Genomic DNA, 57,671 nt, shown 5'->3' with positions numbered 1-57,671 from the left:
GGCAGCCTATCCTCGGTTGGCCCCCGATAGCTATCAGGGCTCTAGGGGTTAAAGGTTCTAGATTTATGCTCATTTTAGTTGAAATACCACCACCTTTATCATGCTTAAGTTATCATCCATTTTTGGCATATAATTTAAACTAATACCTTTGAGCTTCGTTAAATTTGCAAATTAAATAAAGTATGAACGCATTCGAATTTAAAAACCCCACTAAGATTATTTTTGGAGAGGGTGAAATCAAAAAGTTATCAGATAATATTCCGGCAAACTCCAAAGTACTTTTAGCTTACGGAGGTGGAAGTATCAAAAAAAATGGAGTTTACGATCAGGTAATTGCTGCTACCAGAAATTTTGAAGTGACAGAGTTTTCCGGTATTGAACCTAATCCCCATTTCGAAACCCTGATGAAAGCTGTCGAGCTGATTAGGAATAAAAATATTGATTTTATATTAGCCGTAGGTGGCGGATCGGTCATAGACGGATGTAAATTTATTTCTGCAGCAGTGTATTATCAGGGAGATGAATGGGATTTGGTGGAAAAAGGATTGGCTAGAAAACAAGAGAAAGTTGTTCCATTTGGCACAGTACTTACCCTTCCGGCAACAGGCTCTGAAATGAACAGTGGTGGCGTAGTAACCAAAGTAGCTACTCAGCAAAAAAGAACTTTTGGCGGACCTCAGTATTTTCCGGTTTTTTCAATCCTGGATCCGACTGTAATACAATCTCTTCCTAAAAGACAAATTGCTAATGGTGTGGTGGATGCCTTTACTCATGTAATGGAACAGTACCTTACCTATAATCATGGAGGAATTATCCAGGATAGAATGGCCGAAAGTATTTTACAAACTTTGGTGGAAATTGGCCCCGCTGTGATGGAAAACCCCAGTGATCAAAATTTAGCCGGGAATTTAATGTGGTCTGCAACCATGGCTTTAAATGGATTTTTAAGATTGGGAGTACCAACAGATTGGTCCACTCATATGATTGCCCATGAATTGACTGCACTATATGATATAGACCATGCCCGTACATTGGCCATTATTGCTCCGAATTTATATAAAAAGCTTTTTGAAGATAAAAAAGACAAACTAGTTCAATATGGTAAAAGGGTTTGGAACATTCAGGGTGAGTCTGACATTGAAGTTGCTGAGAAAGCCATAGAAAAAACCATTGCATTTTTTCATTCTTTGGGAATAGATACTAAACTTTCAGATTATACCAATAATTATGAGAATACAGGACAGATTGTATATGACAGGTTTAAGGAAAGGAATTGGATGGGCTTAGGCGAACGTCAAAAGGTAGGGCCCGAGTTAGCCAAAGAGATAGTTGAAATGAGCTATTAAATAGTGTCCCCGGTCGGGGATTCTGTACATTGAAATACTAAGGAGGTTATACTAGAATTGAAGAAATCAAATTCGGGACATAACAGATTCAATTCCCCGTAAATCATCATTAATTAGTTGATCTGTTTCCAATTTAAGTTTGATTTCCTTTATGGTTATATCGAGGAGACCTACTTCATTCTTAAGTTTATAGATGATAAGTTCCTTTTCATCTTCAGTATTATCATAGTCCAGCAATTGAACCAATCCAAGCATAGTGGCTACAGGACCACGTAATTGATGCCCATTAATAAATGTGTATTCAGCTAATTTTTCATTTTTGGCTGCTAGTTCTTTTGTTCGCTCGAATACCTTTTCTTCTAAATGGGTATTTAATGATTGAAGAGAATCATTAAGCGTTTTTAACTCCTCTGACTGTAACAGAATTTCATTTTGTTGCAGTTGTATTTGTCTACTGTGAGCCTGAAGGCTTTTAGAGAATTCATAACTTATATAAGCGGTGGTAACAAAATGGACAACCGCATAAATAATAGCCAGGTTAGTAAGAATGGGGATATTTTCATTATTTATCTGAAAACCAAAAACAGGGATTGTCAAAGCATAACCCACTCCAATCAATAATAATCGATAGGCTTTATGAAATCCTCTGGCGGCAATGTAATTACATATCAATCCTAATACAAAAATGCTGCTGGGAATATAGGTAAGTTGTATTAAGCCTACATACCAGCCCACCATTAGAAAATCCATCATATTCTGCCTGATACCTACTCCTTTGTCATTGTTACGGTTCACATAGTATACAAACAAAATAAAGGGTAGAAAAATAGCAGTGAGAGCTGTGGAATAATGCCAAATATTAAGAGGCAAATCCCTGGCATCGAGAAAAATCCATAAGAATATGGCGTTAAAAATGTAAGCTGCGTAACGAAAGAGAAGCGATGCTTTTCCGAAAAAGTCTGATTTCCGCCAGTAAGTGTCAATCATAGATATTTTCACGATTGTAAATTACACTACAAAAACCGATGGCACAATTGATTTAAGAATTTTTTACACTGATTTTATTGAGAATTATATTCAAAAGCTTACGAAGTAAATGAATATCCGGAGTTTATCCGGTAAGTTTGTCGTAGCGACTCTAACTTATATTAGGTAAATCCTCAGGGAGATAAGTCATTTCTGTTTTTTGAACAACGTTTCTAATCATTAAATCCAACTCAATAGCACTTTTTTCAATTTCGAGATATACCTGTTCCCTTGACATGATGTCATTGGGTTTATATCTATCCAAATAATTAATGAGGCCCAGAATTCTCGCTAAAGGAGCTCTCACCTTATGAGATTGTATCCAGGCAATCTCTTTTAGTTTTTCATTTTGCCATTTAATTGAGCTAAGTTGATGCTTTCGTTTAGTAATATCCCTAATGATAGCTTGCACAATACCATTTCTATTGATAGCCGCACTTATTTCAACTGATAATTCAAGTCCATCAAAATTGGTCAGTATAGCTTCTTCCAATACAACACCAGTAGATTTAATATATTCTGTAAAAGGAAGACCATGATTTTGATTGAGCTTAACGAAGTCATTTATATTTAACTTTTCTTTACCTTGAGCTAACTTCAACATGGATAATCCTTTGCTATTGATTTCTATTATTTCTCCATTTGCCTCAGTAATAACAATACCCTCCGAAGCTTGTTCCACTAATTGCTTGTACTTTTCCTCACTTCTCTCCAAATTTGATCGGGCTAGTTTGCTTTCGGTTACATCCCTTACAAAAATCAAAACTTCATCCTGATTTACAGGTACAAAACGAACTTCAAAATCCCTCTCTTTTCCTTCTATTTCTATTGTATAGGTCTGATCAATCAATGTCTTATTCTTGAGGCATTCTCTTATCCTGTCAGCAATAGTTTTGGCAAAAGGTTTTTCAAACACTTCATAAATGTTCTTGCCAAGAAAATCTTCCGGTTTGATTTTTAATTGATCAGTTCTTGCTTCATGGTAATCCAATAAGTCTCCCTCCTTAGAAATAATTAACAACATGTCATGAATAGCATTGACCATTGAGGCATAATATAATCTTTGAGCACGTAATTCTTTGGTTTTACTAAAAAGCAAACTTTTCAATTGCTCAGGCCTTTTTAAGGATTTATAAAGGTACAATCCACTCCCGGCAGAAAAAGACAAGCCTAAAAACACAATAAAAACTAACCCCACATAAACCTGTGGGTCTGTTTTAGCATAAGCATAAATCTTCCATCCCGATTCATTAAACAGATAGCTGACCTTCTGAGAAAAGCTTCCTACATCATCCAGAAAAAACTCTTCTCTAAAAGTATTAGGATTAATTTTAGCAAATTGAAAATGCACTTCTGAATTATTAGAATTGTTAAGTTGTACCTCTTTTAAGAAATCCTCCAGTAATACTATAACAGCTGAAAAGCCCCAGAAATCCCCTTCCTTGAAAAGAGGTAACCTACCGACTATCGCAGTACCGCCTTGTTGTAACTCTAAAGGTCCGGCATAATAAATTTCTTTCCGCTTAATGGCCAATTCAGCTTCTAAACTGGTTTCTCTATAATTAATAATATTAAAACCAATGGCCGATTTATGTCTTTCATAGGGATAAACATACTCGATTAAGCCGTTTTTAACGAGCTCTACTCCTGAAATATAAGGATATCTCAATATTATCTGGGCACCTACGGAATCAAAATTCTCTGTTTCCATCTTGTCATTTACTGAAAGAGCAATAGTAAAAGCCGCCATATTTCCTGCTTTTAATGTTCTCTCAATATTAGTTTTAATATAATTTAATCTTTCATGTAAAAGCAATTTCTCTTTACCCATGTAAATCCCATAACTTACAATGATAGCATAGACAAATACCAGGGTCAATACCAGAGATAAACCTATTCCTAAGATTAGAGCGCGATTTTTACGAAAATAGGTTTTGGGTGAAAATCTCATGTATGTTTACAATTATAGCTTTTATGGTAAGAAAAATAGTCATTAAATTGTATAATTGCAATAAAATTTAATAATATTTTTTTATTACCAAATTAGCCATAAAAAAAGGCTAAACAGTTATGCTTAGCCTTTTAAGTGATAGGAATTCTATCAACAAATAATCAAAATTTATGCTTCATCTTCCGGAGGAGCTATTCTTTTGGCGATTTCATCATATTTAGCTTTTAAGTCTGCATCGCTGGACAATGCTGATTTTATAGCTTTATAAGTTTTTACTCCCACCATTTTTTGAGCTAATTTATTATTTACTTCTTTAATAACATCAATTCTTTCTTCCTGCTCTTCTGTTAACATGATCATGAATTTTACTTCAAAATCATTAGCTCCTAATTCTTTTAATTTAGCTTCACTTTTACCACCGGATTTTAATTCAATGTACCTTTTCACATCAAATCCATCCTGATTATCGATAATGGTTTGAATTGCAGGGCTAATTTCTGCTTTCATTTGTTCCACAACCTGCATTAATAATGCATAGTTATACAAATCCTTATCGGTGATTTCTTCGTCCTGCGCCTGAACAGCAGTGAAATTAAAACAAATTAATGCTGCTACTGCGAATAATCCTTTTTTCATTATTACCTTCATAATTAATTGATATACTATATTTAACTTTAATTAATTTTATTTTTGAATCCCGAATTAACACTTTTTGTTAACATTAGACAAGTATTTTCATTATTTTATCAAGTTAAGCTAACAAAAATGAGAAAAGTAGTTTATTATTTGAGCACTTGCGACACATGTAAAAAAATCATGGCCCAATTGGACTTACATGATTTTACCAAAATTGATATTAAAAACGCTCCCCTTACTGAACCTCAATTATTAGAGCTGTATGTTATAACTGAATCCTATGAGGATTTATTTAATAAACGGGCTATTAAGTTCAGGAGTTTGGGTTTAAACCAACAAAATCTCACTGAAAATGATTTTAAAAAACATCTTTTGGAAGAATATACATTTCTCAAAAGACCTGTATTTTTAATCAATGGCCAAATATATATTGGCAATTCCAAGTCTACAGTAGAACAATTAAAAAAGCGCCTTGGAAAGGATGAAAAGAATTAAATATATACTCCTTATCCTTTACTTCTTTCCTGGTAAATGAAACGAGAATTACTGTTTTAAAAACTTTTTAATAGTATCTTCTGCATTCCAAACTACTTCTCCTTCAGTATTCATCAACTGAATAGCCAATTGATAAGTAATCCCAGACTCATTGTTCATCTCAAACTTACTGGAATTTATTTCACCATTTAATACAAAATAAGGTATGGAGGTGTCGTCAGAATGAATTAATTCAAACCGCCTGCTTTCTTCTATCACATTCTCAAATACTTCCTTAATCTGTTGATTGGCCACATCGTCATTAAAATCATTTACGAAAGAATTCACTAAAATCGTTGGCCTGTAGTTGTTTCTTGCACTAAATGTATGAAGCCACTCCGACTGGATCAGATCTTCATAAACTTGATTTACTGCAATTTCAGCATCTGTTCTGCTCCACTTTCCACTTAAATCAATGGGCTCCCCCGTATCTGTTTGTAAAACTGTTTTTGGACTACAAGCTATGAGGAAAATAAGCCCCAGGATGACAGGTAATTTTAAGTAGTTCATATAGGTAGATATTTACTTTTCTGGTTTTTATTAAAACTTCACTATACCCTTTAGATTCAAAAACCTTGCCGATAATGAATTAGGCACTGCAAAATTTTGTCCGCTGAAATCTTCTATCCAGGAATAAGAGATCGTATTGGAAACCCCCAAAACATTTAGCACATCAAGTCCAAGCCAAAAAGACTCCACAAAGTTTATACGATCCAATGTAAACTGTTTGGAGAAGCCCACATCCATTCTGCGATACCATTCACCTGTCAGGCTATTCCTTGATGATACACTATTGGGAGGCCCAAATGGCAAGCCGGAACCAACCTGCAATTTCAAATTCACTCGTAAGGTAGGATCATTTATGAAGTAGTCCTGAAAAAAGATAGATGCTGTTACACGTTGGTCTGTAGGTCTGCGGATATAGCCCAACCCATCTCCTACCACATTTTCTTTTGTAGACAAAACACCCAAGCTAAACCAGGATTCTGTTCCGGGTATAAATTCACCACTCAACCGGAAGTCCCCTCCATACGAATAACCATCCGCCTCCAGTTCAGGCCTGTACCTTAACCGAATGTTGTCAACATCAAAAGGGATAATATCATATAAATATTTATAATAACCCGAACCAGTCATTTGAAAAGGCCTATTCCATAAAGACATATTCTTGGTATAATTTGCTATGAAATGAATGGAATTCTGAGCTCGGATGTCAGCCCGTAATTGCCCCTGAAAATCCCTTAATTCTCTGTAGAAGGGAAACTGGCGATAAATCCCTGCTGATAAACTCAATTGCCCACTTTCATCCGGATGTAAAAGCAATTGATATTGAAGCCTGGGGCTTAGCAGAAATTCACTGGAATTAGATGCATAATTAAGTCTTAACCCGCTGTTGAGATATTGTCTTTCATTAATTTGCCATTCATGCTGTACATAGGCATTGGCAAATGTAGCTTGTAGTTGGTTTTCCTGATTAACTACTCTGGTGATCTGCACAAAATCAGCTGAGTCACGGAATTCATATTCATCCAATAAATCATCGACTATTTGCTGTTTTAATTCCATACCAAAGGAAAATAACTGGCTTTTGTTAAACTGCCAATCATTACGGATCTGTGCTTGCAGCACATAGGCATCAAGAATATTTCTTGCGTACATAAAATTACTTCCGGCTCCCCTTTGACTAATACATTCATCGAAAGTATTGGAAGAAAAATCACGATCGACATCACATAACCTATAAAATCCTTCAGTATTAATATACTCAAATTCAGAGGTACTAAAAGCTGACAGGATAATGGCAGTTTTGAATCTATCTGAAAACAGATGGTTTAATCTTGTGCCGCCCTGGAAGGTACGATAGCTTAAAGATTCAGCCCCATCATAAGCTACAAAGAACCTAAGCTTTTGCTGAAAAGATCCAAAATCTGTTTCCCTTGAAGCGGGTTCCACATAATAGTCATTCTGTGCAAAAGTAGCTAAAACATCAATGCTCGTTCGGGAAGAAAACTGGTAAGAATAGAAGCCCTGAAAATCTAAAAATCGTGGCAGGTATTCCCCATCAGTATCAAAAGTATTAAACAGGTATTTAGCATTTTTATACCTTAACCCAAGTAATAAATTATCCTTTTTAGTAGTTTTAGTGGACAAATAAGCAGAAGCGCCTAACAAACCTAAATTAACATTCCCTTCTGTTTTATCTGTTTTCTTATAGTCAATTAACAAATTACTGGACAATTTATCACCATATTTTGCTTCCCAGCCCCCAGCAGAAAACTTAATATTCCCCACTAAATCGGGGTTAATGAAACTCAAGCCCTCCTGCTGTCCTGCCCTTACCAAAAGTGGCCGGTAAATTTCAATACCATTCACATAAATAAGGTTTTCATCAAAATTCCCACCTCTCACAGCATAAGCACTGCTTAACTCATTGTTCGAAACTACTCCGGGAAGTGTGCCTATTAACTGATTGAATTCATTAAAGGGAGTGGCTAATTCATTGGCCGAAATGGGTGTCATTTTTTGCAAGTTGCCGGTAGGTAGCTTATTATTTTTCGCTTTCACATCTACCTGCTGAAGCACCATCTGATCCGGCTTCAACCTAATTTCAACAGCTCCAATTTCATTATCTCTTATTTCTATGCTTCTATTGATATAAGAAACATGGCTAATTTCCAATTGATAGGCAGACTGCAAAGGTACCTTTAATTGAAATTTGCCATCCGCATTGGTAATGGTGGATATATTATATTTTTTTATTTGAATGTTAACTTCCGGAATAGGTGAGTCATCCGTATCATCAATAATTAAACCTTCAATAAGCTTATTTTGAGTGAAGCCCTGAGCTATTGAAAATAGAGAGAAAAGAATAATAAAAGCTGATATTCGCATAAATACAGGAACTTACTCAGAATTGAACGTTTTTCAACTCCTGTATCGTATGAATTGGGTTTTCTGATTTGAATACAAAATTTCCTGCTACTAATACATCTGCTCCAGCTTCCAACAATAATGGGGCATTATCTATATTTACACCTCCATCTACTTCAATTAAAGTATTGGCACCAGCATCCACAATAATTTCTTTCAACCTGCGAACTTTAGTGTATGTATGTTCAATAAACTTTTGTCCTCCAAATCCCGGATTAACAGACATAAGGCAAACCAAATCAGTAATTTCTATCACATCCTCCAATAATTGAACGTTTGTGTGAGGATTAATAGCTACACCGGCCCTTAAGCCTAAATCACGAATACTTTGCAATGTTCTGTGTAAATGAGGACTTGCTTCGTAATGTACTGAAATTGTAGCCGCTCCCGCATCATGAAATGCCTGGATATAATTTTCAGGCTTCTCTATCATTAAGTGAACATCTAATGGTTTTTTAGCATGTTTAAAGATGGCTTCACAAACAGGTATACCAAATGAAATATTAGGAACAAAAACACCATCCATTATATCTACATGAATATAATCTGCATGGCTTTCATTCAGCATTTCAACATCTCTTTGTAAATTGGCAAAGTCTGCTGCTAGTATTGATGGAGCAATTAAATGATTCATGTGTATATAATTGTTTTTAAGTTGTCACCCCGATTAGTCGGGGCAGGCTACGGAATGTCCCGATTTTCAAACTATTATTCAACTTTAATTTTCTACTAATATTCATCTCAGTTGATCCCGACTACTCGGGATGGACATTTCATGGCGCAAATATATAAATTTTGATTTGATTGACGACTTATGCCACTAAAAAAGCTGCCCCAAATACACCGGCACTGTCACCCAATTTTGGAGCAAGAATGGGGGTATTCAGTTTTGGATTAAATGTAAATTCCTCAATGGATTTTACTCCTTCCGTATATAATTCGGGAATATTTCCCACTCCCCCACCTAATACAATCACATCAGGATCAATTATATTCACTATGGTTGATAATCCCTTTCCAAAAAAATAAATTAATCTATTCAGTGTTTGTTGAGCAAATTCATCCCCGGCAGGATTTGCCATTATCTCTTGTAAAGTTTTATCCTTTCCTGATATTTTATGATAATAACGTTGAAGAGCAGGGCCAGATAAAATGGTTTCAACACATCCGTGTTTGCCACAGTAACAATCCTCACCGGCATCGTCAAGAAAAATATGTCCCCATTCACCACCTATTCCATGCCTTCCATTAAGCACTTTCCCATTTACCACCAATCCTCCGCCTACACCAGATCCCATAATTACGCCAAAAACAACTTTGGCATCAAGAAATTTTTCTTTTACTACACCCATTCTAGTTTCAGCAATAGCAAAGCAGTTAGCATCATTAGCCATTAACACCGGGATGCCCAGTATTTTCTCAAGATCATTTTGAAGCGGTTGGTTATTTAAATTAGTAGAATTGCTGTTTTTCAACAAACGCGTATCAGGATCAGTTGAGCCAGGCGTACCAATACCTATTTTAAAAGGTTTAGTTCCTAATTCAGCAGCCATTTGATCAATCAATAGTTTAATCCTTTGAACAACATGTCTATAGCCCTTATCAGCTTCAGTAGGAATTCTTTTTCTCAATAAAACCTGCGGGTCAGCCATGGATTTCAGCACAACACCCTCAATTTTGGTTCCACCTAAGTCGATGCCCCATAAATAGCTTTCATGATTCATTTTTATATCCTTTTTAATCTAATAGGAGTAAGTACAGGATGGAAATACAGAAGAACCCAGTGGTTCGCCTTTTCTTAATTCACCAGCCCTGCTTCTTTGGTTTTCTCTTTCCGATTGAGGATTTCCTGCATGGCAACTGCCACACCATTGGTCCAACCAAAGCCATCCTGCAGAGGGTATTCACCTCCCCCGGCCTGCAAAGTAGTATCTGATACATTATATTTTTCCATCATTTTACCAGTTTCCCTGAAAATCTTTTTATTGAGGGAAAGCCAGCGATCCACTACATCTAAACCTTCATCACTGTAACCGTAATTGAACAGGGATTGCATACCAATCCATTGCAAAGGTGCCCAGCCATTAGGATAATCCCATTGTTGGCCCGTATTGTTATCGGATGTAACTAATCCTCCGGGTTTCAGCAATTTGTCGTTCATCAATTCCACCACCATTCGGGCCTTATCTTTTGGAGCTATTTGCACAAATAGTGGATAGGCCATTGCCATACTTACAACCCCTGTATGGGATTCCGCTTTAAAATCATAGTCCATATAAGTTCTACTTTCTTCATTCCATAAAATACTGTTGATGGCATTTTTCCTCTGTTCGGCCTTATTGAGATAATAATTAGCATTTGCCATATCTCCTTGCCAATTATAGGATTGTGCAATCTTCAATTCCAGAAAATAAAGCAATGCATTCAAATCCACAGGGATAATGTCAGTGGTATGTATGCTTTGTAATGATTGCTGATCTGCCAGCCATCGGCTGCTGTAGTCCCAGCCCGATTCTGCCCCTGCACGCAAATTACGATACATTTCACTTTTATCAGATGCTGATTGCTCTGCCAATAGATAATCTTCTTTAAAGGATTCAGGCCTTGGGGTAGTAAATTGATCATAGTACCTGTTAAGTACTTCACCTGTCAACAAAAGCACCGATCTATTCATGGCTGAACTGCTATCCGTTAATCTATCTGCGCCATCCATCCAGAAATTATATTCATTTAATAATTGAGGTTGGTATTTAATAAACAAATCCCGGTTTTTCCCTGCCACCAAATCTACCATAAAGGCAAAAAATGGAGGTTGGCTTCTCCCTATATAATATGCACGGTTTCCATTGGGAACAAAACCCAGTGAATCAATCAAAAAGGCAAAGTTATCCACCATATTCAAGGCTAGTTCATCCTTGCCATTTGCCTTTAAACCCAAAAGTGTAAAATAACTATCCCAATAATAGATTTCCCGGAAGCGCCCACCGGGAACTACATACTTATAAGGCAATGGAATGAGAGAGCTACCACTCAATGCTTCATCTTCCCCTCGGGTGAGTACCGGCCAAAGATTATTGATATGTTCATAGATATTTAAACTTGTATCAGTAACAAATTCCTGCGCTACAATTTCCGGCTCATTGAAATTTTCATGAACAAATTCTTTCATGTCAAAATCTTCGTCATCCTTAATCGTTTCATATTCATCTACAATGGTAGCCAGAGATTTTTTGGCAACACAGTCCACAAAAGTTTTTGAATCTTCATAAATATCAGCCATTTGCACAGCTTTAAAAAACTCTGTAGCATAAAACTCTTCATGGCTAATAGGGCTTAATTCCTTTTGTGTATGTTCAGCTTGCTGCCCACAGCTCACAAAAAACAAAGGAACAATAAGGAACGATAAATATTTTTTCATCTGTTTATAATTAATTTTTTATGGTCAGACCTGCCTTTGCCGAAAGTGGCTACTGCAGGCAGGTGGAATCTCGCATGTTTGATAATCATTCCTCTGTGTGTTGTTCTCGTCATGCTCGATTTCATATATGGGTTTTACCTTAATGGATATTACTTTGGGATATTTTGTCTGATGGTTGTTTCTGACGATGGAAATCAAGTTTGCCAACAATAAAATCTCCAATGGCCCTTCCTTCTTTTATGCCATTATTAATAGCGGGCATATAATGAATTCCTCCATAAAGCCTGCTAATGGCAGCTTCTTCAGAGGCAAGTATAAAGGAATCGTAGGATCTCACAGGCAATCCATATTTTACTTCAGTGCTATCTACAAAATGGAAATCCTTGCCAAAAAGCTCTGTTAATGCTAAAGCCGCTGCCGATGAAATCATACTATGTCCACTGGTATACTCCGGGAAAGGCGGAGTTTGTAAAATCGGTTTCCAGTCTTCATCTATGTGCCTGTTAATGACAGTTTCAGGCCTTATCAAGTTACTTCTAAATTTCTCATCCCAACATGATATAAAAGCATCATTAATAGAAATAGCTGTAAGAGCATAAGCCTGAGCACTTTTAATAAGACTGGCAGAATCCAATTGGCAGGCTATTTTTGTAATACCCATCCAATGTCCTCCAGGAGTGATTTTCTTGGTAGCAAACATCACATGGCCTTGCACATTCATCACATAAGGATTACAATCCCAAAAGCCTGCAATTTCTTCTTTCTCCTTATCAGTATCTTTCACGGCATCATATACCTCCATTACTTCTTTATAAAATTGACTTGTGCTATCGAGGCTAAAAGGCGTTGGTTTTTCAGGTATGAATTGATTGGAAGAATCCAAAGCAAAAGGACGTATAAGGTTCCAATGAGGTTCTATCGCTTCCATATAAGCTGGTGGTGTAGGCTCCCAATGATGCGGTTCATTACTTAAAGAATGTTTAGACATTGTGCGGGTTTCCTTGTAATTATCTTCATTTGCCCAGGCCAGAATATATTTGGCAACAGTATCAGCATATTGTAATGAGTTCTGAAAAACTGTTTCATCTATACCTCTATTCAGCACATCCTCTTTCCAGCTTTTGTTCCAGTCTTCCATTTTATCTTCCGAAAACACCAAAGCTTTACCTACCAAATACATGCTTTGCAAAGCAGCAATATCAGGTTGGATTTCCTGATGGGGAGCCGGAACACCTTGGAAATCATTTAACTGACCTGCTAAAGGAGCATATACAGAATCGTGTTTTGATAGTACTTCATAGGCAGCAATGCTAGAATAGGAATAGATCCGAGCCGCTACGGGAGGAGAAAAAATATCATGCACTATCACATCTGTGATTTGCTGCATTAAATTATGCATCTCCATTGGCTGAACTGCTATTTCTTTTTTCTCAGAAGAGCAGGCTGTAACCATCAGGAAAACAGCTACAAAAAGTGTAGTCAATAAGTAGTTCCAATATTTCATTTCAAATTTCATCATTGTTTTTATCTTCAACAGATAGCACTTGTAAAAAATCATTGTTCCGGGCTACAATAATATGTGGTTTGCCATCAATTGTAATGGTAGCCAGTTTCCTTACCTGTCCTTGAAGACTCAGGCCTTTTGTCTTTCTAACTATAGCTTCTCCATATTCTGAAAACCCGAGGATATTACCGTAATCTGCATCATATTTTCCCATTTCAATTGTATTGTCATAAAAATTTCCAGCCAATAGAAAATCAGCTGATTTTCCAGGATCTGTCAGTTTTTCAATTGCATTAATAGATGAAAATTGTAGCCTTTTTGGTAAATTATGCTTTTCAAAGTTCATTTGTCCATCATTCTCGAACCATACATTTTCAAAAGTATTTACTTCCAAAACTTCTGATTGATCTATTTTCAATTCTCCGAATATCCCATCTAAACTGGCCTTAGCAAAGTCAGCCGCATAAAGGTATCGCTTTCGTAGCTGAGGCATCTGTTTCATCAAGTCTGCATGATTGGCAAAAGGAATTTCCTTCCCTTGTAAATAGTAAGTCAGGATTTGCTCCTTTTGTCCATTTTCGTCAAAGTCATTAATGTACATCTTTACAGGCTCATCTTTACTTGGTTTTAAACGCGAATTCATTCCCATATTTCCTGCTATGATGTCCATATCCCCATCTCCATCAACGTCTGCTACATAAACTGCATTCCACCATCCTGTATGATCTGATACATTTTGCAACTCAAAGGATTCCCCTTTATTAATCAATATTTTTAGGGCTCCCCATTCAATAGCCAAAATGAGATCCGGCTTACCATCCTGATTAATATCTGCCCACTGCCCTGACTTCACCATACCTATTTTTGCAAGTTCATTGGAATACTGTTGAGTGACTTCTTCAAACTCCCGATTACCCCTATTCAAATATAAATAAGAATCAGGAGTTTGTCCATAGTTTTTAGGGACTGCCCTACTTCCAATGAAAAGATCTGTCAAACCATCTCCATTAAAATCTTCTGCCAGTACACATGAAGCCGTTACAAAAGCTTTATCCAAATAAATTTTCTCAACAAAATTTCCATTTCCATCATTAAAGTAAACTCTTTGGCGTAAATATTCAGAATCACCCCAATACTCATTTCCACCCGAGGCAACTGCCAAATCTAAATGTCCGTCATTATCGAAATCCTTTAAAACGGCATCCACATCTTCAAAAATACTGTCATTTCGCAGAAGTACAGATTCTACTTCTTCAAAAGTTCCATCTGCCTTTTGAAATAGTAATTTATTAGGAATTCTTTTAGCCGAACCTATGAAAACATCATCTAAGCCATCTCCATTGAGATCCCCAACAGCCACGGCCGGTCCCGCTGTAGAAACCATATGAGGCACTAACCTTTCCCTGTTAAATTCTACAAAATTATTTTCTTCGTGTTTGATACTGAGTCCTGTAGAATCGCTTACATCTTTTACATAATAATCGAAGACCGTTTTCTCTTTTACTAAACTATAATCAAATTTAGGCAAGCCTTTTTTCCATTGAAGTGTATCCACGGATGAATAATTGGCTTTTTCAATAGTTTGATAAGAAACATCCGGCCAGATCAGATAAATAGCTTTTACCTTAGCTGTATCACCTATTCCAATATGAAAATTTGAAAGTGCACTGGACTGAAATCCTCTTACAGGATAGTGTTCATAACTAATGATTCCACTATCCATCACTGCTATAAGTTTGGTGCCAATAGCATCAATGTTTTTAGGATTTCCTTTGAGTTTAAGTCGTAAAGCTCCCCCTGAATGACCATTTTCCACACTTAAATTCTGGTAGATATATGGCTTGTCTTCAATATTATTGACTACAATATCCAAATCCCCATCATTATCCAAATCAACAAACACAGCTCCATTTGAATAGGAATCAATATTGTTGCTAACAAAACCGGAAATATCATCAAAGGCATATTCTCCCTTATTAATGAAAAACTTATTGGGGATTTTGATCTGAGGCATTTTTTCAACTATCTCCAAATCCTCTTTTTCCATGATGCCCATTTGGGTTTTCATTTGCTGTTCTTTGTTGTTGGTAAGGAAATTTGTGTAATCAATATCATTCATCCGTCTGGGAATTCCATTACTTACAAATAAATCCTTCTTGCCATCATTATCAAAATCCATTAACAAAGGTGCCCAGGACCAGTCCGTGGCATAAACATCAGCCATAAGTGCAATTTCACTGAATGTACTATCTCCGTTATTGAGTTGCAGGTTATTTCTTGCAAATTGATCATTATAGCCAAAGCGTTTTTTAAAATTATACACATCAAAGGCATCTTCTCCTAATGAACTTTTTAATATTACCTGATCATAAGGCAGCATATCGAGAGAAATGATATCATTTAATCCATCATTATTAAAATCGGCCATATCCACACCCATCGAAAAGCGACTGGTATGTCTGATTTGTTCTGTCAATACTTCTTTGAAAGTACCATCTTGTTGGTTGAGGTAGAGATAGTCGTTTTCATGGAAATCATTTCCTATATAAATATCAGGATATCCATCATTATTGACATCCCCGGTTGCTATTCCCAATCCATAGCCTAAAACTGAGCTATGAAAACCTGCTTGTTCTGTTACATTAACAAATCTCCCATTATCATTCCGGAAATATTTATCCCCGGAAACTTCACTTACTTTGCCTGTAAAATCACTTCTTTTGCCATATGTACCATTTTCATGTACAGAATGGTTGAGTTGAAACATATCCAGGTCACCATCCAAATCAAAATCAACAAATACTGCCTGAGTGGAAAATCCTACCAGATCAAGGTCATAAGCAATGGCTTTATCTTCGTAAACAGGGATACCGTTCTCGATTTTTTGGCAAAGAAACAATTGGTTGGTACTTTTCAATGATTTATGATCCCCCACTTCACTGATGTATAAATCCATCATCCCATCATTATTGATATCTACCACTGATACCCCGGTTGACCAACCGCCCGTACCGCCAATTTTGGCTTGTTCAGTAATATCCTCAAATTTAAAATTTCCTTTGTTCAGGAACATTTTGTTCTTTCCCTGATTGGCAGTAAAGTATAAATCTGGTAATCCATCATTGTTAAAATCGGCAACTGCTACCCCGCCTCCATTAAAGAAATACATATAATCAAAAACAGAGAATTCAGTAGTTTGCTGAAGTTTGTTTTCAAAATCCAGACCCGTTCTATCGGCTTCCAATAAGGAAAATGCTGCCTCACTGGCATCCTCTTTACAAGCAGTAAACAGAATAAGACCTGTCAATAAAAAAAATGTAATGCGTTGATTTAAAGTGTTATTCATATTTTATTGGCTACTAAGTTGGTTGTTTCCGATATCTTTAAAAGATTTATTAATCTGTAGTAGTTTTGCTTTTTGATTATTAATGGTTATCAGTAAATGATCTTTATTGGAAATATTAATTTTTGAAATTTGTTTTACATCCCCATTTAATTTCAAACCTGGCTGGTTCGGATCTGCATAGGTAAACTCACCAGAACCATTTCCAAGAAGTAACAAACCCTCATTGGCATCCAATTTGGAGAATTGCGGAATAAAATGACTATCATTACCTGCCAAATATAAATCAATATAACCATCCTGATTAAAATCCATAGTATATATGGTGTGAATACTCGAAAATTGCGCTTTAGCCGGAAGTAAGTTTACATTGAAATTTCCTTTCCCATCATTTATTGCCACTACAGAGGAAAAGAAATTAGCTTCCTTTACTTCTGCATTCTTTATCAATTCTTCAGAAAACAAATCCTGAATAGATTTTTGCGCATATTCCTCATATTTTAAATTTTGCTTTCTCAAGCCGGGCATTTGTCCTGTTAGCTCTTTTTTAGGGGCAATCGGTTTGTCATTTCCATCAATGGAATGAGTAATTATTTTATCGATATCACCATTTCCATCAAAATCATAAAGCCATAATTTAGCAGGGGCTTCTTTTGAACCATCAAAAAAGAAATTGTTTCCCCTGTTTCCCAATATCAAATCAGCTTTACCATCATTGTTGATATCAGCCACTTCCACACTGCTCCACCATCCTTTTAATTCTGAAAGCTCATTCGTAAGTTGTTTAATTTGCTTATCCTTGATTTCAAACACGCTGACACCCATCCATTCGCCAACAATAATGAGTTCATCCGAACTGTTACCGGTGATATCAGCTAATACAGCGTCAGTTACCATACCCAAACCATCCAGTCCTCGAGCCCTTCGTAAAGTCATATCAGTAAAGTTACCCTTGCCATCATTCTCAAATAAAAAGCTGGAGGGGCTGCTACCATAATTTTGAGGTATGCTTCTACTCCCTATAAATAAATCCAAATCACCATCATTATCATAGTCCAGGCTTAGGGCCACTGCCGTATTCAAACCATTCTCCCCAAAAGGATTGGGTTTAGTTTCAAACACTTGATTTCCTTTATTGATATATAAGCGATCAAAAAATAATGGATCATCTTTTTTAGCATGGTTTCCGCCTGAACCAATAAAGATATCAGGTAAACCATCTCCATTGGCATCAAAAATATGAATGGCTGTATCCTCAAATTTATCAGTTTCAGGAATTTTCACCTGTTTAAAATTTCCTGATTCATCCTGAAAATAGAGTTGAGTAGGTTGACCAGAAGCCCCACCCAAAACAATATCCTCTAAACCGTCATTATTAAGATCTCCTATAGCATGAACCTGACCCTCTCTGGACAACATCTTAATGACCAGTCCTTCATAATAATAATCCACATGTTCATTTTCCTGATGAGCCATAAACAAATTCTCTTTCTCCAAAAACAGTGGCGATGGAGTCTGAACAATATCCGGAGCTATCATTTGAAGTTCCATCGCTTCCTCAGAAATAACATCAACATATGCAATAGTCAATATAGAATCCACTGCTAAATTCTTTAATAAAGATTTTCTGTTATTGGGCCAGATGATAGCCATGGAATCCAGCTGTTGAATATTACCTAAACCAAAATTAAGGCTATAGTCAATTGAAGATTGAAACCCTCTAGTAGGGATCAATTGCTGGTAAAATTTTTGCCCATCGGCAAATAAAGTCACTTGGGTGCCAATCGCATCTATATTGGGCTTTTCAAATTGTAAGTTGACAGTGAGAAAGTGATTGCCGGAATTATTTTTAGCATTGTTTTTATAAACAAAGGAAGGCTGGTTTAAATTGTTGACCACTAAATCCAAATCGCCATCATTGTCCAAATCTGCATAAGCCGCACCATTGGAAAATGTTTTTTGACCTAATCCCATTGAGTCTTCAGTTGACTGGAATTGCAAGTCGCCTGTATTTCTAAAATATTTGTTGGGCTGAGGATTCGAAGGCATTTTTTCCAGGACAGATTCCATTTTTTCTTTGGTTCCGGTAAGCACCATTTTTTGTACCACTTCATTGGCAAAGAAATCCATAAAATCGGCATCTGTTACATCCTGATAAACACCATTACAAACAAAAATATCTTTATGCCCGTCCATATCCCCATCAAAAATAAGGGCTCCCCAGCTCCAATCTGATTGTGCAACACCAGCATACCACCCAATTTCACTAAATGAACCATTCTGGTTATTTAACTGTAGGGTATTTTGCATATATTGATGATAAAAATCCCTATCTAATTTCAACTTATAGGTATTATAGTTTTCAAACTGTAATTTTTGTTTGATGAGGGCATCGGTAGTGGGCAGCATTTCAGTGGTAAAAATTTCAGGAAAGCCATCATTATTAATATCAGCCATATCCGCTCCCATGGAGGCCAGGCTTAAATGCTTCATCCAATCTTTTATTTCTTCCTTGAATGTCCCATCTCCCTGGTTGATGTATAAATAATCTCTTTCAAAGAAATCATTGGCTACAAAAATATCAGGCAGATTATCATTGTTCACGTCTCCAATAGTTACTCCGAGGCCAAAACCAATTAAGCTCCCATAAATACCTGCTTCCCTGGATACATCGGTAAATTTTCCATTATCATTCCTGAGGAGTTTATCGCCCCCTCCTTTTACAAAGTCTTTTACCTCCCAATCTTCAGCATATAAATCACGTTTATTGGCGTAATTCAAGGTATTTACCGGAAGAAAGCTATTATTTAATATATAAACATCCAGGTCTCCGTCCCCGTCATAATCGAAGAATGCAGCATGTGTAGTATATCCCGCATCATTTAGTCCGTATTCGGCAGCACTTTCAGTAAAAGTATTGTCGCCATTGTTGATAAATAATTCATTGGCTTGTGAGATGCCATCAGTGTAGCCTGCATTACAAATGTAAATATCCTGGTAGCCATCCTGGTTAATATCAACTATTGTTACTCCAGTGCTCCAATTATTGGATATATTAAAGCCTGATGATACAGTGATATCTTTAAATTGCATGTTTCCTTCGTTAAGGTACAATTTGTTAGGAACCTGATTTCCGGTAAAAACAATATCTTTTAATCCATCATTATTAATGTCAATGATGCCCACTCCCCCTCCATTATAAAAATTGCGGTAAGTGAATATGTTGAATTTATCTTTATTGATGACAGTATTAGTAAAGTTAATTCCTGTTTGGGAGGAATCAAGCAGTTGAAAAAGTGTTTCTGTTTTTGGAATGTTTTCAATTTTTTTAGCCTGTTCTTTACAGGATATAATAAAAAACATACCGAAAATCAGATAAGAAAGAAATTTAATTTTATTAGAAATCATTTTTAATCAGTATCAACTATAGATAGATAAATGTATAAAAAAAGGATAACGTAATGAAACGTTATCCTTTAAACAAATAAAAATAGATAATTTAATTAATAACCATCGTTTTGTTCCAGATTAGGATTTGTACTGATTGCCAAAGATGGTATTGGGAATAATACACGGAATTCTTCTGTATTTTCCTTATACGGCCATTGTTCAGTGAAGGTACCAAACCTGATCTGATCTTGCCGTCTCCAGAATTCAGTATACATCTCTCTCCCTCTTTCATCCAGCATTTCATTTAAGTCTAAAGAAGCTAAAGCTGATGCTCCTCTGATAGCCCTTAAGTCATTCACTATAGTAAGTGCAATAGTACCATCACCTTTCCTCAAATGTGCCTCTGCTTTCATTAGCACAGCATCAGCATAACGGAATAATATTTGTGAACTAGGAAAAGATCCACCATTCTCAGGGTGATATTTTAAAATCCTGATACCTGTTGCTTCACCATTCCCAGTAAGTGCTGGTAGTTCTTCAGTAAAAATAAGTGGAGCACCTGAACGTGTTTTTAAAGCTTCTCCATCATAGCCATATTGCTGACCTACTAAAAAACCATATCCATATCCATCAGTTGGCACATACCCTCTCCTTATTTCCTGGTTTGAGCCAGGTGCATTGGAATTATCATCTCCTTCAAAAAGTGAATAAAATTCTGCTGTAGTTGTAAAACCATTCCAACCACCACCATCATTACCTTCATATGGCATATTGTAATGAAGTCCGTTCCAAATGCGAGAGCCTGCATCTCTGTTAAGAGTAAAAATCGACTCGCTATCCGGTGCAGGATCAAAGATTTGGAAATAATCATCTTCCAATGCAAACCCTTCATTTGTAACTGCATCTACAGCTGCAATTACCTTATCCATATCTGCATCAGCTGGATCAGATCCCGGATCAGCCCCCAACAAGATATGTTTGTTCAAATAGAATTTAGCACGAAGAAAATGAGCGGCTGCTTTTGAAGCTTTTGAAGAGGATTCACCTGAAGGTAAATTGGCAATAGTCTCATCAGAGAGGTCTTCTTCTATCAATGCAACAGCTTCTTCCCTTGTTAAAACAGTGGGATTAACTTCAACTCCGTCATTAGGTTCCCTGAAGGGAAGCTGGCCCCATAAATCCATGATGATAAAAACATTTAAAGCTCTTAAAAATTTAGCTTCGGCCAATTGTTGGTCCGTTTTTTCAGTTTCAGGAGCAATTATCTGATTTAAAGTAAAAACAGCAGCATTTCTATCATTCCAAGCTGTTAAAACATGTTGATGAGTAGCATCCCATGTATGCTGGTGTAAAGTTCTCCAAATGCCATTATCACCCCAGTCTGTCCCCCTTGTTGGAACAAGCAATTCATCGGAACTTACTTCCATCAATGCATAGGTATTATCTTGTCCTCCCAGATTGGCTATATTGTTATAGGAATCACTTAAGTTACCTTCAGCATCTACTCCTATAAATTCACCAGATGGAGAATCAATGACCACAGAGTCCAATTCTTCTACCTCCAAATCAGTACAAGCAAAGGCTACAACTGATAATCCGATTAATAATAATTTTGATTTATTCATCGCTTTAGTTTTTTTAAAATGTAACATTCAAGCCCACTGTCAATGTTCTAGGCCTCGGAAAAGAGGTATAATCAATACCTAATGACGGAACATCATTTAAGGATTTGTTCGTATTTACCTCAGGATCCAGGCCTGTATAATCAGTAAAAACAAATAAGTTTTGCGCATTTGCAGATAGTCTTACGGCCTTAATAAAGTTGTCTCCTGTTAAATCAAAGTTATACCCAATTGCTAAATTTTGCAATCTTAAGTAATCACCTTTTTCTAAAAATCTTGTGGAAACATCCGGTGCATTAGCAGGTGACTCTCCCGAAGTTAAGACATCTTCTGTAACATTCCTACCATTACCATATGCTCCTGCTGTAAAGAAAGCATTTGCAGTATTATTATAGATGTAATGACCGTATTGTCCATTAAGATAAATATTCATATCCCAATTTTTATAGCGGGCACTTGTATTGATCCCCAAATTGTATTTAGGAATCGGGCTCTTTCCCAAAAATTGCTGAAAATCACCATCATTGTATACTGCTATTCCATTTTCATCATACCCCTGAAAATCTCTCAGGAAATAAGCAAATAATGGTTGTCCACCAGCTATTCTTTGTGCAAAAGCTCCTGTCAGACCTTGACCAGTAATTTCTCCTGTATTGATGGATCCAACATAGTTTTCCACCATATTCTCATTATAGGCAAGGTTTACTCCAAAGTCCCAGGAGAAATCAGCATTATCTATAATAACATAATTTAAAGCTAACTCCACTCCTTTATTAATCACCTCAGCATCTAAGTTGAACCATGTAAAAGGCTGTGGTGCCGGTTGCGCAGATGAAACCTGGATCAAAAGGTCTGTTGTGTTTTTATTGTAAAAATCCAAAGAACCAGATAACCTTCCGTTAATAAAGCCAAAATCTACTCCAATATTGGTTTGAGCTGTTTCCTCCCATTTCAAATCCGGATTATTAAAGGCAATAGTTGACAGCCCCGGAGTAACAATTTCCCCACCATCATTAAAGCTAATATCACTATACCTTTGCCTTCTTTGATGAAGGTTATGAGGAATTTCCTGGTTACCGGTAATACCGTAACCTACTCTAAATTTAAGATCAGAAAATGCCTGCGGGATGAAAGCTTCATCAGATACCCTCCAGGCAAAAGCCAGGGAAGGGAAAATACCATATTTATTATTGCCTCCAAATTTTGTAGACCCATCAGCCCTTATAGTAGCCGTAAATAAGTATTTATCCATTAAATCATAGTTAACACGTCCAAAAAAGGATTGCAATTCATCCTTACTTGCAAAAATATTTTCTGCTACTGCATTAACCGGCACATTAGGCCTGGCTGTTATTTGTTCAGTTGAAGGATCATCTCCCAACCTGTTAACAAAAAATTCATCCCGATCATCACTAGCATCTGGTTGGTATCCAAATTGCTGATAATCTCCTGATATAGCACCTCGTATTGTATTGGCCGAGCTTTCCAATAATGAAACCATTTCATTCATATCATTGGTATCGAAACCAAAACCTTGAAGAGTGTTGCCTTCGTTGTTGAATACCTGATAAGAATAACCAGCTAATGCTGATAACTTACCATTACCGAACTTCTTGTCATAAGAAAGCAATGCTTCAAATAAATTACTGCTGGTTTCCAAATTAGAGATACCCGCTTGTCCTTGTTCAAAAATAGTAGCTATTCTTAATTCCGGAGACACCACCTGGTTCCGGGTTGAACTGGAATTATCAAAACCTCCATTCACCTTAAAATTTAAATCATCAGTGATATCATAATCTAATGATAGATTAATTAAAGCCCTATCGGTTTGTGCTTCATCCAAATTATATTTCAACATAGAAAGTGGATTTCTTAAACCGGAAATCTGGTTATCAGCATCAGCTGGTAAAGTAGGATTGGCTATATAAGCAGCACCTAACAAATCTCCTTCAAAACCTGCGTTGTTAGTAATAGGAGGAGCTAAATCATTCACCCTCGAAAAAGTCATTTGGGTATTAAAATGCAACTTATTGTCAAAGAAATTTTGATTGAAATTCAACCTGGCATTATATCTCTCCATTTTGGAATTTTCCACAACACCTTGCATATTTTGATATCCGGCAGAAATTCTGTAATTACCCGTTTTATATCCATCTGCATAAGATATGTCATGTTTTGTAGACACAGCAGTTCTTGTGATTTCATCTTGCCAGTCAGTATCCGATCCAAAATCCAGTTCATTAGGATCTGCACCAAAATCACTTAAGTTGGCAAGATATTTCTCTCTATCAAGTAAATCAAATCTATTGGCTGCGGCCGCAACACTAACAGAAGCATTATAAGTAATAGATTTCTCAGCACCTTTTCCACTTTTCGTGGTAATTAATACTACTCCATTTGCACCTCTGGCACCATAAATAGCAGTTGCAGAAGCATCTTTCAAGATATCAATACTTTCAATATCATTTGGATTAAGGAAATTCAAAGGATTCCTGGGCGATGAGGTACCACTACCCACATCCAAACCTCCTGCAGTAGTATTGTCCCCTGATAAAGGGATACCATCTACCACGAACAAAGGATTATTTCCATTTCTTACAGAAGATGTACCCCTGATCCTAATGTTAACTCCTGCACCGGGCTCACCACTGGCTGAAGTAATCTGTACTCCTGCTGATTTACCTTGTATTAATTCCTCAGGCGAAGCAATTACACCGCCATTGAATTCTTCTGCAGACACTCTATCTACAGCTCCAGTTGCATCTCTGGCTTCAATTTGTCCATAGCCGACAACTACTACTTCGGATAATTGTGCTATATCTTCGCTCAACGAGACATCTATTACACTTCTGGCTCCTACCTCAACTGTTTGAACACTATAACCAATAAAAGAAAAGCGCAAAGTAGCTCCATCTCTTACTGAAATATTATAGTTACCATCTAAGTCTGTTACCACACCATTGCTAGTACCAACTTCCAATACGTTTACTCCCGGAAGGGTTTCTCCCGTACTTGCGTCTTTTACGGTTCCGGAAATCGTTCTGTCCTGTGCCATCAAATTCCCGAGGGGAACAAGAGTCAACATTGCTACAATTAGTAAAAATTTTTTCATGAATTGTTAGTTTTATTTTTTTTGTTTCAGTTGTTTATTTTGCATTAAATATTTTGTAAATATTAAGATTGCAAACATTTAATATTGACTTTTACATAAGATATTAAGTTTTTGTTTTGATAAATGATAATTTTCATCACATTAATGTAATTATTCGATAACAATACCGCAAGGCTTTTAGTGTAATTTGTACACTTAGTGGTTTACGTAAACGATTACGTAAGCTAAAAATAGGTTATTTAGAATAATTATAAATAAATTTTAGCCATTTTTGTTAAAAAAGTATCAGCATGAGCAAACATAATATTAGCTTAAAAGATATAGCCCGGAAACTTGGGGTAAGTATCCCTACAGTTTCCAGGGCATTGAACAATAAGCCCGACATTGGTAAGGAAACCAAAAGAAAAGTTATTGAATTAGCTAAAGCGCTAAATTATGAACCCAATCAATTTGCCATCAATTTTAAAAACCAACAGTCTTATATAATAGGGGTTATCATTCCGAAGATTGTCCACCATTTTTTCTCCAATGTAATTAGCGGTATCATCACCGAAGCCGAAAAATCCGGTTATAGTGTGATGCTTTTTCAAAGTAATGAATCCTATGAGTCGGAATTAAAAAGTACACAAACCTTTAAGCGGAGTATGATAGATGGTTTGATTATATCATTATCAGACAACACCCATAATGTGGATCATTTAAAAAATCTTCAGGATCATAAAATTCCGGTAGTGCTGATAGATAAGGTTACCGATATGATGGAGGCCAGTAAAATTGTCTGCAATGATTACAAAGGGGCTTATGACGCTACCCAACACCTGATCTCACTGGGCAAAAGAAATATTGCCCATATCACTGGCGCACGTAAGCCTACCACTACAAAAGAGCGCTACAGAGGTTATAAAGATGCCCTTATTGCCAATGGTTTGCCTGTAAAAGAAGGGTTGATCAAATACTGTGACCTTATCTCAGAAGATAAAGGATATTATGAAATGAAAAACCTGATCAGCCAGGATGACCGGCCTGATGGTATTTTTTGTGCCACTGACCCCACAGCCATAGGAGCAATCAACGCTATAAAGGATAGTGGTCTGCAAATACCTAAGGACATAGCCGTGATTGGATTTAGCAATTGGAACATGGCATATATCATTGATCCTCCCCTATCATCTGTGAAACAACCTGATTATGAAATGGGAGAAAAGGCCAGTGCTTTAATAATAGAAGAAATCCAAAATATTAGAAATGAGCAGCCCATCACTTTTAAAACCCATGTAATGGAAACTTCCCTGATTATAAGGGAATCCACTGTTGGGAAAAAAGATTTGAACAGTAGAGATGTTCTCAATTATAAAATTATTGAATGAGCATTTGACTGTTTTAAAAAAGTAGACTGTTTTATTGACTATTTTACTAAAACACGAGCTAAAAACTCGCGGGAGCTAGGCGGATTTTGATATGTTGGACAGGGACACCAGCTAAAAGCTGGGATTAACAAGGAGTTGGATTGTATTATGGATTAACCTTTCATTTTCTTAGGATCATCTCGACTATCAAAGAAGTCTACTATATAAATAGTATTGCCTTCTACCCGATAAATGATCTTAAAATTCCCTTCAATCAATCTTCTGTGGCCTTGTTTTAACTTACTTAGGTAAGGTTCATACTGACCTTTGTGAGGGCTTTTTGACAAGGTTTTGGCTTTCCCTATCAGCCTGTTCTTAATTTTAATAACCTGGGCTTCGGGAATTTCCAACTCTTCAAGATAAAATCGCAGGGACTTTTCCAACCGTATTAAGGATTGCTCAGTAAGAATTACTTTCATAAACCTAATCGCTTATTGAGTTCAGATTCTGCTTCGTCTATCGTGTAGACTTTTCCTTCTTTGATATCTTGCTCGGATTCAAGCGCTCGGGATATCATTTCTTTTTCAATGGAAGGGTCAAAGTCTCTTTGTTTAAACAAAGCTTTTACTGTCTCTAATAAGCTCAGGTTTGTCTCCTGGTCAATCAGGCTTTTTAGTTCCGTTTTGATGTCTATTGTTTTCATTGTTATCATAAAAGTAACGATTTATTTTTGCAATTGATTCATTCCAATGGACAGAACTGCTGTACATCTTCAGATAATCCTGCCAAATCATTTTGCAAATAACTTTCCGTGGTGCTGACGAAATCATCTTACAAGGCCTTGTGCTTCTTCTCAAAGTTTAAAAAGCATACTTTTTTATTGCGTATTGTTTTAATACCGGAAGCTTAATATATTTTACTAAAGTAGGAGCTAAAAGCTTGCGAGAGCTGGGACATGATCGCCAAAACTACTATAATCATTACTGTACATGCAATTACTCAATTTTTATAATTAAAAGCCCAATCCTATTAAAACCTGGGATGATAATATGTTGGACTTGGACACCAGCTAAAAGCTGGCGCCAACGGGGGGATATTAAACTGCCCATCTTTGAGACTAGCGTTATCAATGGCATAACCAAAACTCTAGATAACAGGTAACAGGAAGATGCCAAGAAAACAGCTTAAATCAACAAGAAACATCTCTGTACATCATCTTACTGTTGAAGCAACAGAACTATATCTCCCACCATGCAGAGCATGGCGGGAACGGGGGCGCCTAAAATACGGTTTAATTTATCATATTCAAAGCCATAGCCACGTTGGTTGACTACATTTATTCCATGAAAGGCTAATTCCTCTACAGTATATTATATAGTCATTTAAATTATTAAATATATAGATCCATCAAAGTAATTCAGAATTCATGCATGAATTATTTGCAAAGGAGATTGTGATATAACTTTTGATTGGTATTTTTGTATTGTATATCTTTGGAACACTTGTACCAACTGAGGATTATAAAACTAAAAAAGCGAACTTTCAATGATAAATATTCTCATTGTCTTTATATACATGTTTATACATACTCCTGATTGTTCTAATTTCAAAACAGGCAAATTCTATACTGATACACCAACCCTAGGTAGAACTATTATTGAAAGGAATGATAGTATTCAAATTGAAAAAAATATTGAAGTTGGTTATCATTATGTTCTTCAAATAGAGTGGGAGGATGATTGTACGTATAAACTTACTCTCATAGACAACAAAAGTACAAATCCAAAATTTTCTCCCCCTACCCCCTCATTCGTGATTACAACAAGAATCACTCAAGTAAATGAAAACTCTTATTCAACAGAAGCAAGTTTGAACGGAGGAGCCTTTAACTACGGGGGGGTTATTTATCGATTTATTGATTAGTTATTTATACCCAATAGATATTTTATAGCTTGAAATAACATCTTGTTTAGTTTGTTCAGGTATTTCTAAACTATTGACATTATTAATAATTTCATCAGCAGATTGCATTTCCATAATTGGATTGGCTATCTCATTCAATATGATATCTTGGTAGATTGAATCTTTTTTCAGATTATTTGATATTTCAAGAGGATACCTTAATAGAACCTCAAAAAGAACTTCATTGCTAAATTCCCCAAATTCAATATTGTTTTTACAATCTTCACTAAAGGTAAATAGAAATTTATAGATATCTTCATTAGTCAAGTTCTCAATACTTTCACTAGTTTGAAGTATTACACTTATATCACACCTTCCTTCAGGGGTTTTTGTGCTTTTATTTACTATATCAGTTTCAACAACTGGTGTTTTATCTACTTTTTTTGGTTTAACTTCTGTAATAGCAGAATCCATCTTAGCTATAGATTCATTAGAAGAATCTTTTTTATTAGAAGGATTACAACCGAACATCATAACCCAACTAATCATTATTATAGTTATAGTCTTCTTCATATTTCTCAATAAATAGGAAACGGTAAAGGTGAACCAGAAACTTCTCCACTAATTGCAGCTGGTAGTTTCAGGTTATCTCTCACCTGTTTAGTTACTAAATTTTTTTTCGCCTGATCAGCAGTTGCACCACCTCGATATACATTAAATTTCCCAGAAGAGGTACCAGTCGTACCAGTATATGTCTTTGCGTTTTCTCCAGACCCAACAGTCACTGAGCCACTCCAATCAAAATTACTCATAAATGACTCATTCTCACTTGGCTTACAAGTGATGCATCCTTTAGAACCTCTACTGGCTGGTCCTCCCTTATCACTAGTTCCTGAATGTGCATTTACGTATTTCATTTCAACCTCACTACCATCAGTACTAGTTCCTGTGGTAGTTCTATCTCCTGTGGAACTATCATCTATATTAAGCCCCTTTTGACTACTTCCTTTATGACCACTTTTATTATTATAACTGTGCTCTCCTTCAGAAAGAGTATTAAACTTAGCACTATTATCAGTTAGTGAAACTGAGTTTGGGTATGAACTACCTGAATATGGACCATTCACTTTTCCATCATTACCCACCACATATATTTCCCCTGTATATGTAGTTCCCGCAGTTCCATTATCTTGAGGTCTTTCTGGCTGATCAAAAACATAAACTGCTTCTAATCCTTCCAATTCAATATGAACAGTCACCTTATTCTCACTAAAAGCATAAGGCGAGTTGTAGTAGTAATCTTCTGCCAATGGATCCACATTAAAGAACCTTCCCAATTCCGGCATATCGTTTCTCCATTTGAACTGTACCCAATTCAAACCAAAGTCTTTGATCACTTCCTGGTCCTGAAAAGTATTCATCGTGTTTTCCTTGCTGAAAGCCCTTTTGTACTCGTTGAACGGAAGGCCAAAGGGAAAATAATCTGAAGCTTGTATCACAGCTGTATGGTGATGATCCACCCTAAAGTCATCCCAGAAAACTTCCACAGGTTGCTGGCTTTCGTTGCTTAGGAATACCATCAAATATCCATCCTGGTCAATGAGAATCTCTTCAAAAGAAAGTTTTTGATGTGTGCCGCTGCCATCTCCCGGATCTGCTGCGCTGGTACTTAGCCTTTCAAAACCACTGTTTACAAAGTTGAAGTCTTTATCCAGCATGATGTAGTTCAGGTAAGCTCTTGGGCTTTGTTCATTGGAGTCATCGGCTATGGCAGCCGAGGTAAAGCCGGAAGTTAAGTTGTCAGACACTAAATTGCCTTCGCCTGTCACCGCACCGCCTGAGAGCATATTCACCAAAGCAGTAATCAATGCGCCTGTGTTGATGGCATCATCCTGGTTAGCAACCGCAAGATATTTACCATATACTTCCGCACTTACTTTATCGCCTTTGCTCACATACATTGTCTTCATCAGGCCGACTGTTTCGTTGCTTCCACCTGCCAGCCTGTGGCTGTAACTGCCGCTCTTTTTCATGTTAGTGGCGAGCCTGGAGATTTGGTCGTAATTGTCAAAGTATGGGTTCTCTGCTGTCTCAAAATCAGTGCTGTAATCCTCATCCCTTACGGCAAAAGTGGTACGCACATTACCTAGATGATCACTCATATGATACTGATATTCCATTTTCTCTTGTCCGTCCACATTCTTAGGCACAACTCTACCTTCCATAGTTTGAATAAACTGCAAAGTTTCATTTTCTAAAATGAGAGAACCGATATAATCCGTAGCTTTTATCAAAGTATTGCCTTCAAATACTTCCTGTCTTTGTTTAATGCCGGAAGCGTCATAAATATACCTGATCTGGTTGCCATTTACAAAATTTACTTCCTGTGGTAAGTTCAGGTGGTTATAGGTGATAGAAGTTATTTCTTTATTGGCATCGGTCATCATATTACCGTTGTCATCATAGGTATAATCATTGCCGGCTGTATTACCATCTTTAAAACCTTCTTCTACATTTCCGGCATCAGTTACATGATTCAACCTGTTGCCATTATTGGCATAGTTATAAGTTAGGTCATCCATCAAAGCTCCTGTTGCATCTCTTCTTTGCAGTAGCTTGATATTCCCATTCATATCGTACTGATTGATACGTAGCTGGTACTTTTGGCTCGGTGATTGAGCTGCTCCTTCAAAATAATTGGCTTCCTTAATTCTGTTGAGTGGATCGTAGGCATAGCCATAAGCATTTTGCTGGATGGTTTCTGTCTGCGTGATATCATTCCGCTTGCCACCCCACTTAATCGCGGAAATATTTCCGTTATATTGTGCGGTGGAGCTTAAGCCGAGATTATCGGTATAGCCCAATTCCATTCCGAAAAGGTCCGGGGCTTCATTGGTATTGTCTGCGCTCAGGTCGGCATGGTTAATGCGCTCCAACCAGCCACGGATGTTGTAACGGTAATCTACCGACTGGGCAAAGCCCCCTTGTGTTCCCCCAAAAGGGGAAGTTTCTGCATGCAGGTTTTTGGTCACCAGTTCTCCCAGCTCGTTGTACTCGTTGGAAACCATCAGCTGCCTGCCCGCAGTGGAAAAGACAGCATGACTGATGGTATTTCCATCATAAAAACTGGTCACATCTCCATACAAAGGCTTATCCACACTTTTAGTGGATAGGTACAGCGTTTCGCCATTTTTTTGATAATGGATCTGACCATTGATCTTTGCCACCCGAAGTACATCTCCTATTGTGTAGGTACCCATGTTCTTTTTACTTGCACCAGACTCATAGGCATGGATATACCCACTAGTTGTTGTATATATACAAAATTCCATGTCAGTATAACCGGTTCCCTCAGGCTCATCATTGAAACCAAAAAGCATTCTGGCATTCATTTCAGGCCTTACTTCAAAATAACCATCGCTTTCAATTGGGATAATGGCCTTTGTATGAGCAGAAGTATAATTATAGTGGTTAGCAGCTGTATGAATCAAATTATTGTTTGTATCTACATTATAACCTATTACATTTTGCCAATCAACCGATTTGCTCAATTCATGATAACCTTTCATTAAACGGTCGGCATGGTCATACTCAAAAACCTCATTTAGATGATACCTTTCATTTACTAAATTGTATTCACTTTTAGTCTGCAGCAAATTGCCCGCAAAATCATAGCCGTTGGTGGTGGTAATTGTTTTGCCTCCCAATTGCTCGCTGATATTTTGCACCATTCTATAGCGCTCATCATAGTAATTAATGCTGCCCAGCATTTCAGCAGTTTCCAGTACACGTGTAAGGCTACCGGTAGCCAAACCTTTCACATGATTGGTTGGAGGAAATTCATTAGTCACTCCATTGGCTGCATAATTATATATTGCAGCATCCATTCCGGCATCAGTCCGGAAATCATAATCATCATAATAAGTAACAGTGTAAATGTCTGCTTCATTGACCGATGGATAGCTGTTATTGGTATAGCCGTAGTGGTTCCCTTCCAGGGTTTCATAAGCAGCATAATTCTGAAGCCAATCGGACCCAGATAACAAGTTCCGAATATTGGCCGCTGAATTGGTGATCTCCTTTTCCCCGGTCATAACAGGCCTGTTTAAAGCATCATATTTGGTAAAACTGAATAGGTTGTCGTTCTTTTGCTTTCCATCCTGGCTCAGTACCAGTCGGCCCCTGCCATCATAAATCATAATCACTGGTTCAGCCCCAGGTACTTTTTTCCAAATCATACGGTTGCGGACGTCATATTTGTACTGGAAGACAAATTGATCTAATAAATCAAGAGGAAAAGCTCCAATAATGACTAATAGTTGATTAACCGCTTCCGGTGGAATGACAAACCGTAGCTTATTCAATTGATCATATACATAATAGGTATCGAATTGCTCTCCATTATCACCATAATTCCTTATGAGAAGCACCCTACCAAAGGCATCGGTAAAAGTGGCCGATTGGTTTCCATTTTCATCGGTGGTCAGTGTTTTTTCAAAAACAGCTGCAGGGAAACTTCCATCAACCTGCAAATCATCCTCTTCCATTTTGAATTTTAATACGACATCTTGCTGGGAATTAACCAGATAATCTGTAGTAACGGCCTTGCCTCCATTGATGCCCTCTTTGCTCCATTCTTCTCCCGGAGCATATTGGGCCACAGGTCGGTTAAGTGGTGAAGGCTCGTAGTCTATTTCAAGATAAGGATAGGTGGTGGATGCCCTGTTGCCTTCACTGCCATTTGCATAAAAATTATACTGGCTGGATGCCTCATAACTCCCATTGGCATCCCTTAAAGCTACAGGGTCCAGTACGCCATCTTTTTTGTTGGCTGTGTAGGGAAGGAATTCTTTTTCAATGGGGTTTACTCCTGCATATTCAAATGCCTTTATGATATCGTTTTTAAGAGGACTGGATTGGGTCAAAACAATTTGCTCTGTTCTTCCTATGCCATCAATATAAACAAACTCCTCACTTATCTCACCAATACTCTTTACTGCCTGAAATTCCTTCCTGGGAACTTTATACCTAATCTTCTGGATAAAATTCCTGTTTTGTTTGGAGGCCAGATTAATGAAGTTGGTGGGGGAAAGATCCAATGATGCACCTGAGGCTGCTGTAATTTTCACATAATATTGCCCTACTGCCTCTACGGTATAAGCATTATTGGTTGCCCCGTTAATCGCTGCCCCATCCTTGTACCATTGGTAAGCCGCAAAGCCTGTTGGTACTGTAAGCTCCCGCTCTTCTCCCCAAACAATATCCTCACTTCCATCCACTGTCATAATAGGGTTGGCTTTCACGGTGATGGTTTTGGTTGCGGATGCCGAACATTCCTCTTCAGTTGTGTAAGTATAGGTAACCGTATGATTTCCCGCTCCGCTTTGCGAGGCATTGAAAGTGTTGTTGCTAACATAGGAGCCGGAAAAAGTCCCTCCCGTAGGGGATTCGCCTGTTCCGTTTAATGCTCTATTTCCTTCAAAAGAAAATAGAGAGATGGTTGAGCCTGAAGTAACTTCCGGAGAAGTGTTCACTGTAACTGATATTGAGCGAAATGGGCCCCAACAATCAGGAACCTCATTACTCTTTGCTCTCAAATAGTAAGTACCACCTTCTGTTACTTCATATGTCTCAGAAGCATTTACTGTGTTGATAACAGTTCCGTTTGAATCTGTCCCTTGCCAATATAAGGTATATCCTTCCGGAGAGGAGCCTCTTGTTAAAATAGTTTTGTCACATTGTTGATTCACAGTTGGTATGGCGGGAATTGTCGGATCAGCAACTTCTACGGATATTGAATGAGGCGGGCCCCAGCAATTGGCTACGTCATTGTTCTTCGCCCTGATATAGTAAGTGCCACTACTTGTTACACTAAACTCATCTGAGGCACTTGTGGAATTTTCACCATCTTCATTTTGTCCCTGCCAGTACCATGTATACCCTGCTGGGTTTTGCCAGCTAATATCACTGGACCCACAAGCTGGGTCTATCGTTACTACAGTTGAGGTAGGGGGATTCGAGACAACAATATTCACTTTTACACGATCACTGGTGCAATTAACGGTAAAGGAAGTATTTACTTTGGCTATCCAATACTCGTTGTTTAGTTTAACATTTGAGAGGGTTAAAGTAGCTCCTGCATCAACAGCTATTACATCCTCTTCATTTTGATAAAGTCTATATTCTTCATTATTACCCAGACTGCCTGAAGGGTTAATTACCAGGTTACTACCATAACATACATTATAGATGCTCTCTACTCCTGGATTAGATACAGAAACTGGGTCAGCTACTGATATTGAGCGAGAAGGACCCCAACAACCAGGAACATTATTACTCTTTGCTCTCAAATAATAAGTGCCGCCTTCTGTTACTTCATATGTCTCAGAAGCATTTACTGTATTTATTACAGTCCCGTTTGAATCTGTCCCTTGCCAATATAAGGCATATCCTTCCGGATAGGAGCCTCTTGTTAAAATAGTTTTGTCACATTGTTGATTCACAGTTGGTATGGCGGGAATTGTCGGATCAGCAACTACAACTGGTATCGAAAGGGAGGGTCCCCAGCAATTAGCTACTGTGTTGCTCTTCGCCCTGATATAATAAGTGCCATCGCTTGTTACACTAAACTCATTTGATGCGCTTGTGGAGATTTTACCAGCCTGATTTTGTCCCTGCCAGTACCATGTATACCCTGATGGATTTTGCCAGCTAATATCACTGGACCCACAAGCTGGGTCTATCGTTACTACAGTTGAGGTAGGGGGATTCGAGACAACAATATTCACTTTTACACGATCACTGGTGCAATTAACGGTAAAGGAAGTATTTACTTTGGCTATCCAATACTCGTTGTTTAGTTTAACATTTGAGAGGGTTAAAGTAGCTCCTGCATCAACAGCTATTACATCCTCTTCATTTTGATAAAGTCTATATTCTTCATTATTACCCAGACTGCCTGAAGGGTTAATTACCAGGTTACTACCATAACATACATTATAGATGCTCTCTACTCCTGGATTAGATACAGAAACTGGGTCAGCTACTGATATTGAGCGAGAAGGACCCCAACAACCAGGAACATTATTACTCTTTGCTCTCAAATAATAAATACCACCTTCTGTTACTTCATAAGTCTCAGAAGCATTTACTGTGTTGATAACAGTTCCGTTTGAATTCGTGCCTTGCCAATATAAGGTGTATCCTTCCGGAGAGGAACCTCTTGTTAAAATCGTTTTGTCACATTCTTGGCTCATGCTGGGAGCAACAGGTATTAAAGGTTTTGATACTGCCACGAAAATCGAACGGGGTGGGCCCCAGCAATTAGCTACTTCGTTGCTCTTTGCCCTGATATAGTAAGTGCCACTACTTGTTACACTAAAGTCCTTTGATGCGCTTGTGGAGATTTTACCAGCCTGATTTTGTCCCTGCCAGTACCATGTATACCCTGCTGGGTTTTGCCAGCTAATATCACTGGACCCACAAGCTGGGTCTATCGTTACTACAGTTGAGGTAGGGGGATTTGAGACAACAATACTCACTTTTACACGATCACTGGTGCAGTTAACGGTAAAGGAAGTATTTACTCTGGCTATCCAATAATCTCTGTTTTGTTCAACATTTGAGAGGGTTAAAGTAGCTCCTGCATCAACAGCTATTATGTCCTCTTCATTTTGATAAAGTCTATATTCTTCATTATTACCCAGACTGCCTGTAGGGTTAATTACCAGGTTACTACCATAACATACATTATAAGTGCTCTCTACTCCTGGATTAGATACAGAAACTGGTGTGATAGAAACTACATTACTATAAGAATTACCACAATTAGAACCAACTATCTTCCTTCTATAATAAGTCTTATCATCCAGATCTGCTGTTACACTTAGATTTATATCATTTTCTCCTGAAATCAGATACCATGGTCCATTAGAAGTCAGTGATTTTTCCCAATTAAGAGTGGCATTTGTTTCATTGATAATTGGAGATTCCACATTAGTAATTACAAGCTGACCAGTTACTTCTGAGCAATAGCTTGTTGAACCGGATATCTCACCAGCATCATTATTTTCTTTAAATTGAACTGATAAATAATTGGTAGTAGTCCAAGAAAATTTTTCTTTCTTCCTAAGATAATAATCTCCTTCCTGAAATACTGTAAACAATTCATTGCCCGGATGACTTAAATCTGTGCCTCCACTAGAAGTTTGCCAATAGTATGAATTATCAGTAGAAGGTATACTTGTTGATATTTGTGCACTACTACAATCACTCGTCATGTCAACAACCGGGGAAGAGGTTAGCTGTGCAGCTAAATTAGTAGCACTAAGAAGTGTATATATGAAGAATACAATGATATTTTTCATTGATTATAATTTAAGAGGATTTTAGTTTTGTTTGTAATTAGTAGGTATGAGCCATTAGTATTATTAGAGGACAAACCTATTGTATCTCTATTCCAGGATAACTGGTCCATTAACGTGGCTCCCGATAACTCATAAGTATAGGCAGTACCGGGACAAACAGAAGAGGGACCTGTTATTTGTGCCCATAGACTTTGGGTATTCAATAAGAATAAAAGAATGTAAATATATTTCTTTGCCATGATCTAGTTCTTCAAATTGTATTTTATTGATTGCATTAAATTCTTATCTGAATCAAATTCCTTGATCATTCTTAAATTTTGATCATATTTAAAGCTTCTTGAAATATTGTTCTGGTCTGAAACACTTTTCAAACCTATTCCTTCAATAAACTGAAATGTATTCATTACTGCACCTTGTGGGTACACTCTTAATTCATCAATAAATCCCTGGTTTGCCTCTATCTGTATAGGAGTAAAGGATGAGACGTTCACTTTCTCTATTTTATGCTGCCAATTTGAATTGGGCTCCGGAAGGTGCCAATAACTTACCGTATAGCTACCGTCATTAAAAACCTGAGGGATTTCATATCTTGAAAAGATTTCTAATGATTTATTTCCTTCCCTGGCGTAATCAGTAGATCCTTCCTGGTCTTCAAAACTTTCATAATAACTATTATTGGGAGATTCAGCATTTCTGATGGAGGCAGTTGGGTAATTAGGGTTATTTCCCCAAATATATGAGGTGAATTCTCCATTTAATTCGGTTACAATCACTTGTCCTTTCAAATTATACTTATAGTTATTCACTATTTCATTTCCATCGAAAGGCAGAATCGCAAATGATGAATTTACATCTACGTTAATTAGTTCATTTTTATCCCTGATGGAACTTACTACTTGTTTTTCTAAATTTTTACCATTGTATAAATTGATCTTTTGAACTAAATACTCCCCTTCAGGGCCAAAGTGGGAAAATTCAACAATGGGAATAGAGTACAATAGGTTTTGTTTTAATGCCCCCCTTGAAGCAAATATCATATCTGATTCCGCGGAAGCTTCAGGAGCATAATCAAATTTATCTAATGGGTAGAAATAGGTGTGTTTTATAAGGTCATTCCCATTCAATGAACTTTTGTCCCTTAGTAAAAAATAAGGTAAGTCCTCTGTAAAATTGTTTATCTGCTTTAACTTGGTATAGGTGGTTTGTTCTCCTTCCTGATAGGAATATATTAATTCTTCGGTTTCTGCTAAAAGGCTTTTACCATAAGGTATATTAAAATAAGTGTACACAAATTCATTCAAATCCCTATTATCACTTATCACTTCCCCTATAGTAGACAACTTATATTTCAAAATCTCATAATCACGGTTAGTTTTCACATTAAGACCTATGATATTATCCTTAAATTTATCGATATACTTACGCCTGGTTTCATAAATCTTCAGGGTATCTGTTTCTTCATTGGATAGTGTCTCATATAATGAAGAATTCAATACTGCCCCACGTAAATAGTCATAGCTAATTTTAGAAATTTTTGGATAGGAGCTTGCTGCATAATCCGGATATAGTTTGTTTTCAATTTTTTTATAGCGCTTGATACCTAAATGATCAATTTTTTCATGAATCACTTCCCGGTACATTACCGGATTACTACTTTGTGCGGATGAAAACTGGGGACTATCATAAATAAGCATTTGATTTTTATAATAATCATGTTCGCTTTCAACAGTCATTTTTCTTTTAAACCGGTCTATATATTGGTTGTTATTGGTGAAATGCGACAAATCCCCGGAAGTTAATTTCCCATTCCTGTAATGAAGTAGGTCTGTATTAATTGTATCTCCTTTTTGGTTTAGGGTAAAAATATTTTTCAATCTTAACCCACCTACATTAATTAAAGCAGGTATCTTCTTCATTAATTTAAATGTAACCTTCAGCTCAACTCTTGCTTCCTCACCATTGCTGGTGCCAATTTCGGCAGTAAAAGTCTCTCCATTGTTTAAATCCCCCACATATATACTAAACCTTTGAGTTTGCACCCAAACATTATTGTACTCATCAAAATATTGTGAATTGACATCCGGATCATATAAAAAACGTTCTCCATTAATCTCCAAATAGGGTTGATGTGGGTATGAAGCCGGCCCCATTTCACTATTATTTGTTGGAGGGGTAAAGTATTTCACTTCAACTTCTGCATGTGTATCAAATTCGTAAGAACTTATTTCATCGTCTATATCATCAACCACACAACTTTCCGGTAAATTAATGGATGCTTTTTTTATTAATGAAATATGGTCAGCATCTCCTGTCACCATTGACATACAAACCGATTCAACAGTTTCATAAGTAAAGCCTTCTGCTTTATTTCCTTCAAACTCGAAAGAAGTCTGTCCTCCCGTGGGATGAGAAATGCTCTTCAAGGTACCAAATTCTGTGTATGCATGATTAACTTCCCGGTCAGCCCCATCACCGTAATCCACTCCATAATATTCAACTGTAGGAAGTGAGGATTGATTATTGGCGCCATTATAATAACCCCAATGATCTGTAGCATAACTTTGCCTGCCAGGAACCTTTAAATCACTGTATTCAAATTTATATTCACTATCACCAATTTTTAATCGATCAAGCTTCTTCCTGTTACAATCAATTTCACAATTTTCATCTTTTTCAAAATTTGTCATTACCAAATCAGCTTCTAAAATAGTTCCTTCATTGTTTTTTACTACTATTTTTGATAATTGGTCCTGGCCGAAGAATTCTACACTACCGTTGGAATATTTTATTTTTTTAAGGGTCTTTTTACCAATCAATTTCCGCTCAGTTGAATTTATGTTTCTGGAAATCTGCCTTGAATTAGCCCCATTGCTTTCAACCAGAATATGGCTGGATCTATCTGAATTATAATTCCTGTTAAAATTATTATATTCAAAATATACTGTATCAGCATTATTTTTACTGATTATTTTGGATAGATAATAAGAAGATACGTACATAATATCTTCCATGCTCCTGTTTATTCTGGTAAATTCAAAATCCTCATAAACATACTTAATCCCTTCAGGTGTTGTAATTGTGTAAAAGGGGTCATTAGAAGACACTTCATATATAGATTCCCCAGTTTCTATAAATTCCTCCAAAGTTTGATGAAGGATATTTTTTTTAATCCCATTCTCACAAACGTCTTCAGTAACATCGAATTTTTCTTTAAATTTTTCGCAATCTTCAGCATTCCTTAAATCATAATTTGTCTTATTAAAACTGTATTCTACAACTATAGGCTCATAAGGAACTGTTACTATTTCATAAGTTCTGTTTCCAATAGAAATTGGTTCATTTAAATAATGAAAGTTCCCACTGTAGGTGCCTGTATTGAAGGAATAGGTATCAGGAGCCGGGTCCAATGAATTGTTTTCATAGGCGGTTAAGTAATTGTACAGTTCGTCATGAAGCACTTGATTAGTTGGATCATAAGTATTGATTTTGCTTAAAAAATTTAATACTTCAGCTCCTTTATTCCTAAAACCGTTAGGAAGTTCATCCGCTATTCCATTAACTGTTACATTAATAGAACCACCTGCATTTAATGACCATCCCAACCCGGCACGACCATCTTCCTCATTTACCCTAAATGCCCTATTGGAATAGGATAAACCTATAGGTATGGAAATTCCTCCTACTTGAATCGTATACACAGGTATATTAATGGAATTTGAACCATAAATATAATTAATGTTATTTTCCCCCACATTGCCCAAGCTTCCAATCTCAGGTACTGAGGCAATGGTATTCTGAGCCCCTGCCAGTGTTTCAGTACTAAAATCATAGCCACCTGATTGCTGGGCATAAATCCCCCTGGAAATCAAAAAAAGGATGATATGAACAATAAAAATAATAGAACTAAATTTTATCATGGTTAGATTATAATATTTACCCGAATTGCTATTTTAGAATTTTCAAAGTCTTCCAAAAAATTATATAGAATTTGTGTTTGCCCTTTCAGCTTTCTGTAGATCTTGTATTCTACTCCCAAACCCAGCCAGCCTTTTTGTTTGTTTCTTTTTAGATCATACCAGTTTTCCCTGATCTCAGGACTTTTGGGAGTATAGGGCTGCTCAAATTCCGCATGGGCAAAAATATTCCTGTAAAATTTATACTGACTGAATACCCTGTAGGAGACTTGCTGCTGGAATTTTGCCGTTAAGTTGTCTTTATGGTAGATGAGCATGTCAGCGCTTCCACTTAAGCCAATACTCCATTTATTATAAAGTTTAAAAGCTACTAAGGGAGCGGTTTTTAGCATAAGACCGTTAAGCCATTTGGCTTCCAGGCCCAGTCCGAAGCTCCAGCGGTCAACTGGTGTTTTGTCCATCTGCTGTAGCACCGGTCCATTGGGGTTCATCAAATTGACTTTACTGTATTTCTTCTTTAAGCCCTCCATTTCTTTCAAAGCTGTTTGTATTTTATCAGAATGTTCCCCTAGCTTTTGAGCGACCTGTTGGGAGGCTGCTACCTTGGACTCGTCCCAGTTTATTTCCTGAATAGAGGTCAATTCCTCCAGGGAAGAAGTGCCTTCCAGGCCTTGTAACTCCCCAAGGTCTTCAAATTGGTTGGCTAAAGCTCCTTCTGCTTTCCGCTCCAGCTTTTCCCAATTGCCCGAGTCCAGCTCCTGTTTAATTTGTTTAGCTTCTTCTAATTGTGGTGTATTAAGCTTGTTTTTTTTGAGTCGGCTGTTTATTGCTTTCCCGGCTTCTTCCTCTGCTTTGGTTTTAAGCTGAGGCATCTCCGGTAAAGCGGGAACTGATACAGCGGGAATCTCTCTTTTCCCTGCATTTATTCCTAAGTCTGAATTGTTTAACTTCTGAATTTTTTGAACGGAATATATTTCGTTCACTCCAGTCATTGTATGAAGGGAATCATTCAGGTTTGAGGGGAATTCAGGAAAATTATTCAAAGTGGGGAGAGAATCTGATATTGGATTTAATTTTGTTAGCGAAAAGTCCGGGAATTGATTGACTGAATCTGAGAAGCTGTTTAAAGTGTCTGCTAAAGCACTGATTTCATAGGTAGGGGCTTTTTCGAACCTTATAGTATCCTGTGCATACAAACCGGAATGCAAGAGAAAGCCCAGCAATAATATTATAGAAAATTGGGGAGATTTGAAAGAGGATTTGACCTGCAAGAGATTTTACTTTAAAATAAAGGTTCAAATTTAGGGCTTAATCCAAAATATCAAAACATAAATACAATATTTTACTCAATTATTTATAAAAAATGCGATAATATGCAAATTATAGGGGTTTTATAAAAAAGAAATCAGCTTCTAATTCTTAGGTCAGACCATAGGTCAGCACCGGCTTTGCCCCCACTAGTTATTGCGAGCATGCTATTCCGTGACAATTGAATTCATATGAAGCAATCCGTTGTTTAAAGATTGCGCCCCTTGTAAACTGTCAATTCTTGTTCAGGCCTCACCCCAGCCCTCTCCTATTTTCCCGGGACAAGCAAAAGAGAAGGAGCTCGTGTAAGGAAAATATAATGGCTAAGGTTTTCGAAACCCATCAAGATGAATTTTATAGCAAAATAAATTTTCATAATTGCCTATCTAAGCAGGCAATTATGCATAATTACAAAGTTCCATGGCTAATGTAAGAAGAGTTTCCAGAAAATAATGGTTCTTTCTACGCAATTAAGCGGTTTGCTTGATCATTTTAAGGTCAATCAGTTTGGCTTCTTCGTAACCTATCGACAAATATCCGAACACTCCACCTGAAGATTCAGCTACTTTCTTAGCGATATCTTTCATAGATGCTACAAATTGTCCTGCCCACCGTTCATCTATTTTGGCCAACAAAGGATTCAGCCTTTCCAAATCTTCAATGATCATTTTACTTCTCAGTTCAGGATCAGTAGGATATGATTTCAAGAGTTCATTGAGGTTGTTCTCAAATAGCGGTGCTACATGGTTATAATACTCCAACAATTCTTTCCTGGCTCTTTTTTGTTTTATCTTAGTAAGGTTTACCGCTTCCTGTAACTCGCTTTTACTAATTTTCTCGTCAGCACCTGCAATTAAAATGGTCACCATGGCAGGAACGTTTTTCAATAAAGCAATGTCGGATTCTGATAAGTTTTCAAATTCTGCTATCATATTTCAATTTTAGTTTCAATAAGCAATATAATCATTCAGCTCACTTTTTACTTTTTTGAAAGAAATTAATATACAGATTTCGATGAAAGCATATTTTCATGCTACTAACTCTTTAATAATAGATAAATCACGCTTGGAGCAAATGGTTTAATTTGGATTTAAAGCGGGAAATTTGGATGATGATTAATCGCTTCTATTTGATATTTGTGATGATTCATATGTGAATAGAAAAATTCCAAAGTTTGTGTGATAGTCATTTTCCCAACTGCCGGATGATTAAAGGTGAAATGGTTTAGCTTCTCTTCCGGGAAATTTTCCAGCATTAATTTCATTTCGCTACGCAGGCCCGCCCACTGATGACCGAATTCATGTGCATCCGGAGATAAATTCATTCTACCTTTATTTTGCTCAAGTACTTTTGGTGCCTTGAATTTTTTCCTGGAATTTAATCTATTCACCAGTAAAATAGTTTTAATTCTGCTTTTAAGCCCAAGCTTCAAATCTTTACGACTAAAATCAAAATTCTTAACAAAGTCAGATGAAAGCTTTTCAGAAGTATATAAATGTTGCATCACATCCATCATGGACCAGGCGGAGGGCTCAGGACGGAAATTCAATTGTGTGGGGTTAAATACTTTTAATAAGGCATCATAATATTCTTTGGAGACCTTAATCCGTTGCCAGTGTTTTTCAATTTTTGGATGCATAATTTTTGATTTCTGGAAAGCAAGTTAAAAACAAAATCAGAATTCCTCTTTCTATTTAAGTCGAAAGCTCATCCAAACAGGTAAATGATCTGAAATATCTCCTGCCTCTCGCAAAACGTCCCCCTCAATTTTTTCAATCTTATCCTTATTGTAGAAAATATAATCTAGTCTTTCATAAGGATCAGCAGTATCAAAAGTAAAGTATTTAGACTCATTGGAAAGGTAATCCTCTTTGGAAATAGCCTCTCCAATATTTTCCTGGTCCATAAAAAGTTGAGTCGTTTTTTCAGGTTCATCAATGTCCGTTGCATACACAGGACGGCTGTTAAAATCTCCAATCAAAAGCACAGGATAATCCTTTGTATATTGCTCGAATACTTGCAAAAGATACTCAGCCTGTTGTTCCCTCGTCTCCCGATCAAAAGCTTCAAGGTGCACATTCATTATGATTAATTCCTTTTCCTGAACCTCTACTTTTACAATTTGAATTAACCTATCCAGGTAAAAGGCTTTATAATAAAAAGGGGCATTAACTGGTGGGTCAAGCACGATCAATTCATTGGATAAAACTTGTGCTTTACTAAGAACAGCCTGACCAGAAAGCATTCTCCCAAAATGGTGTTCAATCGGCCAATAAGGAAATGGGACATATGACTTATCCCAGTTGACAGCCATAGCTCCCATAGGGTATTTCAGAGGATTGGCTATTCGATTTAATTGATGATAGTCATAACTTCGATCAGACCCAAAATCGATTTCCTGAAAGCCTATAAAATCGGGCTGATGTTTTCGCAATATCTTTCTTGATCTCTTTAGGTTTTTCAGGAATAAATCTTCAGTTCTTTCAACCGCTAAATTGTTAGTCATTCCTGACAGATATCCTATATTATAACTCATCACTTTTAGGGTATCTGAGAGTAGTGGTTTAGGAGAATAATAAGTGGTGATTTCATCATACTTCTCTTTATCATAATGACTACTGCTTCCCCAAAAATAAAAAACTGCAAGTAGCAATAATAGAAATATAGGGAAGGTAATTAGAAATCTTTTCATATCTAAAATTCAATTTTATATTGGGCTCAAGGTAAAACTAATTAGTCAATATTTATAAAATAGGGAGGTATTTCCCAGGAAGATTCAAAAGTTTAACAATATGACATTTCTTATACATAGCTATCAGGAATGTTAAAACCACTCTAATCAATTGAGTGAATAAAATGATATCAGTTCTGTAAAAGCAAAAGATAAGGAGAAGAACAAATAGTAATAAAAGACAATTTTATTCTTAAATTAAAAAAATGATTTCAGAAGAAAAACCTTACAATTCATCTGATTTTAGTTCATCCATCTCCAATAAATAAATAAGAAGTTGCTCAGACGGATTTATAAAGAAAGCATAGATACTTTGAAATAATACATTATAATTTACTTGAGTTAAGACAACTTTATTTATTCAAATATAGAAAGTTATATATATCTATCTCAAATTTACTTCACCTACTGTCATGTTACAAAATATTATTTGGCAGTTGTAAAAACAGGTTTAAATCGCATAAAATCCACTATTTAAGTATCCGTGTACTTGTTACTCCATCAATCTGGAATAAACAATATTTTCCAGATTGATGGAGACCACAAAATAAAGAAGAAATTCATCTCCTGAAGAATAAATTTTATGATCTAATTCTTAAAAAACACTTCTGCTCTTTTAAAAAATTTTGTATTATTCAAATTTATCCGCATTCATTAATTTTATTAAAATTCAAGAGGTCACAGAAATACAGTCAAAGTAATGAACACAAAACAGCCGGAACATTTTGCTAATTCAATGGGTTTGACTTCATTAGAATATTCAAAAAATCAGACCCTATGAGATTTAATTCCCTCAAGCAATATCAGGATTATTTCAGCAGTCTCATTCAAAAAGAAAGAGCTGCGGAAATGGATTTCCACTTAAATGAAATCATGGTTCTTTCCGGCAAGCAAAGGGAGCAAAAAGGCAGGGCGATTTTGTTGTTAAATGGCAATGATTCCGGTACTGGAATTGGCGGTTCATCCCTGGTGAAATTTGTAAGAGGTGAAGGACTTCCTGATAATCAAATTTCCATTGGGGATATAGTAATTGTGTCGAAGGAAAAACCTACCGGAAAAGAAGAGCAGGGAACAGTAGTTGAAAAGACAGCAAGAAGCATTACAGTAGCCTATTCACAAAGCCCACCCTTTATAGTTTTCGGCAGAAATTTACGACTTGATTTATTCTCCAATGATATCACTTTTCAAAGAATGCTGGAAGCAGTTCATAAGCTGGAATTCCTCCCTAATCACCATGAACTTCTTTTGGGGAAAGTTGATTTTTTACAAGATGAAGTCAATGCTAAAAAAACAGAAATCTCTGTAGCAAATTTAAACCAGAGCCAGGAAGCGGCTATTCGTAAAGCCATTGAAAGCAAAGAAGTATTCCTGATTCATGGCCCTCCCGGAACAGGTAAAACCACTACCCTTTCCCACCTTATTCAACTACTTTCCGAACAAGGAAATAAAATTCTGGTAAGTGCCGCCTCTAATACAGCCGTTGATAATATACTTGAAAAGTTAACAAAGTTGGGACTGCCCTGCATCCGCATTGGCAATCCTGCACGCATGGATTCATCCCTATCTTTCTTAAGTCTGGATGTGCAATTACAGGATCATCCGGATTATCAACAAGCAAATGGATTATGGAATAAGATACAGATTCAAAAAAAGGAACAACAGGAATTTGTACCTGCAAGCGGCCAAAACAGGCGAGGATTATCTGATGAAAAAATCATTCAATTGGCTTCTTCAAAGAAAAACTATCGTGGTATCCCATCCCCTAAATTAAGGAAAATGGCACAATGGATTAAAGTTCAAAGAGCCATCAACAAGAATTTTGAGGAAGCCAATAAGCTTCAAATGAAAGCCGTAGAAGATATTTTATCCCAAACACCTATTATTTGCGCCACCAATTCCACAGCCGGGAGCGGACTATTGAAGGACTTTCTATTTGATGTAGTTTGTGTAGACGAGGCCACTCAGGCTACTGAACCGGAATGTCTGATTCCATTATTAAAAGGAAAAAAGTGGGTATTGGCCGGAGATCATCATCAATTGCCTCCTACAGTTGTTTCAAAAGATGCTGAAGCACTCAAACTAAGCTTATTTGAACGTTTGAAAACATTCTTGCCAGAAGAAAAAAGCAGTTTACTTTCCATCCAGTATCGAATGCATAAAAATATTATGAAATTTTCAAATGAGACATTTTATGGTAATCAATTGAAGGCTCATCCTTCGGTGGCAGGCCATACATTAGCAGATTTACCTGGATATGAACCATTTATTTCATTAGAACAAGGTCTTAATCAACTTCTAAAGCCTGAAATAGCAGTGCTTTTCTATAATTGTGCCAATGGTGTAGAAGCAAAATTGCCGGACAGCTATTCGTATTACAACAAAGTTGAGTTGGAAAAAGTACAGCAAATTACAGATGCATTGTTGGCTTCCCGGCTATTCCCTGAAGATATTGGGATCATATCTCCTTATGAACAGCAAATCATCAGGCTAAAGTCAATGTTGGCGGGTTATCAGGTAGAGATAAAAACCATTGATGGTTTCCAGGGCAAGGAAAAAGAAGTGATAATTATAAGCCTGGTCAGGTCAAATCAGGAAGGCAATATAGGTTTTCTCAGGGATTACAGAAGATTGAATGTGGCACTAACAAGGGCAAAAAGGAAACTTATTATTGTTGGCAATCTTACAACCCTACAAGCAGACCCTTTATATACATGGTTGATCGAAAACATAAGCCTTGTTGATTCAATTTGATTAAAAAGACTCTATTTTTGCTTAAGTTAGAAGTTAGATTGATTGAATTACCTCCAATGAAATGAGCATGATTGAGAAACACCAACCGAGGATGAATATCAACTTGCGAATTCCATGTGGCAATTAAAAAAAACAGTTATATACACATGAAATATACGTTTTTACTAAGCTTACTTATTTCAACCTCTTTTAATGCACCCGCCAAAGAAAATGGCAAAATAGACTCCCTCATTCAAATTATTAACGAAATACGTTATGATCAACCCGACTCCAGCCTTAAACTGATCAGGCTTGCTTATCAATTACATCCCTCAAAGGATTCAAGATATGCAGCACTGCTTTTCTCTGAAGCTGCCATTCGTTACATCAGAGGAGATTACGTCACATCTCAAAACAAATATATTGAACTCTATCAATTATACGATTCGCTAAATGATCAAAAAGGTTTGGCTAAAGCCCTTAATGGAAGAGGTTTGATTTACCTGGGCAGGGAACTCTATCCTGAAGCAATTTCAATGTTCCGCAAAGCCGCCACCACCAATTTGAAAAGTGGAAATGAATCCGGCTTACCTACCAACTACCTCAACATAGGTATTTGTTACTCCAAATTGGATAAACATGAGGAAGCCCTCTCCTATTTTCATCAATCATTAAACCTGGCAGAAAAATCAAATAACAGCTTAATCCATTTGATGGGTCTCAATCAGTTAGGAAAAGTGCACCTACTCAAACAAAACTACGATTCTGCAAGTTTTTATTTCAGCAAGGTGCTTAGTGATAGTTCAAAAGCCAATCAATGGGAGAAATCCTTTGCCCTACTGGGACAATCAGAAATAGCCTATGGAAGAAAAGATTATGACCTCTCTATAAAAAAAGGTTTAGAAGCCTTTGAAATAGCTCATGAGCTGAATGTCAAATGGGATTTAGCCAGAATTGCTGAAACATTAAGCAAGGCATATGAAGCCAATAACCAATTAAAAGCTGCCCTGAAATTCCATAAACAATACAAATCCTATAATGACAGCTTATTGAATGAAGCCAAGAACAGGGAGATCAATTGGGCAGAATTGCAGCAAAGCAGAGCCGAGAATGACAAATTATCCAATGAAAAAGCATTATTAGATGCCAGGGCAAGTATGAGCCAGTTGATCATCATTATTCTCTCTGTCATCATTCTTTTATTGGCTCTAATAACTTTTTTGTTTAGGAAAAACGCCCAACAAAAGGTGAAATATAACCATCATCTGAATTTGCTTAACCAACAAACTGTGCATCAGAAAATTCAAATAGAAGAGCAAAACACTGCATTGAATGAATTGAATAATTCAAAAAACCGCTTATTCTCTATATTGGCACACGATTTAAAATCCCCCCTTCTTTCTATCCAGCAGTTACTGGATCTAAACCAGAAAAGTAAGTTATCTGAAACTAACATGAATGAGCTTTTAATCATGCTTTCAAAACAAGTTCATAACGTCAATAAGATGTTAAACGACTTATTAAGCTGGGCCAATTCACAAATGGATGGTATGACCACCCGTCCGGAGACCTTGAATTTAACAGATTTAACTAAAGAAGTATTACATTCGGTAGAATATGTAGCTGAAGAGAAACAAATAAAAATTGAGCACCAGGAAAGTGATATCATCAAAATTTATGCAGATGTTGGGCACATTAAAATCATCTTGTTAAATCTTTTGAACAATGCATTGAAATTCACCAACAAAAACGGAGTTATTAAGGTACATTACAGTGAAAGTGAAAAGGAGGCTACCATTTACATTCAAGATAATGGTATAGGGATGGAATCTTCGACTATTGATATACTCATGGGTATTGATAATAAAACAACCTATTCAAGAACAGGAACCAGTGAGGAAATGGGAACCGGTTTGGGTCTGCTTTTGGTAAAGCAATTTGCCCATTACAATAATGCCCAATTCCATATTAAGAGTAAAGAAGGTGAAGGATCAACATTTTCCATTAGCTTTCCGAAAGCTCTCCACCAACAAACCATTCAGTAATAATGTGGGTACATTTTGTGCATTACGGATTGCATTTTCTTTTCCCGATAATAATCGCTTATATGTATTCCCCGGGCAACTGGAAGAGAGTATACTTGATTTTGTTGAGCACGATGCTAATTGATCTGGACCATCTTTTGGCAAACCCTATATTTGATCCTAACAGATGCAGTATCGGTTTTCATCCGCTCCACTCCTATTTTGCAATAGTAGTGTATTTCCTGATGTTATTTACAAAAAAAACCAGGATCCTTGGAATTGGTCTTTTGTTTCATATTCTTACTGATTATCTGGACTGTTTTTTAAGGAGTTAAAAAGGAAATATAATAGGTAAAAGAATAGTAGCCAGAATCCAGAAAAGCAAATTTAAAGCGGTTCCTACTTTTACAAAGTCCAAAAAGCGATAACTACCTGCCGTGTAAACCATTGTGTTGGTTTGGTAGCCAATAGGAGTAATAAAGCTTGCCGATGCGGCAAATGTCACAGCCATTAAAAATGGCGTGGGACTCAATCCTAAATTGATACTTATAGCAATAGCAATAGGCGCCATTAAAGCTGCAGTGGCATTATTGGACATCACTTCAGTTAATAAAGAAGTAATCAGGTATAAACCACTTAAAATAATCACAGGCCCATATTCCCCTAAGTGCTCAATCAAATTTGTGGCAATTGCCTGATCAAGACCTGTGTTACGTAACGCCACTCCTAAACTTAAAACTCCGGCCAAAAGAAAAACTATCTTCCAGTTAACGGCCTCATATACTTCACGCATTTTCAGCGTTTTTAATAAAACCAATGTAGTTACACCTAGTATAACTGAGATAACAATATCCAGCACTTCAAAAGTAGCAAGTCCAATCACAAAAGCTAACACAGTTATAACCAAAGCAAATTGCTTTCTGTCAAAATCAATAACCTTGTCTGCGGAAAGCAAAGCAAAAGGAGCATTCTGCTGCATTTCCTGTTTTTTCAACTCCTTTACATAATGAGATTTTACTTCCGCCAAAAGCACATCTCCTGCCTTTAATTTAACATTGTACAAATCTTCATGCAAAACCTCATCTCTATGACGGATTGCTAAAGGAGAGGCACGGAAACGTCTTCTAAAGTCTAATTCGCGTAGGTTTTTGCCATCAAATTCAGAATTGGAAGAAATAACCATTTCAACCAAAGAGGAGCCTTTTCCTTTAAGGTTATCTCCTGCTATTTTAAGCGAAGAACCATCCAGAATTTTAGCCCTACTCTTTAGCTCTTTAATATTGGAAAGATTACATCGTACTTTAAGTATATCTTCAGAGTATAACACAAAATCTCCCGGGGGTAAATTATACCTGATGCCTTTCCGCTGTACCTCAAGGATATCTATCTTCAAATCATTCACCAATGGGCTTTCCATGATAGTTTTCCCTACCGAGTCTGTATTGTCCTGCAACTCTATTTCAGTAAGGTATTCCCTCATGCCAAATTTCTCCTCTAAATCTTCATTCTGACGATTTTTGGGTAATATCCTCACTCCAATAAAGAGCATATAAATAATTCCCACACCTACCATTACCAAGCCAAAAGGAAGGAGTTGAAACATGCCAAAAGGTTCCAGGCCTGATTGGACAGCAATTCCACTGACTAAAACATTGGTAGAAGTTCCTATATAAGTACAGGTTCCACCAAAAATAGAGGCGAATGACAAAGGGATCAACATTTTAGAAGGACTTACACCTGTGCTTTTTGCAATTTGAATCACTACAGGTATAAAAACAGCCACAACAGGAGTATTATTAATAAATGCTGAAATAACAGCAATTAACAGCATCATTAATCCTAATCCCAGTTTAAAATTGGTTTTAAATATATCGCCTAATTTATAGGCTATAAATTGTAAAGCCCCGGTTTTCAGTAAAGCTGCACTCATTACAAACATAAATGCAACAGTAATGGTAGCAGTATTACTAAAGCCTGCAATACCTTCTATAGGACTGATTACTCCAGTAACCACAAGCCCACAGATAATCATTAGCGCTATTAAATCAACAGGCAGTTTTTCCGTAACAAATAAAAAAATAGCTACTAAAATAACAGAAATAGTAGCGATTATTGAAAAGTCCATCAGCGTAATTTACAAATAATAAAAAGCTTTACTGATGCAAAAAAAATGATTAAAAAGCATTTATCCTACTAATCTTATAGGAATTAATTTTAAGAGAATTAAATATTACTATGGAGCTTTATGTTCAGGAATAATTGATTCATAAATTTAGCATGGAAGATTAACAAGAAGCCAATTCCTTGATCGGATAGACTAAAGAAATCCCCAGCCCCCTTTACCTCAATGCTAATAAGTTAAGTATTAATTTAAACCTCAACCTTGCATCCTTCTCCATAGTGAGAAGGAGATTAGCCTTAACTTAATAGCATTGCCCTTTTACCTAAAGGGAAAGAGTTCTGCTTGATTTATAAAGTCATTCTTACTAATGTAAATTTATAGGCATTATAGATTAGAAGAAATAATGCAAAGAGAAGCTGGTCAATCCCCCTTTTCCTAAAAGGGGGATAAAGGGGATTCCTAATATGAAATTTGTTTTATAATCAGTGTTTTTACAATGATTTTGATGGCATAAAACATAATACTCAGCTTATTAATCATGCAAAGCAGTTAAAAACTGAAAAGGATTACCGCTCTTCTCCCCACTTAATTTCTGCAATTGAAATTGCTTTCTGGCTTCCTTAAAAGCTTTTTGTTTATCACGTGGAAAGAGAGATCTGAAAGCATTAAGGTTCTTTAAATTACCTAATACAAATTTCTGATCAGATTTGCTTTTTACTCCTATCATTTCACTAAGCTCCTCCCCTAACAAGTATTGCATAAGCGCATCGGCTGAAAACTTCAAAGGCAATCCCTGACTGTTAATATAGTCTTGTAAACTTTTAGCCAATACTTTTCCTTCTTCAGAAGGTCTGAAATTACGCTCTGTTAGTTTTTTCTCTAAAATAAAGGCTGATTGGTTATCTGCAGGCAATAAATTTTCGGACAGTCCCAGTAACACTCCAATTTCATTCCAGTACTTGATAAATACTTCCGCTTTTTCAGGACTTATAGTAAAGCCCAGTTTACGCAAGCCACGGATGTTGATTAATGAAAAGGACAGATTGGTTCCTGCCATATCTTCCTGGTTGACAGGCATGCCCCACTCCATGTTCCATTTATCGGAGTGCTGCAAATGGTAACGAATGGCGGCATGCATTAAACGCACTTTAGCTATACTGATATAACCCTTTCCTTCAGCCTTGAAAGCTTCAGGTTCGCATACGTCAAATACAAATTCTCCTGTCTCTCTTAATCGTTGCTCCGGATTTTCGATAATTCGTCTTGAAAAGCTCAGTACTTTGGCGCCATCGGCTGCCGCATAGCAGTAAGGAAGAGAGAGCAATCCCAGGCATAGCATAATTTCAGTAGTATATTCCTGAAAAAACAGAGAGCCATTTTTTATGACTTTAGCATCCGGTTGATAGGCTTTTATTTCCTGGAAATAATCTATTAACACCTGTGGAAATTCCTCAGGAATAGGTTGATGATTAAATTGCAATGCATTGTAGGCAACACTTTGGTGAGGATGAAAACCTTCTTTAAATAAAGCAGTCACTGTTTTGTCAGCCAATAGGTCACCTGATTGTTTGGCGTTATCTAATTCAGCTTTTGAATATTGTATCGTTTTATTTTCCACAAATGATTAACTGTATTATAGGATAAATGATTTGGGAAAGGTGGATTTTTTATGGAAAATTTGAGTAAATGGATAATTGTATTTCTATTTATTAAAATTGCACCTGTCTTAATTAATAGAATAATAATAAAGAATAATACTAATGGTTTACGAGTGGTCTACATTTGCAAATGGTCTGGTAGTGAATCACCTAGGAGAAAAGGGAAATAATGAATAGTACTATTGGTCTGTGAGTCACAGACCAAGGGCAGGGACAAATCAAAGGCCACGGAAAAAAAAACAAAAAAAGCACAGCTTACACCATGCTTTCCTTTTTTTAAAAAACTCCAAGACGAATGTCTTAACCCAAGGTCTATGACTCACAGACCTTGAAACGTAAAACTAAAATCTCACCCTACATATTCCTTCTGTACTGACCACCCACTTCAAATAAGGCATTGGTAATCTGTCCCAGAGAACAATATTTAGTGGCTTCCATTAGCTCTGCAAACATGTTTTCATTTTTAATGGCTGCTTTCTGAATGCTGTCGATATGTGCTTCAGCTTCATTTTTAAACCTGCCATTCAATAAGTTGAGTGTTTCGATCTGATATTGCTTTTCTTCTTCCGTAGCCCTGATTACTTCTCCAGGTGTTACCGTTGGTGAGCCCTGGGAGTTTAAGAAAGTGTTAACACCAATAATCGGATATTCTCCAGTATGTTTCAACATCTCATAATACAAACTCTCTTCCTGGATTTTACCACGCTGGTACATTGTTTCCATCGCACCTAAAACACCACCTCTTTCTGTAATCCTGTCGAATTCAGTCAATACCGCCTCTTCCACTAATTCTGTAAGCTCTTCAATAATGAATGATCCCTGGATAGGATTTTCATTTTTCGCTAAACCCAACTCTTTATTAATGATCAGCTGAATGGCCATGGCTCTTCTTACTGAGTCTTCAGTTGGAGTGGTGATAGCCTCATCATATGCATTGGTATGCAATGAGTTACAGTTATCATAAATAGCATAAAGTGCCTGCAAGGTTGTTCTGATGTCATTAAAGTTAATTTCCTGCGCATGTAACGAACGGCCTGAAGTCTGGATGTGATATTTCATCATCTGGGCACGGGCATTGGCACCATATTTCTGTTTCATGGCTTTTGACCAGATTTTCCTGGCTACACGGCCAATTACAGCATATTCAGGATCAACACCATTGGAGAAGAAGAACGAAAGGTTAGGGCCAAATTCGTTGATGTCCATTCCCCTACTGAGGTAATATTCCACATAAGTAAAACCATTGGCCAGTGTAAAGGCCAATTGCGTTATAGGATTAGCGCCCGCCTCGGCTATATGGTAGCCTGAGATGGAAACTGAGTAAAAATTACGGACTTTTTCTTTAATGAAATACTCCTGCACATCACCCATTAACCTGAGGGCAAATTCAGTAGAAAAAATACAGGTATTCTGTGCCTGGTCTTCTTTTAATATATCGGCCTGTACCGTACCCCGCACTGTGGCCAGTGTATCCGCTTTAATTTTTTCGTAAACATCTTTCGGAAGCACCTTGTCTCCGGTGATTCCTAAAAGCATTAAACCGAGTCCGTCATGCCCTTCAGGTAATTTTCCTTTATAAGATGGTCTGTTACCTTTTTCTGCAAATATTTTCTCAATCTTTTTAGTAACCTCTTTTTCTAAACCGTTTGCTTTGATGTATTTCTCACATTGCTGATCGATGGCGGCATTCATAAAGAAGCCTAACAACATAGGTGCCGGACCATTGATAGTCATGGACACAGAAGTCATCACATGCGCCAAATCAAAGCCAGAATATAATTTCTTAGCATCATCCAGGCAGCAGATACTTACCCCTGCATTACCTATTTTACCATAAATATCAGGACGAAGATCAGGATCATTGCCATACAGTGTTACTGAATCAAATGCAGTGGAAAGCCTTTTCGCGGGCATGTCTTTGCTCAGATAATGAAATCTTTTATTCGTTCTTTCCGGTCCGCCTTCTCCGGCAAACATACGAGTTGGGTCCTCTCCCTCTCTTTTAAAAGGATAAATACCTGCTGCATAAGGAAACTCCCCGGGAACATTTTCCTGCAAACTCCAGCGCAATAAATCGCCCCAGCTTCTATATTTAGGTAAGGATACTTTAGGAATTTGCGTATGGGCTAATGATTCGGTATGGGTTTCTATACTTAATTCTTTATCACGCACTTTAAATTTATAAACAGGCTCGGTGTATTTCTTCACCTTTTCACCCCATTCTTCAATCAATAGTTTGTTTTTAGGATCAAAGTTTAGCTCCTCCTTGGCATAGGCCTCTTCCAGTCCTTTGATCAACCGATCTTTGTCATCCAAATCAGAAGCCTTAAGCGTATCAATAGATTTTCTATAACCGTATAATTTATCAGCTACTTCTGCTTGTTGACTCACCCATTCATCATAACCTCTATTATTTTCAGAAATTTCTGATAAATAACGTGTTCTGTTAGGCGGGATAATAAAGACCTTTTCAGACATTTCATCCGTAATTTCAAAAGTAGATTTTAAATCAGCTCCTGATTTTTCAGCCACTTTATCAATTAATGTTTTATATAAAGCATTGGTGCCCGGATCATTAAACTGAGAAGCGATAGTGCCATAAACAGGCATATCATCTACTTTAGACTCCCATAAGCCATGATTACGCTGATACTGCTTTTTCACATCACGTAAGGCATCCAATGCGCCACGTTTGTCAAATTTATTTAAGGCGATGATGTCGGCAAAATCCAACATATCTATTTTCTCTAACTGAGTGGCTGCACCATATTCGGGCGTCATTACATATAAAGAAGCATCTGAATAATCCAAAATCTGAGTATCCGACTGACCAATACCGGAAGTTTCCAATATAATGAGGTCAAATTTTGCTGCTTTTAAAATACTAACAGCATCCTTCACATATTTTGAAATAGATAAATTACTCTGACGAGTAGCCAACGAACGCATATAGACACGCTCATTATTGATGGCATTCATGCGGATTCTGTCACCTAAAAGTGCTCCGCCTGTTTTCCTTTTGGAAGGGTCAACAGAAATGATCCCTATCTTTTTATCTTTAAAATCTATCAAAAACCTTCTAACTAGTTCATCTACCAGTGAAGATTTACCCGCACCACCTGTTCCGGTAATACCTAAAACAGGCACTTTAATTTCTTCTGATTTTTCTCTGATTTTTTTCAGCTCAATATTTCCTTCCTCAGGAAAATTTTCAGCTGCTGATATCAATCTGGCAATGGATTTCACATCCTGTTGATCGATATAGCCTACTTCACCATTTAAATTATTTCCTAATGGATAATCACTTTGTTTAACAAGATCATTGATCATGCCCTGTAATCCCAACTCTCTTCCATCATCAGGAGCATAAATTCTGGTGATACCATAATCATGCAATTCTTTAATTTCTTCCGGAAGGATTACTCCCCCTCCGCCACCAAAGATCTTGATATGTCCGGCACCTTTTTCCTTTAATAAATCATGCATGTATTTAAAATACTCCGTATGCCCTCCCTGATAGGAAGTCATGGCAATGGCTTGCGCATCTTCCTGAATGGCAGTGTTCACCACTTCTTCCACGCTTCTGTCATGGCCAAGGTGAATCACTTCGCAACCGGTGGACTGGATAATCCTGCGCATGATATTAATGGCCGCATCATGGCCGTCAAATAAAGAAGCGGCTGTTACGATACGCACATTATATTTAGGTTTATAAGGAGCTACAGTTTGATGTGCAGACATATTTTTTATTGATTTTTGATTTGGATTACGAAATTACAACATTAATGATAAAGAATAAAGCAAGTTGACAAACTATCATTCGTTAGCTTATATGATTACGGATAAACAACAACTATTTATGATAAATGGTTGAAATTTTGCTTGAGGTTTGTTTATGCCGGAGTCAAAGATCCTGAATCCTAAATAATCCGTAGTCCGCTGCGCTTAAGACTACGGATAGTTGGAGCTAAAATTCATCTCAAATGTTTTGCTGCTATTTCAATTTTTCCTTAGCAAACAGTGATTTATATAAGCAATTGCCTTTGATCTGTAATTTATTAGCCTGTATTGTTCTCTACTTTTACCTCAATTATAAATCAGGTCGATTTATCTAAACAATTATCAAAACTTAATTCAATGAGAAATTCAAGCATAAACTTTATCATTTTGCTCTTGATGGGCATCATGTTTTCTTCATGCAGCACTATGAATAAAACCCAAAAAGGGGCTGTGGTAGGAACTGCCGGAGGAGGAGCTATGGGAGCCATTATTGGAAAGGCCTCAGGCAATACTGCTATGGGAGCTATTATAGGTGCTGCAGTAGGTGGCACAACAGGTGCTATTATTGGTAACAAAATGGACAAACAGGCCGAAGAAATCAAAAGAACCGTTCCTGATGCCAATGTACAGCGTGTTGGGGAAGGCATAATAGTAGAATTCAGCAGCAATGTGCTTTTTGGATTTGATCAATCAGCCTTAACCTCTTCCTCAAGAGCAAGCCTGGATAAACTGGTGATAGTTCTCAACGAATATTCTGACACTAATATAGAAGTACAAGGGCACACTGATAGCCGTGGTAGTACTGCATATAACAAGGATTTATCAGTGAAAAGAGCCAGCGCAGTAGTAAATTATCTTACTACAAAAGGAATTTCAGGTAGACGAGTGAGCATAAATGGCTTTGGTGAATCAGTACCAAAATATGATAACAATACTAAAAGCGGCCGTGATCAGAACCGTAGGGTAGAATTTCTTAT

The 57,671-nt window shown here is 36.9% G+C and carries 34 protein-coding genes (1 of these 34 running past the window's edge); 8 read left to right on the top strand and 26 right to left on the bottom strand.

The genetic code is table 11. From position 1 onward, the window contains the following. Nucleotides 1–182 precede the first annotated feature (182 nt). The gene (locus JKA74_RS15260) at nt 183–1,346 is read left to right on the top strand and encodes an iron-containing alcohol dehydrogenase (RefSeq protein ID WP_201432077.1); all 1,164 of its coding nucleotides are present in this window, start codon (nt 183–185) and stop codon (nt 1,344–1,346) included. Between the two features lie 66 nt (nt 1,347–1,412). On the opposite strand, the gene JKA74_RS15255 is transcribed toward JKA74_RS15260, so the two are convergent. The 3 genes from JKA74_RS15255 to JKA74_RS15245 all read right to left on the bottom strand — a co-directional run bounded on the left by JKA74_RS15255 (nt 1,413) and on the right by JKA74_RS15245 (nt 4,959). Next, nucleotides 1,413–2,333 (bottom strand): hypothetical protein, encoded by a 921-nt coding sequence (locus JKA74_RS15255; protein ID WP_201432076.1) that lies wholly within the window; start codon nt 2,331–2,333, stop codon nt 1,413–1,415. 151 nt (nt 2,334–2,484) lie between these two features. Beyond that, nucleotides 2,485–4,323 (bottom strand): PAS domain S-box protein, encoded by a 1,839-nt coding sequence (locus JKA74_RS15250; RefSeq protein WP_201432075.1) that lies wholly within the window; start codon nt 4,321–4,323, stop codon nt 2,485–2,487. 168 nt (nt 4,324–4,491) lie between these two features. After that, the gene (locus JKA74_RS15245) at nt 4,492–4,959 is read right to left on the bottom strand and encodes an SPFH domain-containing protein (protein ID WP_201432074.1); all 468 of its coding nucleotides are present in this window, start codon (nt 4,957–4,959) and stop codon (nt 4,492–4,494) included. 129 nt (nt 4,960–5,088) lie between these two features. Between JKA74_RS15245 and JKA74_RS15240 the strand changes: the two genes are divergently transcribed. Beyond that, a complete protein-coding gene (locus tag JKA74_RS15240; RefSeq protein ID WP_201432073.1) occupies nt 5,089–5,454 on the top strand; it encodes an arsenate reductase family protein in 366 nt (121 codons plus the stop codon). Nucleotides 5,455–5,502: 48 nt separating this feature from the next. Here JKA74_RS15240 and JKA74_RS15235 read toward each other — a convergent pair whose 3' ends face one another. The 10 genes from JKA74_RS15235 to JKA74_RS15190 form a co-directional block, all read right to left on the bottom strand. Next, nucleotides 5,503–6,003 carry a hypothetical protein gene (locus tag JKA74_RS15235; protein ID WP_201432072.1) on the bottom strand — a complete coding sequence of 167 codons (501 nt, stop codon included), beginning with the start codon at nt 6,001–6,003 and terminating at the stop codon, nt 5,503–5,505. A gap of 30 nt (nt 6,004–6,033) precedes the next feature. Continuing rightward, nucleotides 6,034–8,385, bottom strand: a complete 2,352-nt coding sequence (locus tag JKA74_RS15230) for a TonB-dependent receptor (protein WP_201432071.1) — start codon at nt 8,383–8,385, stop codon at nt 6,034–6,036. Nucleotides 8,386–8,401: 16 nt separating this feature from the next. After that, the gene (gene rpe / locus JKA74_RS15225) at nt 8,402–9,058 is read right to left on the bottom strand and encodes a ribulose-phosphate 3-epimerase (protein ID WP_201432070.1); all 657 of its coding nucleotides are present in this window, start codon (nt 9,056–9,058) and stop codon (nt 8,402–8,404) included. 178 nt (nt 9,059–9,236) lie between these two features. Next, complete coding sequence (locus JKA74_RS15220; RefSeq protein ID WP_201432069.1) at nt 9,237–10,148, bottom strand: ROK family protein; 912 nt, start codon at nt 10,146–10,148, stop codon at nt 9,237–9,239. A 74-nt stretch (nt 10,149–10,222) separates the two neighbouring features. Then, nucleotides 10,223–11,842, bottom strand: a complete 1,620-nt coding sequence (treF, locus tag JKA74_RS15215) for an alpha,alpha-trehalase TreF (RefSeq protein ID WP_201432068.1) — start codon at nt 11,840–11,842, stop codon at nt 10,223–10,225. 139 nt (nt 11,843–11,981) lie between these two features. Beyond that, nucleotides 11,982–13,361 carry a vanadium-dependent haloperoxidase gene (locus JKA74_RS15210; RefSeq protein WP_236587848.1) on the bottom strand — a complete coding sequence of 460 codons (1,380 nt, stop codon included), beginning with the start codon at nt 13,359–13,361 and terminating at the stop codon, nt 11,982–11,984. Then, nucleotides 13,348–16,692 carry a VCBS repeat-containing protein gene (locus JKA74_RS15205; protein WP_201432067.1) on the bottom strand — a complete coding sequence of 1,115 codons (3,345 nt, stop codon included), beginning with the start codon at nt 16,690–16,692 and terminating at the stop codon, nt 13,348–13,350. The genes JKA74_RS15210 and JKA74_RS15205 overlap by 14 nt, the downstream gene beginning before the upstream one ends. Before the next feature lie 3 nt (nt 16,693–16,695). Next, complete coding sequence (locus tag JKA74_RS15200; RefSeq protein WP_236587846.1) at nt 16,696–20,097, bottom strand: VCBS repeat-containing protein; 3,402 nt, start codon at nt 20,095–20,097, stop codon at nt 16,696–16,698. Between the two features lie 95 nt (nt 20,098–20,192). Then, nucleotides 20,193–21,704, bottom strand: a complete 1,512-nt coding sequence (locus JKA74_RS15195; protein WP_201432066.1) for a RagB/SusD family nutrient uptake outer membrane protein — start codon at nt 21,702–21,704, stop codon at nt 20,193–20,195. A 13-nt stretch (nt 21,705–21,717) separates the two neighbouring features. Then, nucleotides 21,718–24,813: a SusC/RagA family TonB-linked outer membrane protein gene (locus tag JKA74_RS15190; RefSeq protein WP_201432065.1), complete on the bottom strand. Its 3,096-nt coding sequence runs from the start codon at nt 24,811–24,813 to the stop codon at nt 21,718–21,720. Nucleotides 24,814–25,103: 290 nt separating this feature from the next. Here JKA74_RS15190 and JKA74_RS15185 point away from each other — a divergent pair, with 290 nt between their 5' ends. Next, complete coding sequence (locus tag JKA74_RS15185) at nt 25,104–26,180, top strand: LacI family DNA-binding transcriptional regulator (RefSeq protein WP_201432064.1); 1,077 nt, start codon at nt 25,104–25,106, stop codon at nt 26,178–26,180. Between the two features lie 152 nt (nt 26,181–26,332). On the opposite strand, the gene JKA74_RS15180 is transcribed toward JKA74_RS15185, so the two are convergent. Both JKA74_RS15180 and JKA74_RS15175 read right to left on the bottom strand, forming a co-directional pair. Next, on the bottom strand, nt 26,333–26,638 hold the full coding sequence (locus JKA74_RS15180; RefSeq protein ID WP_201432063.1) for a type II toxin-antitoxin system RelE/ParE family toxin: 306 nt from the start codon (nt 26,636–26,638) through the stop codon (nt 26,333–26,335). After that, nucleotides 26,635–26,871, bottom strand: coding sequence for a hypothetical protein (locus tag JKA74_RS15175; RefSeq protein WP_201432062.1), 237 nt, complete (start codon nt 26,869–26,871; stop codon nt 26,635–26,637). The genes JKA74_RS15180 and JKA74_RS15175 overlap by 4 nt, the downstream gene beginning before the upstream one ends. Nucleotides 26,872–27,704: 833 nt before the next feature. Here JKA74_RS15175 and JKA74_RS15170 point away from each other — a divergent pair. Beyond that, a complete protein-coding gene (locus JKA74_RS15170) occupies nt 27,705–28,082 on the top strand; it encodes a hypothetical protein (RefSeq protein ID WP_201432061.1) in 378 nt (125 codons plus the stop codon). Here the strand turns inward: JKA74_RS15170 and JKA74_RS15165 are convergent, their stop codons facing one another. From JKA74_RS15165 to JKA74_RS15130, 8 genes are all read right to left on the bottom strand, one after another. Beyond that, the gene (locus JKA74_RS15165) at nt 28,083–28,634 is read right to left on the bottom strand and encodes a hypothetical protein (RefSeq protein WP_201432060.1); all 552 of its coding nucleotides are present in this window, start codon (nt 28,632–28,634) and stop codon (nt 28,083–28,085) included. It lies immediately after the preceding gene. Nucleotides 28,635–28,639: 5 nt separating this feature from the next. Further along, nucleotides 28,640–36,427: a DUF6443 domain-containing protein gene (locus tag JKA74_RS15160; protein WP_201432059.1), complete on the bottom strand. Its 7,788-nt coding sequence runs from the start codon at nt 36,425–36,427 to the stop codon at nt 28,640–28,642. Next, nucleotides 36,424–36,666 (bottom strand): hypothetical protein, encoded by a 243-nt coding sequence (locus JKA74_RS15155; RefSeq protein ID WP_201432058.1) that lies wholly within the window; start codon nt 36,664–36,666, stop codon nt 36,424–36,426. Before JKA74_RS15155 ends, JKA74_RS15160 begins: the two co-directional genes overlap by 4 nt. Before the next feature lie 3 nt (nt 36,667–36,669). Next, entirely contained in the window at nt 36,670–40,344 is a 3,675-nt protein-coding gene (locus JKA74_RS15150) for a hypothetical protein (protein ID WP_201432057.1), read from the bottom strand. A 2-nt stretch (nt 40,345–40,346) separates the two neighbouring features. Beyond that, entirely contained in the window at nt 40,347–41,612 is a 1,266-nt protein-coding gene (locus JKA74_RS15145) for a hypothetical protein (RefSeq protein WP_201432056.1), read from the bottom strand. A gap of 507 nt (nt 41,613–42,119) precedes the next feature. Further along, the gene (locus JKA74_RS15140) at nt 42,120–42,581 is read right to left on the bottom strand and encodes a hypothetical protein (RefSeq protein WP_201432055.1); all 462 of its coding nucleotides are present in this window, start codon (nt 42,579–42,581) and stop codon (nt 42,120–42,122) included. 158 nt (nt 42,582–42,739) lie between these two features. Further along, nucleotides 42,740–43,288, bottom strand: coding sequence for a DinB family protein (locus JKA74_RS15135; protein ID WP_201432054.1), 549 nt, complete (start codon nt 43,286–43,288; stop codon nt 42,740–42,742). Nucleotides 43,289–43,339: 51 nt separating this feature from the next. Continuing rightward, nucleotides 43,340–44,341 carry an endonuclease/exonuclease/phosphatase family protein gene (locus JKA74_RS15130; protein WP_201432053.1) on the bottom strand — a complete coding sequence of 334 codons (1,002 nt, stop codon included), beginning with the start codon at nt 44,339–44,341 and terminating at the stop codon, nt 43,340–43,342. An 816-nt stretch (nt 44,342–45,157) separates the two neighbouring features. Here JKA74_RS15130 and JKA74_RS15125 point away from each other — a divergent pair. From JKA74_RS15125 to JKA74_RS20790, 3 genes are all read left to right on the top strand, one after another. Continuing rightward, a complete protein-coding gene (locus JKA74_RS15125; RefSeq protein ID WP_201432052.1) occupies nt 45,158–47,131 on the top strand; it encodes an IGHMBP2 family helicase in 1,974 nt (657 codons plus the stop codon). A 146-nt stretch (nt 47,132–47,277) separates the two neighbouring features. Beyond that, nucleotides 47,278–49,155 carry a tetratricopeptide repeat-containing sensor histidine kinase gene (locus JKA74_RS15120; protein WP_201432051.1) on the top strand — a complete coding sequence of 626 codons (1,878 nt, stop codon included), beginning with the start codon at nt 47,278–47,280 and terminating at the stop codon, nt 49,153–49,155. Between the two features lie 2 nt (nt 49,156–49,157). Then, nucleotides 49,158–49,469 carry a DUF6122 family protein gene (locus JKA74_RS20790; protein WP_262895942.1) on the top strand — a complete coding sequence of 104 codons (312 nt, stop codon included), beginning with the start codon at nt 49,158–49,160 and terminating at the stop codon, nt 49,467–49,469. Here JKA74_RS20790 and JKA74_RS15115 read toward each other — a convergent pair. The 3 genes from JKA74_RS15115 to JKA74_RS15105 form a co-directional block, all read right to left on the bottom strand. Beyond that, nucleotides 49,466–51,259 carry an SLC13 family permease gene (locus tag JKA74_RS15115; protein WP_201432050.1) on the bottom strand — a complete coding sequence of 598 codons (1,794 nt, stop codon included), beginning with the start codon at nt 51,257–51,259 and terminating at the stop codon, nt 49,466–49,468. The two genes, JKA74_RS20790 and JKA74_RS15115, sit on opposite strands and share 4 nt — an antisense overlap. A 529-nt stretch (nt 51,260–51,788) precedes the next feature. Further along, complete coding sequence (locus JKA74_RS15110) at nt 51,789–52,874, bottom strand: oxygenase MpaB family protein (RefSeq protein WP_201432049.1); 1,086 nt, start codon at nt 52,872–52,874, stop codon at nt 51,789–51,791. Between the two features lie 394 nt (nt 52,875–53,268). Then, nucleotides 53,269–56,655: a methylmalonyl-CoA mutase family protein gene (locus JKA74_RS15105; protein ID WP_201432048.1), complete on the bottom strand. Its 3,387-nt coding sequence runs from the start codon at nt 56,653–56,655 to the stop codon at nt 53,269–53,271. Between the two features lie 396 nt (nt 56,656–57,051). Here JKA74_RS15105 and JKA74_RS15100 point away from each other — a divergent pair, with 396 nt between their 5' ends. Continuing rightward, on the top strand, nt 57,052–57,671 hold the 5' portion of the coding sequence (locus tag JKA74_RS15100; protein WP_201432047.1) for an OmpA family protein. Its footprint extends 52 nt past the window's final position; only the first 620 of its 672 coding nucleotides appear in the window; it begins with the start codon at nt 57,052–57,054; its stop codon lies off the right edge, out of view.

This window comes from Marivirga aurantiaca (assembly GCF_016679925.1).
Classification (GTDB): Bacteria; Bacteroidota; Bacteroidia; order Cytophagales; family Cyclobacteriaceae; genus Marivirga; species Marivirga aurantiaca.
This window is presented reverse-complemented; position numbering and strand designations above follow the sequence as displayed.

Excerpts from the sequence above, each read along its gene's own strand:
- JKA74_RS15220 (WP_201432069.1), bottom strand. The coding sequence starts at position 10,148 with ATGAATCATGAAAGCTATTTATGGGGCATCGACTTAGGTGGAACCAAA.
- JKA74_RS15230 (WP_201432071.1), bottom strand. The coding sequence starts at position 8,385 with ATGCGAATATCAGCTTTTATTATTCTTTTCTCTCTATTTTCAATAGCT.
- JKA74_RS15155 (WP_201432058.1), bottom strand. The coding sequence starts at position 36,666 with ATGGCAAAGAAATATATTTACATTCTTTTATTCTTATTGAATACCCAA.
- JKA74_RS15180 (WP_201432063.1), bottom strand. The coding sequence starts at position 26,638 with ATGAAAGTAATTCTTACTGAGCAATCCTTAATACGGTTGGAAAAGTCC.
- JKA74_RS15135 (WP_201432054.1), bottom strand. The coding sequence starts at position 43,288 with ATGCATCCAAAAATTGAAAAACACTGGCAACGGATTAAGGTCTCCAAA.
- JKA74_RS15250 (WP_201432075.1), bottom strand. The coding sequence starts at position 4,323 with ATGAGATTTTCACCCAAAACCTATTTTCGTAAAAATCGCGCTCTAATC.
- rpe (WP_201432070.1), bottom strand. The coding sequence starts at position 9,058 with ATGAATCATTTAATTGCTCCATCAATACTAGCAGCAGACTTTGCCAAT.
- JKA74_RS15120 (WP_201432051.1), top strand. The coding sequence starts at position 47,278 with ATGAAATATACGTTTTTACTAAGCTTACTTATTTCAACCTCTTTTAAT.
- JKA74_RS15105 (WP_201432048.1), bottom strand. The coding sequence starts at position 56,655 with ATGTCTGCACATCAAACTGTAGCTCCTTATAAACCTAAATATAATGTG.
- JKA74_RS15175 (WP_201432062.1), bottom strand. The coding sequence starts at position 26,871 with ATGATAACAATGAAAACAATAGACATCAAAACGGAACTAAAAAGCCTG.
- treF (WP_201432068.1), bottom strand. The coding sequence starts at position 11,842 with ATGAAAAAATATTTATCGTTCCTTATTGTTCCTTTGTTTTTTGTGAGC.
- JKA74_RS15130 (WP_201432053.1), bottom strand. The coding sequence starts at position 44,341 with ATGAAAAGATTTCTAATTACCTTCCCTATATTTCTATTATTGCTACTT.
- JKA74_RS15165 (WP_201432060.1), bottom strand. The coding sequence starts at position 28,634 with ATGAAGAAGACTATAACTATAATAATGATTAGTTGGGTTATGATGTTC.
- JKA74_RS15245 (WP_201432074.1), bottom strand. The coding sequence starts at position 4,959 with ATGAAAAAAGGATTATTCGCAGTAGCAGCATTAATTTGTTTTAATTTC.
- JKA74_RS15190 (WP_201432065.1), bottom strand. The coding sequence starts at position 24,813 with ATGAAAAAATTTTTACTAATTGTAGCAATGTTGACTCTTGTTCCCCTC.
- JKA74_RS15255 (WP_201432076.1), bottom strand. The coding sequence starts at position 2,333 with ATGATTGACACTTACTGGCGGAAATCAGACTTTTTCGGAAAAGCATCG.
- JKA74_RS15210 (WP_236587848.1), bottom strand. The coding sequence starts at position 13,361 with ATGATGAAATTTGAAATGAAATATTGGAACTACTTATTGACTACACTT.
- JKA74_RS15150 (WP_201432057.1), bottom strand. The coding sequence starts at position 40,344 with ATGATAAAATTTAGTTCTATTATTTTTATTGTTCATATCATCCTTTTT.
- JKA74_RS15235 (WP_201432072.1), bottom strand. The coding sequence starts at position 6,003 with ATGAACTACTTAAAATTACCTGTCATCCTGGGGCTTATTTTCCTCATA.
- JKA74_RS15260 (WP_201432077.1), top strand. The coding sequence starts at position 183 with ATGAACGCATTCGAATTTAAAAACCCCACTAAGATTATTTTTGGAGAG.
- JKA74_RS15195 (WP_201432066.1), bottom strand. The coding sequence starts at position 21,704 with ATGAATAAATCAAAATTATTATTAATCGGATTATCAGTTGTAGCCTTT.
- JKA74_RS20790 (WP_262895942.1), top strand. The coding sequence starts at position 49,158 with ATGTGGGTACATTTTGTGCATTACGGATTGCATTTTCTTTTCCCGATA.
- JKA74_RS15160 (WP_201432059.1), bottom strand. The coding sequence starts at position 36,427 with ATGAAAAATATCATTGTATTCTTCATATATACACTTCTTAGTGCTACT.
- JKA74_RS15140 (WP_201432055.1), bottom strand. The coding sequence starts at position 42,581 with ATGATAGCAGAATTTGAAAACTTATCAGAATCCGACATTGCTTTATTG.
- JKA74_RS15115 (WP_201432050.1), bottom strand. The coding sequence starts at position 51,259 with ATGGACTTTTCAATAATCGCTACTATTTCTGTTATTTTAGTAGCTATT.
- JKA74_RS15125 (WP_201432052.1), top strand. The coding sequence starts at position 45,158 with ATGAGATTTAATTCCCTCAAGCAATATCAGGATTATTTCAGCAGTCTC.
- JKA74_RS15170 (WP_201432061.1), top strand. The coding sequence starts at position 27,705 with ATGATAAATATTCTCATTGTCTTTATATACATGTTTATACATACTCCT.
- JKA74_RS15200 (WP_236587846.1), bottom strand. The coding sequence starts at position 20,097 with ATGATTTCTAATAAAATTAAATTTCTTTCTTATCTGATTTTCGGTATG.
- JKA74_RS15185 (WP_201432064.1), top strand. The coding sequence starts at position 25,104 with ATGAGCAAACATAATATTAGCTTAAAAGATATAGCCCGGAAACTTGGG.
- JKA74_RS15205 (WP_201432067.1), bottom strand. The coding sequence starts at position 16,692 with ATGAATAACACTTTAAATCAACGCATTACATTTTTTTTATTGACAGGT.
- JKA74_RS15240 (WP_201432073.1), top strand. The coding sequence starts at position 5,089 with ATGAGAAAAGTAGTTTATTATTTGAGCACTTGCGACACATGTAAAAAA.